58 protein-coding genes (2 of these 58 cut by a window edge) are annotated in these 55126 nt (G+C 62.1%); 18 read left to right on the top strand and 40 right to left on the bottom strand.

What is annotated here, in order from left to right; translation table 11 throughout:
* The 13 genes from ACVTFQ_RS19270 to ACVTFQ_RS19210 form a co-directional block, all read right to left on the bottom strand.
* Positions 1 to 18: the start of a S26 family signal peptidase gene (locus ACVTFQ_RS19270; RefSeq protein ID WP_470423939.1), read on the bottom strand. The gene continues 528 nt to the left of window position 1, outside the view; only the first 18 of its 546 coding nucleotides appear in the window; the start codon lies at positions 16 to 18; the stop codon falls past the left edge of the window.
* Positions 15 to 536 (bottom strand): DUF2840 domain-containing protein, encoded by a 522-nt coding sequence (locus ACVTFQ_RS19265; protein ID WP_470423938.1) that lies wholly within the window; start codon positions 534 to 536, stop codon positions 15 to 17. Before ACVTFQ_RS19265 ends, ACVTFQ_RS19270 begins: the two co-directional genes overlap by 4 nt.
* Positions 533 to 784 carry a ribbon-helix-helix protein gene (locus ACVTFQ_RS19260; protein WP_354556051.1) on the bottom strand — a complete coding sequence of 84 codons (252 nt, stop codon included), beginning with the start codon at positions 782 to 784 and terminating at the stop codon, positions 533 to 535. The genes ACVTFQ_RS19265 and ACVTFQ_RS19260 overlap by 4 nt, the downstream gene beginning before the upstream one ends.
* Complete coding sequence (parA, locus tag ACVTFQ_RS19255; RefSeq protein ID WP_354556052.1) at positions 777 to 1433, bottom strand: ParA family partition ATPase; 657 nt, start codon at positions 1431 to 1433, stop codon at positions 777 to 779. The genes ACVTFQ_RS19260 and parA overlap by 8 nt, the downstream gene beginning before the upstream one ends.
* Positions 1430 to 2533 carry a replication initiator protein A gene (locus ACVTFQ_RS19250; RefSeq protein WP_470423937.1) on the bottom strand — a complete coding sequence of 368 codons (1104 nt, stop codon included), beginning with the start codon at positions 2531 to 2533 and terminating at the stop codon, positions 1430 to 1432. Before ACVTFQ_RS19250 ends, parA begins: the two co-directional genes overlap by 4 nt.
* 17 nt (positions 2534 to 2550) lie before the next feature.
* Positions 2551 to 2832, bottom strand: a complete 282-nt coding sequence (locus ACVTFQ_RS19245; protein WP_354556054.1) for a helix-turn-helix transcriptional regulator — start codon at positions 2830 to 2832, stop codon at positions 2551 to 2553.
* Positions 2833 to 2970: 138 nt separating this feature from the next.
* Positions 2971 to 3417, bottom strand: coding sequence for a DUF2285 domain-containing protein (locus ACVTFQ_RS19240; RefSeq protein WP_354556055.1), 447 nt, complete (start codon positions 3415 to 3417; stop codon positions 2971 to 2973).
* A 97-nt stretch (positions 3418 to 3514) separates the two neighbouring features.
* Positions 3515 to 3739, bottom strand: a complete 225-nt coding sequence (locus ACVTFQ_RS19235; RefSeq protein WP_354556056.1) for a transcriptional regulator domain-containing protein — start codon at positions 3737 to 3739, stop codon at positions 3515 to 3517.
* A 112-nt stretch (positions 3740 to 3851) separates the two neighbouring features.
* The gene (locus ACVTFQ_RS19230) at positions 3852 to 4142 is read right to left on the bottom strand and encodes a DNA -binding domain-containing protein (protein ID WP_470423978.1); all 291 of its coding nucleotides are present in this window, start codon (positions 4140 to 4142) and stop codon (positions 3852 to 3854) included.
* Positions 4143 to 4241: 99 nt separating this feature from the next.
* Entirely contained in the window at positions 4242 to 4487 is a 246-nt protein-coding gene (locus tag ACVTFQ_RS19225) for a helix-turn-helix domain-containing protein (RefSeq protein WP_113372415.1), read from the bottom strand.
* A gap of 181 nt (positions 4488 to 4668) precedes the next feature.
* Positions 4669 to 4995, bottom strand: a complete 327-nt coding sequence (locus tag ACVTFQ_RS19220; RefSeq protein WP_112796495.1) for a DUF736 domain-containing protein — start codon at positions 4993 to 4995, stop codon at positions 4669 to 4671.
* Between the two features lie 583 nt (positions 4996 to 5578).
* Positions 5579 to 6019, bottom strand: a complete 441-nt coding sequence (locus ACVTFQ_RS19215; RefSeq protein WP_470423936.1) for a hypothetical protein — start codon at positions 6017 to 6019, stop codon at positions 5579 to 5581.
* A 139-nt stretch (positions 6020 to 6158) separates the two neighbouring features.
* Entirely contained in the window at positions 6159 to 6326 is a 168-nt protein-coding gene (locus tag ACVTFQ_RS19210; RefSeq protein ID WP_174156977.1) for a hypothetical protein, read from the bottom strand.
* Positions 6327 to 6629: 303 nt separating this feature from the next.
* Between ACVTFQ_RS19210 and ACVTFQ_RS19205 the strand changes: the two genes are divergently transcribed.
* The gene (locus tag ACVTFQ_RS19205; protein WP_354556509.1) at positions 6630 to 7247 is read left to right on the top strand and encodes a plasmid pRiA4b ORF-3 family protein; all 618 of its coding nucleotides are present in this window, start codon (positions 6630 to 6632) and stop codon (positions 7245 to 7247) included.
* 15 nt (positions 7248 to 7262) lie between these two features.
* On the opposite strand, the gene ACVTFQ_RS19200 is transcribed toward ACVTFQ_RS19205, so the two are convergent.
* From ACVTFQ_RS19200 to ACVTFQ_RS19165, 8 genes are all read right to left on the bottom strand, one after another.
* Positions 7263 to 8189, bottom strand: coding sequence for a DUF2493 domain-containing protein (locus ACVTFQ_RS19200; protein ID WP_470423935.1), 927 nt, complete (start codon positions 8187 to 8189; stop codon positions 7263 to 7265).
* A 327-nt stretch (positions 8190 to 8516) separates the two neighbouring features.
* The gene (locus ACVTFQ_RS19195; protein WP_470423934.1) at positions 8517 to 9557 is read right to left on the bottom strand and encodes a DUF7146 domain-containing protein; all 1041 of its coding nucleotides are present in this window, start codon (positions 9555 to 9557) and stop codon (positions 8517 to 8519) included.
* A complete protein-coding gene (locus ACVTFQ_RS19190) occupies positions 9557 to 13903 on the bottom strand; it encodes a strawberry notch-like NTP hydrolase domain-containing protein (protein ID WP_470423933.1) in 4347 nt (1448 codons plus the stop codon). The genes ACVTFQ_RS19195 and ACVTFQ_RS19190 overlap by 1 nt, the downstream gene beginning before the upstream one ends.
* Positions 13904 to 14056: 153 nt before the next feature.
* Complete coding sequence (locus tag ACVTFQ_RS19185; protein WP_470423932.1) at positions 14057 to 14353, bottom strand: hypothetical protein; 297 nt, start codon at positions 14351 to 14353, stop codon at positions 14057 to 14059.
* Positions 14350 to 14613: a DUF6117 family protein gene (locus ACVTFQ_RS19180; protein ID WP_470423931.1), complete on the bottom strand. Its 264-nt coding sequence runs from the start codon at positions 14611 to 14613 to the stop codon at positions 14350 to 14352. The genes ACVTFQ_RS19185 and ACVTFQ_RS19180 overlap by 4 nt, the downstream gene beginning before the upstream one ends.
* Positions 14610 to 15026, bottom strand: coding sequence for a hypothetical protein (locus ACVTFQ_RS19175; RefSeq protein ID WP_470423930.1), 417 nt, complete (start codon positions 15024 to 15026; stop codon positions 14610 to 14612). Before ACVTFQ_RS19175 ends, ACVTFQ_RS19180 begins: the two co-directional genes overlap by 4 nt.
* A gap of 127 nt (positions 15027 to 15153) precedes the next feature.
* On the bottom strand, positions 15154 to 17265 hold the full coding sequence (locus ACVTFQ_RS19170; RefSeq protein ID WP_470423929.1) for a ParB/RepB/Spo0J family partition protein: 2112 nt from the start codon (positions 17263 to 17265) through the stop codon (positions 15154 to 15156).
* A gap of 160 nt (positions 17266 to 17425) precedes the next feature.
* Positions 17426 to 18376, bottom strand: a complete 951-nt coding sequence (locus ACVTFQ_RS19165) for an ArdC family protein (protein WP_470423928.1) — start codon at positions 18374 to 18376, stop codon at positions 17426 to 17428.
* 321 nt (positions 18377 to 18697) lie between these two features.
* On the opposite strand from ACVTFQ_RS19165, the gene ACVTFQ_RS19160 reads away from it, so the two are divergent.
* The 7 genes from ACVTFQ_RS19160 (at position 18698) to ACVTFQ_RS19130 (ending at position 29843) form a co-directional block, all read left to right on the top strand.
* Positions 18698 to 20650 carry an ATP-dependent nuclease gene (locus ACVTFQ_RS19160; protein WP_470423927.1) on the top strand — a complete coding sequence of 651 codons (1953 nt, stop codon included), beginning with the start codon at positions 18698 to 18700 and terminating at the stop codon, positions 20648 to 20650.
* 4 nt (positions 20651 to 20654) lie between these two features.
* Positions 20655 to 22637 carry a UvrD-helicase domain-containing protein gene (locus tag ACVTFQ_RS19155; RefSeq protein ID WP_470423926.1) on the top strand — a complete coding sequence of 661 codons (1983 nt, stop codon included), beginning with the start codon at positions 20655 to 20657 and terminating at the stop codon, positions 22635 to 22637.
* 209 nt (positions 22638 to 22846) lie between these two features.
* Positions 22847 to 23218 carry a HigA family addiction module antitoxin gene (locus ACVTFQ_RS19150; protein WP_470423925.1) on the top strand — a complete coding sequence of 124 codons (372 nt, stop codon included), beginning with the start codon at positions 22847 to 22849 and terminating at the stop codon, positions 23216 to 23218.
* A complete protein-coding gene (locus ACVTFQ_RS19145) occupies positions 23215 to 25989 on the top strand; it encodes a class I SAM-dependent DNA methyltransferase (RefSeq protein WP_470423924.1) in 2775 nt (924 codons plus the stop codon). Before ACVTFQ_RS19150 ends, ACVTFQ_RS19145 begins: the two co-directional genes overlap by 4 nt.
* A complete protein-coding gene (locus ACVTFQ_RS19140) occupies positions 25986 to 26597 on the top strand; it encodes a hypothetical protein (RefSeq protein ID WP_470423923.1) in 612 nt (203 codons plus the stop codon). The genes ACVTFQ_RS19145 and ACVTFQ_RS19140 overlap by 4 nt, the downstream gene beginning before the upstream one ends.
* Positions 26594 to 28648 (top strand): DEAD/DEAH box helicase, encoded by a 2055-nt coding sequence (locus tag ACVTFQ_RS19135; protein WP_470423922.1) that lies wholly within the window; start codon positions 26594 to 26596, stop codon positions 28646 to 28648. Before ACVTFQ_RS19140 ends, ACVTFQ_RS19135 begins: the two co-directional genes overlap by 4 nt.
* A complete protein-coding gene (locus ACVTFQ_RS19130) occupies positions 28641 to 29843 on the top strand; it encodes a GIY-YIG nuclease family protein (protein WP_470423921.1) in 1203 nt (400 codons plus the stop codon). The genes ACVTFQ_RS19135 and ACVTFQ_RS19130 overlap by 8 nt, the downstream gene beginning before the upstream one ends.
* Positions 29844 to 30242: 399 nt before the next feature.
* Here the strand turns inward: ACVTFQ_RS19130 and ACVTFQ_RS19125 are convergent, their stop codons facing one another.
* The 3 genes from ACVTFQ_RS19125 to ACVTFQ_RS19115 all read right to left on the bottom strand — a co-directional run bounded on the left by ACVTFQ_RS19125 (position 30243) and on the right by ACVTFQ_RS19115 (position 32055).
* On the bottom strand, positions 30243 to 30674 hold the full coding sequence (locus tag ACVTFQ_RS19125) for a type II toxin-antitoxin system VapC family toxin (RefSeq protein WP_112437260.1): 432 nt from the start codon (positions 30672 to 30674) through the stop codon (positions 30243 to 30245).
* On the bottom strand, positions 30671 to 30970 hold the full coding sequence (locus ACVTFQ_RS19120; protein WP_111563185.1) for a hypothetical protein: 300 nt from the start codon (positions 30968 to 30970) through the stop codon (positions 30671 to 30673). The genes ACVTFQ_RS19125 and ACVTFQ_RS19120 overlap by 4 nt, the downstream gene beginning before the upstream one ends.
* Before the next feature lie 134 nt (positions 30971 to 31104).
* Positions 31105 to 32055, bottom strand: coding sequence for an aldo/keto reductase (locus ACVTFQ_RS19115; protein ID WP_111563184.1), 951 nt, complete (start codon positions 32053 to 32055; stop codon positions 31105 to 31107).
* Positions 32056 to 32248: 193 nt separating this feature from the next.
* Here ACVTFQ_RS19115 and ACVTFQ_RS19110 point away from each other — a divergent pair, with 193 nt between their 5' ends.
* Positions 32249 to 33235, top strand: coding sequence for a Gfo/Idh/MocA family protein (locus tag ACVTFQ_RS19110; protein WP_111563183.1), 987 nt, complete (start codon positions 32249 to 32251; stop codon positions 33233 to 33235).
* On the opposite strand, the gene ACVTFQ_RS19105 is transcribed toward ACVTFQ_RS19110, so the two are convergent.
* On the bottom strand, positions 33236 to 33613 hold the full coding sequence (locus ACVTFQ_RS19105; RefSeq protein ID WP_018899289.1) for a GtrA family protein: 378 nt from the start codon (positions 33611 to 33613) through the stop codon (positions 33236 to 33238). It lies immediately after the preceding gene.
* Positions 33610 to 34623: a glycosyltransferase gene (locus tag ACVTFQ_RS19100; protein ID WP_111563264.1), complete on the bottom strand. Its 1014-nt coding sequence runs from the start codon at positions 34621 to 34623 to the stop codon at positions 33610 to 33612. Before ACVTFQ_RS19100 ends, ACVTFQ_RS19105 begins: the two co-directional genes overlap by 4 nt.
* A 215-nt stretch (positions 34624 to 34838) precedes the next feature.
* On the opposite strand from ACVTFQ_RS19100, the gene ACVTFQ_RS19095 reads away from it, so the two are divergent.
* Positions 34839 to 36641: a hypothetical protein gene (locus ACVTFQ_RS19095; protein WP_111563182.1), complete on the top strand. Its 1803-nt coding sequence runs from the start codon at positions 34839 to 34841 to the stop codon at positions 36639 to 36641.
* Between the two features lie 23 nt (positions 36642 to 36664).
* Here ACVTFQ_RS19095 and ACVTFQ_RS19090 read toward each other — a convergent pair whose 3' ends face one another.
* Positions 36665 to 36901, bottom strand: coding sequence for a hypothetical protein (locus tag ACVTFQ_RS19090; RefSeq protein WP_111563181.1), 237 nt, complete (start codon positions 36899 to 36901; stop codon positions 36665 to 36667).
* A 115-nt stretch (positions 36902 to 37016) separates the two neighbouring features.
* Complete coding sequence (locus ACVTFQ_RS19085; RefSeq protein WP_111563180.1) at positions 37017 to 37280, bottom strand: spike base protein, RCAP_Rcc01079 family; 264 nt, start codon at positions 37278 to 37280, stop codon at positions 37017 to 37019.
* Positions 37281 to 37499: 219 nt separating this feature from the next.
* On the opposite strand from ACVTFQ_RS19085, the gene xseA reads away from it, so the two are divergent.
* Positions 37500 to 39104 (top strand): exodeoxyribonuclease VII large subunit, encoded by a 1605-nt coding sequence (gene xseA / locus ACVTFQ_RS19080; protein ID WP_111563179.1) that lies wholly within the window; start codon positions 37500 to 37502, stop codon positions 39102 to 39104.
* 153 nt (positions 39105 to 39257) lie between these two features.
* The gene (locus ACVTFQ_RS19075) at positions 39258 to 39611 is read left to right on the top strand and encodes a hypothetical protein (protein ID WP_146618498.1); all 354 of its coding nucleotides are present in this window, start codon (positions 39258 to 39260) and stop codon (positions 39609 to 39611) included.
* A 56-nt stretch (positions 39612 to 39667) separates the two neighbouring features.
* On the opposite strand, the gene ACVTFQ_RS19070 is transcribed toward ACVTFQ_RS19075, so the two are convergent.
* From ACVTFQ_RS19070 to ACVTFQ_RS19050, 5 genes are all read right to left on the bottom strand, one after another.
* The gene (locus ACVTFQ_RS19070; RefSeq protein ID WP_111563177.1) at positions 39668 to 40921 is read right to left on the bottom strand and encodes an aminopeptidase; all 1254 of its coding nucleotides are present in this window, start codon (positions 40919 to 40921) and stop codon (positions 39668 to 39670) included.
* Positions 40922 to 40999: 78 nt separating this feature from the next.
* A complete protein-coding gene (ybaK, locus tag ACVTFQ_RS19065; protein ID WP_111563176.1) occupies positions 41000 to 41473 on the bottom strand; it encodes a Cys-tRNA(Pro) deacylase in 474 nt (157 codons plus the stop codon).
* Between the two features lie 4 nt (positions 41474 to 41477).
* The gene (locus ACVTFQ_RS19060; protein WP_111563175.1) at positions 41478 to 41828 is read right to left on the bottom strand and encodes an ArsC family reductase; all 351 of its coding nucleotides are present in this window, start codon (positions 41826 to 41828) and stop codon (positions 41478 to 41480) included.
* Between the two features lie 42 nt (positions 41829 to 41870).
* On the bottom strand, positions 41871 to 42950 hold the full coding sequence (locus ACVTFQ_RS19055; protein ID WP_409527882.1) for a succinylglutamate desuccinylase/aspartoacylase family protein: 1080 nt from the start codon (positions 42948 to 42950) through the stop codon (positions 41871 to 41873).
* Between the two features lie 56 nt (positions 42951 to 43006).
* On the bottom strand, positions 43007 to 43624 hold the full coding sequence (locus ACVTFQ_RS19050; protein WP_111563173.1) for a 2'-5' RNA ligase family protein: 618 nt from the start codon (positions 43622 to 43624) through the stop codon (positions 43007 to 43009).
* A 123-nt stretch (positions 43625 to 43747) separates the two neighbouring features.
* Here ACVTFQ_RS19050 and ACVTFQ_RS19045 point away from each other — a divergent pair, with 123 nt between their 5' ends.
* Positions 43748 to 44977, top strand: a complete 1230-nt coding sequence (locus ACVTFQ_RS19045; RefSeq protein ID WP_111563172.1) for a glycosyltransferase — start codon at positions 43748 to 43750, stop codon at positions 44975 to 44977.
* A 111-nt stretch (positions 44978 to 45088) separates the two neighbouring features.
* On the top strand, positions 45089 to 45649 hold the full coding sequence (locus ACVTFQ_RS19040; protein WP_111563171.1) for a methylated-DNA--[protein]-cysteine S-methyltransferase: 561 nt from the start codon (positions 45089 to 45091) through the stop codon (positions 45647 to 45649).
* A 44-nt stretch (positions 45650 to 45693) separates the two neighbouring features.
* On the opposite strand, the gene ACVTFQ_RS19035 is transcribed toward ACVTFQ_RS19040, so the two are convergent.
* The 3 genes from ACVTFQ_RS19035 to ACVTFQ_RS19025 all read right to left on the bottom strand — a co-directional run bounded on the left by ACVTFQ_RS19035 (position 45694) and on the right by ACVTFQ_RS19025 (position 47054).
* A complete protein-coding gene (locus ACVTFQ_RS19035) occupies positions 45694 to 46083 on the bottom strand; it encodes a type II toxin-antitoxin system VapC family toxin (RefSeq protein WP_111563170.1) in 390 nt (129 codons plus the stop codon).
* A complete protein-coding gene (locus ACVTFQ_RS19030; RefSeq protein ID WP_111563169.1) occupies positions 46070 to 46345 on the bottom strand; it encodes an AbrB/MazE/SpoVT family DNA-binding domain-containing protein in 276 nt (91 codons plus the stop codon). Before ACVTFQ_RS19030 ends, ACVTFQ_RS19035 begins: the two co-directional genes overlap by 14 nt.
* A 91-nt stretch (positions 46346 to 46436) precedes the next feature.
* Positions 46437 to 47054: a hypothetical protein gene (locus ACVTFQ_RS19025; protein WP_111563168.1), complete on the bottom strand. Its 618-nt coding sequence runs from the start codon at positions 47052 to 47054 to the stop codon at positions 46437 to 46439.
* Between the two features lie 150 nt (positions 47055 to 47204).
* On the opposite strand from ACVTFQ_RS19025, the gene ACVTFQ_RS19020 reads away from it, so the two are divergent.
* Entirely contained in the window at positions 47205 to 47699 is a 495-nt protein-coding gene (locus ACVTFQ_RS19020) for a YciE/YciF ferroxidase family protein (protein WP_047506830.1), read from the top strand.
* Between the two features lie 42 nt (positions 47700 to 47741).
* Here ACVTFQ_RS19020 and ACVTFQ_RS19015 read toward each other — a convergent pair whose 3' ends face one another.
* Positions 47742 to 48632, bottom strand: coding sequence for a LysR family transcriptional regulator (locus ACVTFQ_RS19015; RefSeq protein ID WP_111563167.1), 891 nt, complete (start codon positions 48630 to 48632; stop codon positions 47742 to 47744).
* Positions 48633 to 48754: 122 nt separating this feature from the next.
* Between ACVTFQ_RS19015 and ACVTFQ_RS19010 the strand changes: the two genes are divergently transcribed.
* The 3 genes from ACVTFQ_RS19010 (at position 48755) to ACVTFQ_RS19000 (ending at position 50633) form a co-directional block, all read left to right on the top strand.
* Positions 48755 to 49750, top strand: coding sequence for an aldo/keto reductase (locus ACVTFQ_RS19010; protein ID WP_111563166.1), 996 nt, complete (start codon positions 48755 to 48757; stop codon positions 49748 to 49750).
* A 154-nt stretch (positions 49751 to 49904) separates the two neighbouring features.
* On the top strand, positions 49905 to 50192 hold the full coding sequence (locus ACVTFQ_RS19005; RefSeq protein ID WP_018899281.1) for a hypothetical protein: 288 nt from the start codon (positions 49905 to 49907) through the stop codon (positions 50190 to 50192).
* Positions 50193 to 50273: 81 nt separating this feature from the next.
* Positions 50274 to 50633, top strand: coding sequence for a nuclear transport factor 2 family protein (locus ACVTFQ_RS19000; protein WP_111563263.1), 360 nt, complete (start codon positions 50274 to 50276; stop codon positions 50631 to 50633).
* Between the two features lie 267 nt (positions 50634 to 50900).
* On the opposite strand, the gene pheT is transcribed toward ACVTFQ_RS19000, so the two are convergent.
* The 3 genes in view from pheT to ACVTFQ_RS18985 are tightly spaced (at most 40 nt apart) and all read right to left on the bottom strand, a layout consistent with a single transcriptional unit that may run on beyond the window.
* A complete protein-coding gene (gene pheT, locus ACVTFQ_RS18995) occupies positions 50901 to 53336 on the bottom strand; it encodes a phenylalanine--tRNA ligase subunit beta (RefSeq protein ID WP_112437404.1) in 2436 nt (811 codons plus the stop codon).
* A 15-nt stretch (positions 53337 to 53351) separates the two neighbouring features.
* Positions 53352 to 54434: a phenylalanine--tRNA ligase subunit alpha gene (gene pheS, locus ACVTFQ_RS18990; RefSeq protein WP_018899278.1), complete on the bottom strand. Its 1083-nt coding sequence runs from the start codon at positions 54432 to 54434 to the stop codon at positions 53352 to 53354.
* A gap of 40 nt (positions 54435 to 54474) precedes the next feature.
* On the bottom strand, positions 54475 to 55126 hold the 3' portion of the coding sequence (locus tag ACVTFQ_RS18985; RefSeq protein WP_111563164.1) for a BUD32 family EKC/KEOPS complex subunit. The gene runs 203 nt beyond the window's last position; only the last 652 of its 855 coding nucleotides appear in the window; its start codon lies off the right edge, out of view — the gene reads right to left on this strand; the stop codon is at positions 54475 to 54477.

Raw genomic sequence — 55126 nt, 5'->3', positions numbered from 1 at the left:
ATAAAGGATGCGCTTCATTGGCTGACCTCATGTCGTTTGAGCCATGCCCGATGACGCGCCAGCGTGTAGGGGCGTGGCGGTTCGCCGGTCGCGAGGCGATTGTGGAGATGACGCCAGTGATCGGGCGCAACGGCGCACGGGTCGATCCGCAAGGCCTCAATGGCGTCGATGTGGCTCAAAACCCGTTCGACCTTCGGCCAGCTCGCCACATGCAGCAGGATGTCGCCACCGGGCACCACGGAAGGCACGGTCTGGAATACGTAGCCGGGTCGCACGGTGCGCACGACGTAGAGATGCGAACTCACCGTGCCGAACCTGTTCGCCGCCCAGCGGATGAGCGCGAAGACGCTCTCCGGCGCGAAGCTGACGCAGCGTCGGCGGCGGTCGATCAGGCGTTCGGAGGTCTCATGGCCGAAGCGTATCCAGTGTTCGATCTGCTTCTCGATCCACACCAGCTCGACCTCGGTGAGTTCTGTGGCCTGCGCAGATGCTGGCCCAGCCTGGCGGATCGCTTGGCTTCCGGCTATCACGCTCATGACGGCTCTCTGGCGTCGTCTGGAAACTCCCGCGCGAGGAGATCGCGCAGCATGTCGGCAACGGTCATGCCCCGGCGGAAGGCGGCGATCTTGATGCGCCCGCGCATGTCCGGCGTGACGTCGATGGTCAGACGTGCGGTGTTGAGCGCGCTATCAGCGCCGCGCGCTGGCGCATCAGGCGCCTTGATCCAGCTCTCCGGATCGGCTGGCCGGGCGGCGAAGCCGCGACGGGACGGGCGCTCAGCCATGACACACCCTCCCGGCAGCAAGGCTCGTGATGTCATCGACGAGCTGGGCAACTTCTCGCGCGGCTGGCCCTTCAGGGTCGAGTTCCTGCACCAGCTGTCCAGATTGGGCGGCGGCGGCAAAGACGATGCGCTGGCCGATGGTTGCGCCGAGCACCGGCGGGTCATGATCGGCAAGACCGTCAGCGGTTTCACGCGCCAGTATGGTGCGCGCCGCACAGCGATTGAGGACGAAACGGGCGGCAAGCTCCGGACGATAGATGCGGGCTTCCTTGAGCAGGGCGAGCATTTCAGCGGAAGCCCAGCCGTCGAGCGGTGAAGGCTGTACCGGGATCAGCACCAGGTCTGCCGCCAGAAGCGCCGAGCGCATCAATCCGGCGACACGGGGCGGACCATCGATGACGACGTGGTCGGCGCTGCGGGCAAGTTCCGGTGCTTCACGGTGGAGCGTATCGCGGGCCAGTCCGATCACACCGAAGAGCCGTGGCAGGCGTTCATGCTCGCGTTGCTGCGACCAGTCCAATGCCGAGCCCTGCGGGTCGGCGTCGATGAGGGTGACGCGCTGGCCCTTTCGCGCCCATTCGCCTGCCAGATGCAGCGCCAGCGTCGTCTTGCCGACGCCACCTTTCTGATTGAGGAGAGCCACGATCATCGCGCTTCTCCCGAACGGTCTGGAGACTGGCTCTTGGTGATCGGTTTTCCGGCGCTTTCCTGGGCGTCAAAGGCATCGTCAGATGGGTTTTCCCCATCGCGCGCGCGCATCAAGAAGTTAGATTCTGAGTTAGATTCTAAGTTAAGGGGGCGATTTCCGCTTTTATGTCCGTAGTTTAGACCCTGTTTGGGTTCCTGATAGCACGAGAGGGCGGTTCCTGATGGCACGTGTCCGAGGGTTCCCGATGGCACGAGGCTATCCACAGCCTGTCCACAGGCGGGATGAGGTTCGAAGGCGAGTAGCATTCGTCCGCCAACCTCGACCTCCAGAAACAGCGTGTAGCCCGGCAGGGGCTGACGGCGCACGATGTCACGCAGCTCGAAGGCGAAGCGCTTGAACGGCGATAGAGCGCCGGATTTCTGGTGCAGGTGACGGAAGTCGAACCGCCAGCCGTTGCGCTGCCGGCCGCCATGCTTGCGCACAAGGCGATAGAGCCAGCGGTCAAGCCCGCCAGTCAGATCGAAATAGGCCCGGTCAATGGTGAGGATGAGGGCGTTGTCGAGCACGGCCTGATAGAACCAGTCAGGAACGATCAGCTCGATGCCGTCTGGGCGACCGGTCCGATCCGTGCGCTCCTTCCATTCGTTGATCCAGGAGAAGCGATGGCGGCGGCCTTCCGCTGCCTGACGGATGGAGGTGCTGACCGTCGTCGATTGCAGGCGGTCGAGTGCTGCCTTGAGGCGCTGATAGTCGCGAAGCGATGTGCCGCGACCGATGAAGGTGAGAATCTCATAGGGTGTCGCCGCCATGAGCCGCGAGGTCCGTAAGCCGGAATCGCGGGCTTCAACGATCTGGCTTGCCGCCCAGATCAGGATGTCGGCATCCCAGATGGTCGCCATGCCGTGATCGGGCACGGCCTCGACGCGGATCGAGACCGCGCCCGCGACGAAGTCGATAGGCGTGACGCGATGTGATTTGGACAGGGAGAAGAAGGGATAGGCCATGAGATCCTGCGCATCTCTTGGCGCGAAATCGCCAGGGAGTGCCCGAAAGAGATCGAGCTGCCCACGTTCCGAAAGGGTTCGATGCCGCGCCGACATTGGACAACGACGCCGGGTCAGCGCGCGAGGCGGCTTGGCTGGCCGTCCGACGGGAAGCCATGGCGCTTGGCTGGAAGTACCTTGCCGCGCGGATCGGTTGTCGACGTCACCGCCCCGCGCTCGGCCCAGGCCTGTAGGTCGTCGACGGCGTAGACGACGCGGCCCCCGAGTTTCTTGTAGGCCGGACCGGTGCCATAGGTGCGGTGCTTTTCGAGGGTCCGGGCAGATAGGCTGAGGAATTCGGCGGCTTCCTTGGTGCGCAGAAAGCGCGGCGGCAAAACGGCGAGATCGGGGCGCATGGATCGGCCTTTCGTGGTGTGCGTTGGAACCGTCGGGAACAGACGGCGAATGCAGGCCACGATGGCGAAGGGAAGCGGGTTGGATGGAGGAGGAATTTGCGGGGGTCGAATTTCCCACACCGCGTCAGTACAAGAGTTTCAGGGTTTGCGACGGTGGCGAAGGAGTTTGCGATAGCCGCCGGAAATCATCGAGCGGGCGTCGCGGAGGAGCGACATCACCGAATGGCGGATCGGGGACACTTGCCATTCGCTTCGGCCCAATCGTTTGAGGCGGAAGAGGCTCTGGGCGATCTCTTGCTGGGTGGCGCCGGAGCGTAATCCATCGATGGCCTGTAGCATGCGCCGTGCCCGGGCGCGTTGCTGGCGCGTCAGACGTGCGTCGGGCGGCACGGACCGGCCATGAAGGTGAGCGAGGAGGCGATAGACGGCTGCAAGCCGGTCGAAGCCTTCCAGCGTCAGGGGAATGATCGCGGCAAGGGGTTCGGCGTCCAGGCTGAACACTTGCAGCCTTTGATCGTCCAGCAGAGGCAATAGCGCATGGAAACCGTCAATGTTTTGCTGGTCTGCGGGCAAGGCGATCGGCAAGGGACTGTCTTGCGAGCGCGCGTCTTGCAGCACCGGCGGCGGTGACGATAACAGAACCACGCTGGTATCGGCTTGCGGCAGCCAAAAGACAGGGGCGTCAGGCAGGTCGAGGGCTGGATCGACGGCGAAATCGCAACCCCCAGTGCTGGCGGATTTTTTCCGTCAGCTGTTCGCGGTCAGCGCCGGGGTCGCTCAGAGCTTCATAGTCCCTGTCGTAGCCTTCGTTGCGGCGCAACCACTCCCAGGCGAGATCAGAGGCGCTCAGGGTGTCGACGTGTTCGTAATTCGCGGCGGATCGCCAGCGAGACGCATCTGGCAGCATCAAAACCCTCCATCAATGGTGCCGAATTGAGGGAGAGCTAACATTCCCGGATGAGTTGTCGGGTGGAAGACAGAGAGTCGGCATCGCCTGATGCCGCTGAAGCATCACCCCGTTAAGCGGGCGGGTTCTTGCCGATCAGCTCCCGATAGCCGTGTTCGCTCATCCATTGGGCACGAGCGAGATGAGCGGCATGAATTTGACGACATCGTTCCGGATCGGCGTCTGGATCAAGGTCAAACAGAACTTTCATGACATCGCGCCAGTCAGCGCCGTCGCGCTCGGCGTCCAGGAGGCGCAGATAGAGCGTCATATGCTCCTGGTCATAGACTGTGAGCGAAGGCCCCGCCGGTGGCTCGTCCTGAAAATGTTGGGTTGATTGCGCCATTACCTGACACCGTAGCAGATGATTTCCACGCCGTTAACTCTATGCACCCTGTCAATGACCCGGGCATGATGAAGTACGGGGAAGGCAGGCATGGTATTCTCAGCGGTCAATCAACGATTATCTTTGCCGAGACTGTTCATGATGCAGAAGCACACCTTCACCCTTGTCGGTCAGCAGGAGCACAATGCCTGCCGCCTCCAGTGCCCTGCGAACCTGATCGCGCGTGGTTTCATACACCTCGAGGCCGCTTTCGGATTCGAGGCGCTTGAGCGCGGTCAATGATACTCGGGCCTTGTCAGCGAGCGTCTCCTGCGTCCATCCCAGCAACGCGCGTGCGGCCCGTGATTGTCGGGCGGTGATCATGCATGATCACCTCCCACCGGCAGCAACGCATATGCCAGAACTACGACTATAATAGTCGCTCTTGGCGCGCGGTGCGAGTAAAAACCGTTGAAGATCGCGGCGCTAACCGGAATTGACCAGCAACTGATTCGGTTGTCAGGGGAAAGACCCCGGCCGGAGGGCCGGGGTCTTGGCGCCGGGGTCAGTCGCCGCGGCGGCCGTTGGGGCGGGACCAGATCAGCGAGTAGGTCTCGCCGTCCTCATCGTCGAAGAGATTGGCGTAGATGGGGGCGTTGAAGCTCGGATCGTCGAGCTTGAGGCCGAGATAGGGCCGGTCGTCGTTGGAGCGCTTCGACCAGGCGGCTCCGATTTCGGCCCGGCCGACCATGACGCGGTGGCTGGGGGCGTTCTCGCCGTTGGCGCGAAGGTCTGGGACGATGCGAACGCCCTTGGCCTGGACGCTCAGAGTGACGATCTCGCCGGTGAACTCGTTCGAGCCGGTTTTCTTGAAGGTGCCGATGGTAGCCATTTTGAAATCTCCGTTTTTCGTATTCGAGCCCGCTACCGCAGCGGCCTCGATGGCGATCAGGAGGCCGGAGGCGATCGACGCCGCATCGCCAAATCATTCCATGATGGCGACCGGAGCAAAGCGGAGGATGGCGACAGAGCGGTTTTCTTGGCTCGCGAGGAATGGGTGAAACCCAGGGGAAGAAAATTGCGTCACGCCATTGCGGCTTAGACGGTCGAGGCGAAGCCGTCCTTCGGCCAGATCAGCCCATTGGAGAGGCCGTGCAGGTAGCGGTTCTCAACGCGTCCGAACGGAGATAAATGGCAGCCCTGGTTCCTCATGAACCGGCATAGGCAGTGACATCGAAATCAATTGCCAGTGCCTGGGCCCTCGGCTTCCATCATCCTGACCGATGCCACCCGATTACCAGCTGCAGTGCCGTCTGGTCGGCGGCGTCAGTCTGAGGCTTTTCGGTCGAGCGGTTTAAGGTCGTCGTTTTTGAGCGGCTTACTTGACGACCGATCACAACGCCGATCCCCGATGTTATCGAGGCACAAAGCGGCGGAAGGCTTCGCTTGGCTACCACCCGCGTTGGTAACGATGACTACGCCCGCGCCATGGTCCCGCTCGACGCTGGGGACACTGCCATGCCCGCCACCCTCAGAAACGCTGTTATCCCCACGGCGACCGCGCCGATGACGGAGAAGATGACCTGCCAGGTTTCCGATGGCATGGTGTGCTTGACGATGCCGTGTGTGGCGTGAAAGCCTGCGATTGCCGCCGGAAGCACAAAGGCAGCCGCGACCAGCAGCCTGATCCAAAGTGGCCGCACGACGATCAGCAGAAATTGGCCGATACCCAGGGTCAACGCCGCCCCGATAAGGCCGATGAGGATTGCGCCAGGCCATCCAGCGCCCGTGCCATAAGCCCACGTTCCGATTGAAACGCCGGCGAAAAGAGGCAGTGCGAAGACCGCGAGCGTGAACAGCAGCCAGCACAGGAAGCCTATGGCGGCGATGGATGCGAGAATGCCGAGAAAGAGCATGGTGGTATCTCCGGGAGATGAACTCTGACGGTTGCGCCTCCACCACCACCACGGCGCAGCTGCATTATAGCAAATCGACAATGATAAGAGGAGTGGAAACCGGCGGGTTTCCGCCATTTGAGGCGAGGCGTTCGCCCCGTTAAGGGGCGAAGGGATCGATTTCGCGCAGGATCGAGGCCTCGTCGCCGTCGAATTCGGCGGCCGGCGTAACCGAGAGCGTGCCGTCGCCGGCGCGGAAGATGATGATGGCCACCATCAGGGTTGAGGCGAGGCTGAGAGCGAAGGCGTAAGCGTCGGTGGAGGACATTGATCCGGCTCCTGTTTGAAGCGGAGGACCATCCCCCGCTGACAGGCGCCCGAAGCGTCCGGCCAAAGGCCGCAATCACCGATGAAGGCGAAGCCGCAAGCGGCGGCACGCGCATGCGTAGTCCGACCCTTTACGGGTTGATGGCGTCAGGCCGTTGGATGGATCAAGGATAAGCGCAAATGAAGCGGGGTGGCTCCTGCTCGAATATTCGCCGGAATCAGTTGCGTTCGGTGATGCTATTGGCTTGTTAAGTTCGTTGACTGCGCCTTGACGCATGGCCTTGGCTTCGGCATCGTCCTTGCTATGTCCTCAGCGCCTAACGCCGTTCGCCTTCGTGTATCGATTGATGGTATCCAGCCAGCCATCTGGCGGCGTTTGCTCATACCGGCACACTGGAATCTCGAACACCTCCACCTTGGAATTCAGGCCGCGTTCAATTGGTGGAACTACCATCTCCACGAATTCCACATCGGCGGACTGCGCTTTGGCGATGTCGCCCTTCTGGAAGATGGGGCGGGTCCAGATGATCCGCGTGTTTTCGATGAACGGGATGTTCAACTTAAGGATTTTTCTCGATCCGGAAGCACTTTTACCTACACATATGACTTCGGCGACAACTGGCGACATACGGTTGAACTGGAGGAATGGCTTTGGCTTGATGTATTTCCCAAAAAGGCCATCTGCGAGGACGGTGCCTTTGCAAGGCCGCCTGAAGACGTCGGCGGGATCTCGGGATATGAGCATTTCCTCGAGGTGATGGGGGATCCTGGCGACCCTGAACACGCCGACATCAAGCGTTGGTGCGGTGGGCACTTCGATCCCGAGTGGTTTGATCTGGACCTCGTCAACAAGGATGTCGGCAACGCACTGAAACCAAATGTTCGCCGGAGGTTGCATCAGCCCAAGCCAAAGCGGGTGTAGGCGTTCCAGCGGCGCTCACGCACCGCTTCCGCCGAATCGATAAACCGGGATGCCCAGCTTGCGGGCCTTGTCGGCGAGATTGTCCTGAATACCGGTGCCGGGGAAGACGATTACGCCGATTGGCATCACGGAGAGCATTTGGTCATTGCGCTTGAAAGGTGCGGCCTTGGCGTGCTTCACCCAGTCGGGCTTGAAGGCGACCTGTGGCACCTTGCGATGGTCAGCCCAGCGGGCGGCAATCTTTTCGGCGCCTTTGGGCGAGCCGCCGTGCATTAGGACCATGTCGGGATGCTTGGCGTGGACCTGATCGAGTTTGGCCCAGATCAGCTTGTGGTCGGCAGTGTCGCCGCCGGTGAAGGCGATCTTCGGGCCGGCGGGCATCAGCACTTCGGCCTCAGTGCGACGTTTGGCGGCCAGGAAATCTCTGGAGTCGATCATCGCTGCGGTGAGATTGCGATGGTTGACCATCGATCCGGTGCGAGGCCTCCAGCTTGATCCGGTCTGGCGCTCGAAATGGTCGGCGGCCTGGTCGCGCATCAGTTCGAAGGCGTCGCGGCGCTCCAGAAGCGTCTGGCCCTCGGCGGTGAGGCGCTCCAGTTCGACGGATTTCACCTCGCTGCCATCCTGTTCGCGCTGAAGGCGGCGCTGTCCTTGCTCGTTGTCGTCCAATTCGCGTTCAATCCGGTGGCAAGCGCGGTGGAAGAGATTGACGGTTGACCAGAGAAGATCGTCGAGATCGGGTTCGAGACGGGTGTCCATAAGGGTCGCGATCAGGGCGTCGAAGATGTCTGCGATGGCCCCAGTGACGCGGGTTGCTTCCGGCAGGGGGCGGGGGTCTGGTTCGTTTTCAAAAGGGCGATAACCGTAAAGCTGAAGCTCCTGGAGGAGATGGTCTGTGGGAGAGGATGCGTGGTGGGACTCGAAATCGTCGTGCTCGCTCATGGGATGCTCCATCGTTTGGACCGCGACCCTCGCGGCCTTCATGGCGACGAAGCTCATGGGCGGGACGGGCCTGCACCCGCAGCAAAGCGAAGGGCCGAAGCGTGAGCGGAGGATGGCGAAAAGCCGGGCTATTTTGTTTCGCGATGGAAAGGCGGCCCATCTTATCTTTTTTGGGCCGCCGCCGGAAAATAGCCGGGCGCAGCCATTGCTGGCCCGGCACGTTTATGAGCCGATCGCCCTCTCGAAGGCCGAGGCGCGGTCCTGTTTCGATGTAGGGGCATCCGGGCGGTCATATGGCGATGACCTCGCCACCTTCCTCCCTGCTGGTTATGCCGCCAAACTCAAGAAGCGGGCGACGTCCTGTGATGCGAGTTGGCCCCTGAGATTGGCCCGAACTGCATCGTTGCCGAGGTGTCGGAGATCCTCGTTGAAGTCCTGCAATACCGGTGACAGTACGATCGCCTCGATCCCGACCGCGTTCGCCCGTTCGACCAGGCTGTCCCGCGCACTGTCGCCTGCATGGTCGTTGTCGCGGACGACATAAAGGCGACGCAGCGTTTCTGGAAACAGGATGGCTGCCAGATGTGCTGCGGAAAGCGCCGCCGCCATGGCCATGTCCGGTATCGCCTGGCGTACCGAAAGCACGCTTTCGATGCCTTCGCCCGCTGCCATGACCTCGCCGACAATCCCGAAGCGAACGGCATGACCGAGCAGGTCTCCCATCGCCTTGCGCTGCGTTTCGACAGGCGCCTTACCGTAGCCGTCAGGGGCGAGCCAAGTCCGATGGGCGCCGGTAATGGTGCCGCTGAGATCGGTGACGGCGGCGATCATTGCCGGCCAGGTTTCAAGGGGGCCATGGCCATCGGGTCGATAATAGCAGTGTGGATGGAAGCGCAGGTTTCCGGTTCCGAGCAAAGCCGTAATGCCGCGTGTGCGTAAATACGTCTCTACGGGGGTGCCGCCGATCGGCTTCGACATGGCGAACAATCGCCTTGCCGCCTCAGACGACCCTGATGGGGCTGGCGTGCTTGGTCGCTTCTTCTTCTCAGGTGCGGGTTCGGGACGCGGCAGGCTGAGGAAAGTGCGGGCTTCCGCTATGACATCGGCGAAGTCAATGAGGCCGCAACTCTCCCGGATCACGTCGAGCAGGTCGCCATGTTCGCCGGTGGCGGCGTCGCTCCATTTGCCGGCCGGTCCCTTCATCGTCTCCTTGAGCCGCACGAACATCGAGCGGCCGGGCGTGTTGCGGACGTCGCCGACCTGCCAGTAATTGCCCTGGCGACGGCCAGCGTCGAGATAATGGCGGCATACCGCCTCGGCCTCCCGGCCGAGACGGTTCGCCAGATCGGAAGCGTTGAGACGGGTCATCATGCCGCCTCGCGTTCGCCGATACGTTGGAGCGGGTAGCGGCCGAGCACACGTTCCAGCACGGCCGGACCATTGGCGTCGGTCGGCACGAACATCCTGAGCTTCCACGAGATGATCTCGTGAAAGAGGCCATAGGCGGTAAGCCGCTCGCGCATCGTGTTGGTGAACCCCGACAATTCGATGCGATCAGCGCCCATGACGCGGACGCGGCGAAGCTGAAGCCCCTCAGTGAGGTCGAGGATGGTGCGCCCATCCATCAGCGCCATGAAGGCGTCGGCGGGCGCGAGCGTGGCTGCGCCGGTCGTGGTTGCATTGGCCGCCCAGGCCGGCGAGACCTTGCGGCCGACGATCCGCTCGCCGTCGTCGGTCTGGAGCCGATAGACACGGGTGGACTCGTTGGGCAACCGCTTCCAGATCGGTAGCAACAAGCCGGCGACGATATGGATCGTGCTGTCGGAAAACTCCGGCACATCCGCAACCTCGGCGGCCCAGGCCGTTGCGAAGGCACCACGCTCCGCTTCGATCCAATGGGTCTCGCCCATCATCTTCAACGGAATGGTGGGCGATTCCATTGGCCGGACCAGCCGGACGCGGCGTTCGACCTCACCATCGTCGAGCATGATCGAGGTGGAGGGGATCTGCACGGCTGCGCGGCCCGAGCGTTCGTTTATCAGCAGCCTGGCGCCGGGTTCGCCGAGGTGGCCGAGCGCGTCGTCCTGCGTGACCGGGCGGTTGCGCGTGCGCTGCGCGATGGTGAGCAGCAGGGTCTCCGCGCCCGTGCCCGGATGGGTGTAGATCGTCTGGCGGCCGGTGACGGTGAAGCCTTCCGCTGTCAGCGTCTCCAGTCCGACATCGTAGATGCCGGCGGCGATGGCTCCCTCGATCTTGGCGGTGAGAAGCTGCTCGAAGGCGGTGAACAGCACGCCCTGAAGCTCGATGGTCAGCGCCAGCAGCCGGTTGAGGAAGGTGGTGATCGGCGGCAGCTCGTCCTTGATGCCGTTCGCGTCCATCAGCTTCAGGCCGGTGGCGGTTTCGAAGCGGTCGAGCGAGCAGCCTTCGACCTTGCCCCGCACCAGCAACAGATAAAGCTGGCGCAGCGCATCGCGCGCATAGGGGCTTTCGAGATTGTCCTCGGGGCGGAACAGGCCCTGACCGCCAGTCTGACGCTGGCCGCGTGTAATTGCCCCTAGCGTATCGAGCCGCCGGGCGATGGTGGAGAGGAAGCGTTTCTCCGCCTTGACGTCCGTGGCGATGGGCCGGAACAGCGGAGGCTGCGCCTGATTGGTGCGGTGTGTGCGGCCAAGGCCCTGAATGGCGGCGTCTGCTTTCCAGCCGGGTTCGAGCAGATAGTGGACGCGCAGCCGCGTGTTTCGCACTGACAACTCGGCGTGATAGCTACGGCCGGTGCCGCCGGCGTCCGAGAAGATCAGGATGCGCTTGCTGTCATCCATGAAGCCTTGCGTCTCGGCGAGATTGGCGGCGGCGGCGCGGGTCTCGACGACAAGGCGGTCGCCACCCGAAGGCGTGCTCTTGCGGACGATGCGCCGTGAACGGCCCGTTACTTCGGCTACCAGCTCTGTGCCGAAATGCTGGACGATCTGGTCGAGCGCGCCGGGGACCGGCGGTAGGGAGGCAAGCTGCGCGATCAGCTCGTCGCGGCGCGCAACGGCTTCGCGGCTTTCGACGGGCTGACCGTCGCGATAGACTGGCCGCGAGGTCAGATTGCCCTCACTGTCGGTGAACGGCTCGTAGAGCTGCACCGGGAAGGAATGGGCGAGGTAGTCGAGCACGTATTCCCTCGGCGTGATGTCGATGCGAACGTCGTTCCATTCCTCGGTTGGCAGTTCGGCCAGACGGCGTTCCATCAGCGCTTCACCGGTCGAGACGATCTGGATCACGGCGGCATGGCCAGCTTCGAGATCGCTACTGATCGACCGGATCAAGGTCGGAGTTTTCATGCTGGTGAGCAGATGGCCGAAGAAGCGCTGCTTGGCGCTCTCGAAGGCCGAGCGTGCGGCTGACTTGGCCTGCCGGTTCAATGTGCCGGAAGCGCCAGTGATATTGGCCGCTTCCATAGCCGCATCCAGATGGTTGTGAATGATGGCGAAGGCCCCTGCATATGCGTCGTAGATGCGGGTCTGCTCCGGCGACAGCGCATGCTCGACCAGCTCATATTCCACTCCGTCGAAGGAGAGCGAACGGGCGGTGTAAAGGCCGAGCGCACGCAGGTCGCGGGCCAGCACTTCCATCGCTGCAACGCCGCCATCCTCGATCGCTTCAACGAATTCGGCCCTGGTCGAGAACGGAAAATCCTCACCGCCCCAGAGCCCGAGCCGTTGGGCGTAGGCGAGGTTGTGGACCGTGGTGGCGCCGGTCGCCGAGACATAGACAACGCGGGCGTTCGGCAGGGCATGCTGTAGGCGCAGGCCAGCGCGACCCTGCTGTGAGGCGGCCACATCGCCGCGTTCGCCCTTGCCGCCACCGGCATTTGCCATCGCGTGCGCCTCGTCGAAAATGATCGCTCCGTCAAAATCAGAGCCCAACCATTCAACGATCTGCCGGACGCGGGAAACCTTCTCGCCGCGGTCGTCGGAGCGTAGCGTGGCATAGGTCGTAAATAGGACGCCTTCCGGCAATGTGATCGGCCGCCCTTGGGGGAAACGCGACAGCGGCGTGACCAGCAAGCGCTCCATGCCGAGCGCCGACCAGTCACGCTGGGCGTCTTCGATCAGCTTGTCAGATTTACTGATCCATACCGCCTTTCGGCGACCCTGAAGCCAGTTATCGAGAATGATCGCCGCAGACTGGCGGCCTTTGCCGACGCCGGTGCCGTCACCGATCATGAAGCCGCGCCGAAATCGCACGGCGTCTTTCGCATCCTCGCGCGCAGCACTGACCAGGTCGAAGGTGGCGTCCACCGTCCATGATCCGGCGAGATGGTCGGCGTGCGCTTCGCCCGCATAGATGACGGTCTCGAGTTGGGCGTCGGACAGCAGATCATGGATATTGGCGGGAAGGCGTGGCCGATAGCTCGGCTTGGGCGGTGCGACCGATGCCATCGCGGCGGATTGCACGAGCTTGGTCGGGTGCGCCTGAGAGTCGATAATACGGATCGACTGCAATCCGTATTCTTCATAGATGCCATCGGACAGGCGTCCGCCGTCGCCGTTCGGCCTGTCGACGGTCTCGTAGGCAAGCGGCAAGCCCTCGGGTTCGGCCAAAGGCGCGGTCGCTGGCGCGACCTTGGAGGCACGATTGATATAGCCGCGCACGCTGCGCGGGGCAGTGGCCGGAGCCGCTGGGACCATGATGGAGGGGTCGAGGGAAAGCCGTTCCGGCAGGTGCTCGGTGAGCCAACTCAGCAAGGTGGCTGCGTTGGGCGCGATACCGGGCGTGACCGGGAAGACGGTGGGAGCATCGGCAGGGCGCTTATCGATGACGGTCAGCCGCGTCGGAAACGTCGTGCCATGCTTGGCATAGACTGAGCCGTCGATGGCGGCGGAGAAGACGATGCGCCCGCGTTCCTGCAAGCGCATGAAGATGTCCGTCCAGGCCGGATTGTCGGGAGCGAAACTGGCGCCGGTGATCGTGACCAGCCGCCCACCGGGAGCCAGGCGCGCCAAGGCTGAGGCGAGATGGCGGTAAGCGGCGTCTGCCACGCGGCCCTCGACATGGGCCATGGCCGAAAAAGGCGGATTCATCAGGACGACGCTTGGCGTGACGGCGGGGTCCAGATGATCGTCGATCTGCGCCGCGTCGAATTGGGTGACGGGAATGCCGGGGAAGAGAAGCGACAGCAGTCCGGCGCGGGTGTCGGCCAGCTCGTTGAGGACGAGCGTGCCCCCGGCGATCTCGGCGAGGATGGCCAGCAGGCCGGTGCCCGCCGAGGGTTCCAGCACTCTGTCTGCGGGGGTGATGGCTGCGGCGTGCGCGGCGACCAGGCCAAGCGGGATCGGCGTCGAGAATTGCTGGAAGGTCTGGCTCTCCGTCGACCGCCGCGTATGCGTTGGCAGAAGGCCGGCGATTTTCGTCAGCGCGGACAGCCTTGCCGCAGGCGTTCCGGCTTTGCGGAAAAGCGTAGGTCCGTACTTGCGGAGGAACAGGACGGTTGCGGCTTCGCAGGCGTCATAGGCCGTCTTCCAGTCCCAGGCGCCGGCCGCATCCGACGCGCCATAGGCGGTTTCCATCGCCGCACGCAGAACTGCGGCGTCGACCCGCTCGCCACGTTCGAGATGCGGCAGCAGCTGGCCGGCGGCCGCGAAGATGCCGTCGGCGTGCTCGTGGGTGGAGCCAAACGGAAGTGTTGCGGCGACGGTCGCCGTCGTGGATCCGGAGATCATGGTCATCGTGGGGAACCTTACGGAGAGCGGGACGGAACGAGCCCGCGCGGCGCTCTCTCAACCGCTCCGGCTCAAACCCGTCCCGGCAGCCCTCTCACTCTCAAGACATCCGCATGGAAAAAGCGCCCGACCGTGAGGTGGGGCGCTTTTCGAAGGGGTTTAGTTCCAGAGCCCATCCGCGATCTCGGAGACGACGAGTCTGCGGGCTTTGCGGAGCAGGTCGTCGCCGCAGGTATCGACGTGGCCGAAAAAACGGGTACGCGCGCCATTTTCTGTCCAGTCGGCATAGGTGCAATATTCCCGAGTGTCGGATCGAAACGCCCGCATGTCGCTGGCCCAATGCGGCTTGGGCTCGACAACGACGGTGAGGCCGCCTTTGGTTTCAGGCCAGGGCAGAGACCGTTCATGCGGCGGACGCTGGCGATCCGCCGCGAAGATGGCGCCGATGTCGGTCATGGCGCCTCTCCCGGATCGGTCCGTACGAAGCCTTCAGGATCGTCAGGATCGGGCGGCAGGTAGGCGTCATAGGGGTTGCCGTCGGCGAGATGGCCGAAAGGCGTGAAGACGTAATCACCATCGTCTCGCCCCACGGCGCAGATGACGTAGCGCGGATTGCCCGTCGCCGCGTCGAGGCACTCCATGAGGGCGAGATTGCCGTCGCCCGCGGCGCGCAGCAGGGTCTGGAAATTGCTCCGGGCATGGGCGGGGATGCTCATAGCGGACCTCCCACGCTGGAGATGGTCTGGTCGAGCCAGCAATCGGTGTATATCCAGTCCACAGTCTCGCCGGTGGCGAGGTCGAGGACGTGAGCGCCCCCGCCGAAGCCGTCGAGACGCGGCCGCGAGCAGGTATTGGCGTATTGAAAGCCCCATCTGCCGGTGAGGCCGAACGCGGCGGCGCAGCGTTTTACGAACTGGATAACGCGCTCGGGATCGCCGGTCACGTCGTCGCGCATCCAGAGTTGGCTGCCGCCGTGCTCGGGCTGGATCGAGAGAAGAAAGCCTTCGGAGGGTGGTTCCTCCGACGCACCTTCAGCGGACTGCGTGTTGTAGAGGTCGAGCGCGCGAGCGGCGTTTTCGGGCGTGCCGACGTCCAGCAGGCACGAGAAATGGGTGAAATAATCTGCCATGACAGGCTCCTGATATGAGAAAGCGCGAGCCCGCGTGGCATCGCCGCGCAAACTTTGGATTTTGGGGCCGGGCTGAGAGGGTGGAGAAGGAAGGTGCAGGACGGCCGTTGCCGTCCCGCATTGCCCGCTATTCGGCTGCGACGGCGTGCGAAGCCTCGTCCTCTTCGTCGGAGAGCGCCTCGTCGTCATCGAGGAAGGCAGGGAGCGCTTCGTCGCCTTCGCCGTTCATGGCCGGTTCGTCTTGATCAACCAGGCGAAGTGGCTCGGGCAGCCAGCCGGTGTCGGCCAACAGGCGTTCGGCTTCTTTGGCCATATCGCTCTTCTTCAGATGGTCGATGAGCCCTGCTGCCCGCTCGCCCGCGCCCTCCCGAACGGCTTCGAGGATGCGGGGCTTGGTGACGCGGCCGAGATAGTTGCCAACGGTCGGCTTCCAGCCCGCCGTCGCCATGTCGAGGCCAATCGCTCGCGCCAGCCGGTCGGCCTGTGCCATGCGCACATCCAGCCCATGTTGACTGATGCCCGATCCGTAAGGGTTCGGCCGTTCGAACAGGGCGTTCACGCCAAAACTGACGCAATGGGCGAGCAGATCGAGCCGCGTGCCATCGTCGAGGTGGCTCAACCAGTCCCACAGCGCCTGATCGTCGGCGGGAACATGATCGCCCCAGCGCTCGTGCCGTTCGGCGACCTCACGCGCGGGGGCGCTGTCTTTCAACTCCTCGGACTGTGCCGAGAAGAAGATATGATTGACGCGAGCCTCGAGGCAGCCAGCGGGTGCGGTGCGCCGGAAGGTGTCGCTGACCAGCTTGTGCAGCAGCATGGTCATGGCGATATCCGGATGTTCGGCGACCGCGTTGCGCAGAGCCAGGGTACGATGCGCAGTCAATTCGATGACGAGGCGCTCGGGCAACGGCTTGATGCCGTCGTCTTCGTCGTCTTCCGGCTCCGCGGCCTGACCGCCAATGATAACGACGGCGCGTTGAACGGCGGGCGTGGCTGATTGACCGGTGTCGCTGTCCGTCTCCGTCGTATCGTCTCCTTCGGCATCGACCGGGCGCTCGTCCTCGGGGCGGACATAGCCGCGATCCACCGACAGCGAACCGTCGGCATCGAGACTGATGAAGACGCCGGCGATGGCGATCTCGGCCGGATCGTAGATCGCCGGGCGCTGCTCGAAGGCGTTGAGCGCTTGTTCGATCTCGCCGAGTCTCGCGTCGATATCGTCGGGCAACTCGTCGGCTTCAGAATATTCGGCTTCGAGCCGGTCATATTCCTCGCGCAACGCATCACGAGCGGCACGTTCCTCTTCGGTCAGGTCGACCGCGACGCCGACAAGCGCCCGCAGTCCATGCGCGTGGCCGTAGGGAAAGCTCAAGCTGGCTTCGACCCATTTCCAGCCTTCGCCTGCGATCTCGTCGGCGACGGTCTTCAGCTTTTCTGCCACCAGGCGGTCGAGCAAGGCGGCGTCTTGAAGCCAGCCGCCATCGTCCGACTGGAACAGGTCGCGCAGCACGGTGCCCCCAGCCGCTTCATAGGCTTCGATGCCCACAAAGAGAGCTCGCTTGTCGGAGACCCGTACCGTGGTTTCGGTCAGCATCCTGCGGATGTGATAAGGCTCTTTCTGCCAGCCATCCTTGATCGCGTCCCAGACCTGTTCCTGGCGGGCGTGGTCGGCACTGACGGTGAAGGCCATGAGCTGCTCGAGCGTCATACCGTCGGCGGCGTAGATTTCCAGCAAGGTTGGCGAAACGGACGCGAGGCGCAGGCGCTGCTTGACGATATTGACGCCGATAAAGAAGGCGGCCGCGATGGCTTCCTCAGTCATGCCCTTGTCCCGCATGGCCTGGAAGGCGCGGAACTGGTCAAGTGGATGCAGCGGCGCGCGCTCCATGTTCTCGACCAGCGAGACCTCGTCGACCAGAATGTCGCTGTTGGCGTCGCCGACGACGCAGGGCACCGGCGCGGTCTTGGCCAGTCGTTTCTGCTTCGCGAGCAACTCGAGCGCTCGATAGCGACGGCCGCCGGCGGGCACCTCGAACATGCCGGTCTCGGCGCCATCGGCATCGAGGACCGGACGGACATGCAGAGACTGGATGAGCCCGCGCCGGGCGATGGACTCGGCCAACTCCTCGATCGAGACACCGGCCTTGACGCGCCGGACGTTGGACTGGCTCAGCACCAGCTTATTAAACGGGATGTCGCGCGAAGACGACAGGGTGATCTTTTGAACGGCAGTGACCATGTTTATAACTCCGCGACGGGCGGCCGGGAGTCTCTCTCTCGACCTCCATACCCGTCACGAAGCGAAGCGCCACCCTCTCACTCTATGAGGGCAGCGCCAGGCCAGCAGAAAATCGTAAAGCCGGAAACCTGCGTCTGCGCCTTTCCGGTTTTCAGGATCGTCACGCCGCTTCCCGTTCGTCGCCGGCGACGCCCGCAATTGCGTCCGGTAGATAAGCGAGCAGCCAGTCGGCCGCTTTGCTGGCCTGCGACGCTGCGCGGACGATGGCGCGATTGTCTTCGCGCAGCACCTCCAGCCATGAGCCGATATAGTCAGCATGGCGGACGGTGGGCGTGATGCCGAGCGAGGCGCAGCAGAAGGCTGCGTTGATCTCCGCGATCAGTTCCTCGAAGGCGTATTTCTTGGAGCCGAACGAACCGGAGAAATCGCGGTTCAGGCGCGAGGGGTGGCCCGTCGCGTGCCCCATCTCATGCAGGGCCGTCCTGTGCCAGTTGATCGGCTCGAAATACGCGTGGGGCGGCGGCACCTGGACATAATCGTGTGCGGGCACATAGAAGGCGCGGTCGCCGCCGATGCGGAAGTCGATGCCGGTCGCCTGGATCAGGGCCTCGACCTGTGGCTCGATCCGGCCGGGCGGGGGCGGCGGGGCGACGATGGCGACATCTTCCGGCAGGCCGTCACATTGCGCTGCATTGAACACCGTGAAGCGCTTGAGGAACGGTATTGCGGACGCTTCCTCGCCGGTCTCGCGGGCGCGGCGCTTTTCGTCCTCCGGGGTGAAGCGGTCTGCATAGACGATGGTTGTTCCGCGTTCGCCTCTTCGGACGTTGCCGCCAAGCGAAAGGGCCTGGCGGAAGGTCAGCCAGCTCTGGCCGGGGAAACCGTGCTGGATCACTGCGCCCCAGAGGATCAGGACATTGATTCCGGAATATTGCCGTCCGGTCGCGGCGTTCCTCGGCATGGCGAGGGGGGCCTTAGCCGCGACGGTGCCCCAAGGCTGGATCCAAGGGAAGCGGCCCGCCTCCAGTTCGGCGATGATCTTGCCGGTGATGTCGTCATAAAGGCTCGATCGGTCGGAACCGGCGCGCCCGCTGCGGTCATTCCTGAACATCGTTATTCTCCGCGACGGGCGCCGGAGACCTCTTCTCCAGCCCTCAACCCGTCACGGAAACCCTGTCCGCACTCTGACTCTAAAGGGGGCGTTGCGGGGTCTCCCCGCAGAAGGGGTCGGTCAAGACTTGGGCTTGGCCTCAGGGGAAGGCTTTCCCCCGTTAGGTTCATGAAAAATGCATCGCTTGACCGGCGTACCGAGGAGGACCCTTTCTTCGTTGCCACAAGCTGTGGAGCCCGATGCTCATCTATTGATGTGAATGCCTCGACTGTTCAGCATATGTTGTGTCGGAAGGGGAAGTGATTCGACTGGGAGGCGAGCGTGTTCATTTCAGAAATCTATGCGAGCGGTTTCCGATGTTTTGGTCCGACGTCACCGTTGCACCTAACCCTCTCGGCGGGCCTTAACATTCTTGTTGGGCCGAATGATGCTGGGAAAAGTGCGATCATCGATGCTGCGCGTTATGTTCTCTGGACACGCGGCGACGACTACATTCGCCCAGATGAACAAGACTTCCACGTTAATGCCGATGGCGCGCGGGGTAGCGATTTTGTCGTGCGATGCACATTCGACGATCTCAGCGCAGACGAAGAAGCCCGGTTTCTGGAATGGTGCAGCAACGAAAAAGGGAAACTCCGTCTGCACGTCTGCATGCGGGGGGCTCGGCGCGTTTCTCCTGGCGGCGGCAGTATCATTTCCAGTCAACACCGTGCAGGCGTCGAAGGCGAAGGCCTGCCGCTCGACGGGGAACTGCGCGAGTATCTGAAAGCCACCTATCTCAAGCCTCTGCGAGACGCCGAGCGCGAGATGCGAGCAGGGCGTAGGTCGCGCCTATCGCGGATTCTGGGCGCCATGCCCACGATGGGGCCTCAGAGCAAACCGGCGGCGCCAGGTGCCAACGCTACGCTCCATGACACGCTTGCAGCTGCGGATATCGCGGTCCGAGACAACCTCGCTGTGGGCGGAGTCGCCAAAAGTGTGAACACTGACTTTCTTGACAAACTGTCGTTCGAGGGAGACCGCCTGGTCGCGACGCTGGACCTCGGTGCTGGCGGTTCGTTCGATCAGATTCTTGAGCGGTTCGAACTCTATCTGAATGCCAAGGTGGGCACCGAGCGCATCCAGCGCGGTCTGGGCTATAACAACCTGTTGTTCATGGCGGCGGAGCTGTTGTTACTCCAGTCCCATCCCGATCAGGTGCCATTTCTGCTGATCGAGGAGCCGGAGGCGCATCTGCATCCGCAACACCAGACGCTCTTCATGGAAGTGCTCGCGGCTCGTGCTGCCAAGCCCAATCCCGACAAGGGGGAGACCCATCAGCAGGTCCAGGTGCTACTCACCACCCATAGCCCTCAGCTCGCGGCCGGCGCTGAGCTTGAGACGATGACGATGATTGTCGGTCATCGCGCCTTTCCGCTGGGTGCGGCCCATACCAGGCTCGAAGTGGACGATTATGAGTTCCTTCGCCGGTTCCTCGACGCGACCAAGGCCAACCTTTTCTTCGCCCGCGCTCTGATTGTCGTTGAGGGCGACGGCGAGAACCTGTTGCTGCCGGCAATCGCCGAGAAGCTCGCACGACCGCTGAGCCGCCACGGCGTGTCGATCGTCAACGTCGGCCACCGTGGTCTGTTTCGCTACAGCCGAATTCTGCAACGCAAGGTCGGGAATGCGATCCCGGTGCCCGTGGCGTTGATCCCCGACAGGGATATCCCGCCGCTCGAAGCGAAAGAGCTCGTCGGCGACCGCAAGACCGAGAACGAGTTGACCCAGGACAAGATCGCAGCGCGGATGAAGACGCTGCGTCGCGACGTCGGGGCCCCCGTCGACGCTTTCATCGCCGATAGTTGGACACTTGAGTTCGATCTCGCGCTCCGGCCCGAGCTTGCCGAGAGCGTTCACCAGGCGGTCCAGCTCGCCAAGACTGACAGTCGTAAGCCAGAGCGACTCGCGAAGATCGTGGAGACGGCCAGCGAAACCTACGCGGGCTGGAAAGCGGCTGAACTCTCCGCGACCGAGATCGCCGTCAAGATTTACCAGCCTGTCCATGACAAGGAGGCCTCCAAGGCCGAGGTTGCCGAGCAACTCGCCGCCATACTGCGCAAGCGCACCGATACACCGGAACAGATGCGTGATCGGCTCCCGCCCTATCTAGTGCGCGCGATCGATTATGTGACGGGCGGCTATGTCCCCGGGACGCCGGCAATTGAGCCCGATGCCGAAGACGAAGAGATCGAGGCTGCCGGGATGGAAGGCGCAGCGGCGGTAGAGGGGTAACGTCATGTTCGAGATCCTGCCGCTCACGCCAGAACTGCTTACCGAACTTGGCGACGAGCTGGGCGACTGCGATTTCACCGACCCGAGCCAGACCGACTTCCTTGCGAAGGCCACCCCATGTGACGTTCAGGCGGCGCCCGGCAACGGCAAGACGACGCTGCTCGCGGCAAAGCTCGCATTGCTCTCGCGCAATTGGCTGACCCGCAGGCGAGGCATCTGCGTGATCTCGCATACCAATGCCGCACGGACCGAGGTCGAAGATCTTATTGCCCGCCATCCGACCGCTGCTCGTCTAGCTTCCTACCCACATTTTATCGGTACGGTCACTGCCTTCATTAATCAGTATCTCGCCTTACCCTACCTCCGTGGTTTGGGTTGGAGCGTGCGCCAAATTGACGATGATGCCTTCGAGACAGAGGCATTACGACGGTATCCGTCCTTTTGGGCATTAAAGAACCAAGCCAAACGTGCGGAAGCGACGGTAGAAAAATGGGTCAGAAAGTTAAGCCTCGATCCGGCATTTACTTGTAACGAAACTGATCCTGATAGCCTCTCGGTATCGAAACAGAAGGGACAGCACGGAGCAGACACAAACTGCGGAAAGGCTTTGGCGAAGCTGAAGGCTTCGATGGTCAAAGATGGTCTATATCGCTATTCCGATATGACCGCACTCGCATTTCGGGCGCTCGCAGAGACCCCGGCACTGGCCGAGCGGCTTCGTGACCGCTTTCCGCTTGTCATTCTTGATGAGGCGCAGGATACCCATGGAGAACAGCTCCGGCTGTTGGAGCAGGTGTTCAAGGAAGACGGGGCGGCATTTCAACGCCTCGGGGACAGCAATCAAACGCTCTACGAGGACGATGGAGCAGCCCCTACCTATTGGACGCCGGGTCCCGGTTGCATCCCTCTTGATACGAGCCGCAGATTTGGCGGGGAAATCGCCGGTTTTGCAAGTCGGCTGACCGCGCGCCAAGCTCAAACGATTGTGGGCTTGGGCAAACGACCCGCATCGCGTGTGATGTTCCTGTTCGACCAGGATACGATCGGAGGGGTTCTCAGAGCCTTCGCCGAAGAAGCGCGCGCGCTCTGGGGCGAGGATTGCAACACGCGCGACGTCTGGGCGGTCGCATCGCGTCACAATCTGCCACGCAAGAAGGGGGCGTGGCAGCCGAAAAGCCTCGTCGATTATCATCCGGCATATCGCAGCGAGGGTGGTTCTTGGGGGAAGGCCAACCTTCTTTGCCGGCAGCTTCAGAAGGCTGCCGTACACCATGCCGCAGCCCACCCGCCCGCCGAGGTCAGCGAGATGCTCGCGGTCGGTATTTCCGGCTTGGCGCGCGCTTATGGGTGGAGAGCAGCGAATGATCGTCTGATTACCGCGCATAATGTCTGGGCGGCGCTGGCGCATCGTGACCTCGCGTTGCCGCGCGCTGTTCGGCGACTGCTGCGGGACCATGTGCTTGCCGGCGCCGCGGTGTGGGAAGAGGCGGCTTGGCTGGTATTCATGGAAGCAATCTTACCGCTGTTCGGTCCGGCCCCTCAGGGCTCAGAAGGCGATATCGCGGATTTATGCACCTTCGTCGCTGAGCAAAAGGCCGACCTTGCCGACCCGGAGCGTCGCGCAATGAAACAGGTACAGTTCGATAATCTCACATTGCGCTTGGGGTCCATCCACTCGGTCAAGGGCAAGAGTGTAGATGGAATTCTCGTCGTCGAGAGCGAGGTATGGAAAGGCAGCAGCGCAGGTGAACAGTGTATCGACCTGACGACAGTGCTTCCACGCGCGTTCGGCGTTAATAATGCTCCATTCACTGGGGTGAATCTCACCGCCGCGACAAATGTCTTCGTAGGGGTGACGAGACCGAGAGAGTTGCTTGGGCTAGCTCTTCGTAAATCGGAAGCGACCGCTCTTCTCGGGCCTGCCGTCGGTCAAGGCTGGAAGGTCGTTGACCTGGTAGCCGCAAAGGCGGCGGGCGCGAACGAATGAGATCTGCTCGAGAGCAAGCCAATGGTTGGGGAAGTGATTGGCATGATCAGGCTGCATAAAGATCGGCACATTTTGTATAGCGTAGCTTGACGCTATGCGCCGCTCTCCATAACGTTGAAAAAAGTTGATTCATCAAGATTTGAGCGATTCAGCGATGCCACAGATCGTGGAGCGCTGTTTCAGCTGCATAACAAGCGGGGGCCAACCGAATGGTTCGGGCTGACATGCGCATGCAAAACCCGTCGCATCCCGGTGGATTCGTGAGGGCAGAGGTGCTCGACCCGCTTGGTCTGTCGGTTACTGATGCCGCCAGCGCTCTTGGCGTTACCAGAGCTGCCTTGTCGGCTGTGTTGAATGAACGGGCGGATTTATCGCCAGAAATGGCGCTCCGCCTGGAGAAGGCATTTGGCGTGTCTATGGATACCCTGATGCGAATGCAGAATAGTTACGATATCGCCAGGGCGAGAGAGCGAGAGGCCGAAATCAGGGTTGAGCCCTTTCAGGGCCCTGCGGTTTCCGGTGATGAAACGGCAGATGCCGCCGGGAACAAGGCTTTGCAGGGCGGGAAGGCGAAAGAATGAACGCGGTTGAAATCGAAGAAGCCATCTCCGCGCTGGCCGAACAACCTTTTGACGCTGAGGAGTTTCCCTATGCGTTTCTCGAAGCCTTCGGGAACAAGGAAACGACGCTAAAGCGCTTGCGCAAGGGCGAGTCCAACAAATCCGATCTGGGCGGCGTTCTTCAGACGAACAACATCCATATTGCCACATGCAAGCCTGGCGACGTGACGCGCACGCTCGAAGCATTGAAGGCGAGCCCGGCCACGGCGCGGGCGAAGGCGCGTTTCGTCCTGGCGACGGATGGGGACCTTTTCGAGGCCGAAGACCTTACGACGGACGACGCGCCGATCTCCTGCGCGTATGCGGATTTCCCGAACCACTTCGGCTTTTTTCTGCCGTTGGCGGGCATCACCACAGTCAAGCAGGTCCGCGAAAGTTCGTTTGACATCCGCGCGACCAGCCGCCTGAACCGGCTCTATGTTGAACTGCTGAAAGACAACCCCGAATGGGGCACGGCGCAGCGCCGACATGACATGAACCATTTCATGGCGCGGTTGATCTTCTGCTTTTTTGCTGAAGATACCGACATTTTCGATAGCTCCGCTGCGTTTACCTCGGCAATCGAAACGATGAGCGCCAAGGATTCATCGAACACCCATGAGGTTATCGGCGAACTGTTCCGCGCCATGAATACTAAGGCCGAAGCGCATGCCGCCGCCGGGGTTCCGCGCTGGGCCAGCCGCTTTCCTTATGTGAATGGCGGGCTGTTTTCCGGCAGCACGGATGTGCCTCGCTTCAGCCGCATCGCCCGTTCTTACCTGCTGCATATCGGTAGCCTCGACTGGAAGAAGATCAACCCGGACATTTTCGGGTCGATGATCCAGGCCGTGGCGGATGATGACGAGCGGGGTGCGCTCGGCATGCACTACACCAGCGTGCCAAATATCCTCAAGGTGCTGAACCCGCTCTTCCTCGACGATCTGCGCGAGAAGCTGGAAGAGGCTAGCGACAACGGGCGCATGTTGCTCAACCTGCGCAAGCGCATGTCAAAGATCCGCGTGTTCGATCCTGCCTGCGGCTCGGGCAATTTCCTTGTCATTGCCTACAAGGAAATGCGGTCCATTGAGGCGGAGATTAATCGCCGCCGGGACGAACCAGACCGGCGCTCGGAAATCCCGTTGACGAATTTTCGCGGGATCGAGCTGCGGGACTTCCCGGCCGAGATTGCGCGCCTGGCGCTCATCATCGCCGAATATCAGTGCGATGTGCTTTATCGCGGTCAGAAGGAAGCGCTGCGCGACTTCCTGCCGCTTGATGCGCAGAACTGGATCACCTGCGGTAACGCTCTGCGGCTCGATTGGCTCAGCATTTGCCCACCCACAGGAACCGGAGTGAAGTACCACGCCGACGATCTGTTCCACACGCCGCTAAATCAGGCACAGATCGACTTCGAGAACGAGGGCGGAGAGACGTATATTTGTGGCAATCCACCGTATGTTTGGACGAATGATCAAACCAACGAGCAAAAAGCCGATATAAAAGAGCTTTTTTCTGCTCTTACACGATCTTGGAAGTCACTAAATTACGTTTCAGGGTGGTTTCTGAAGCTTTGTGATTATAGCAGGTATTGCCCTTGCGATGGGGCATTCGTTTCAATTAACACAGTGTGTCAAGGCCAGCATGCAATTTTTCTATGGCCGATTATTTTGAAGAACGAGTGCCGCATTCATTTCGCTCACACGGACTTCAAGTGGCAAAATCTTGCTAAAAATAATGCAGGCGTCACTGTCGTAATTGTCGGTCTAAGTCGGAAAAGCAGTGGCGGAGCACGCCTTTTTTACGAAGAAGGGAGCCGAGTACGCGCTATCGACTGTTCAGTCATTGGGCCGTACCTCGTGCCGAACATCGATGTCCTTATTGATAAGCGCAATGAACCCCTTTCCGTTGTCGACGTAATGCCGAGAGGCAACATGCCCTACGAAGGAGGGAAACTGCTCCTGAGCATGTCCGAAAGAGACGCTATCCTTCGGCGTAGCCCTGAGTCTGAAACCTTCATTCGTAGGGCTAGCGGATCAAGCGAGATCATAGATGGAAAGCCAAAATACTGTCTTTGGATCGAAGACGGCCAATTGTCGGACGCAATGGCGATTCCAGAAATCGCCGCGAGAGTCGAGGCAGTAAGGACGCTCAGGTCCCAAAACTCAGACGAGACTGTAAAGGCGATGGCGGCAACGGCTCATCGTTTCCGCGAAAACAATGCCCCTCGCCAATATCTTATTGCAATGCCCGCAGTTTCGTCCGAAAAGAGAGATTATCTTCCCGTCGACTTGCTTGACGATCGTTTCACAATAACAAACCGCGCCTATGGAATATACGATGGGGAGTTTTTTCAATTCGCAATTCTTGCATCGAAGCTACATATAGTTTGGGTTGGAACTGTTTGCGGCCGACTGGAGCGGCGTTACTCATACACAAACACGCTTGCTTGGAACACCTTTCCCGTTCCCACTCTAACCGAGAAGAATAAGGCAGATCTGACTCGCTGCGCCGAAGACATCCTCTTGGCCCGTGAGGCGCATTTCCCCGCGACCATCGCCGACCTGTACGATCCCGAAGTCATGCCCGCCGATTTGCGCGAGGCCCATGAGCGCAACGACGCGGTGCTGGAGCGCATCTACATCGGCCGCCGGTTCAAAAACGACACCGAACGCTTGGAAAAGCTGTTCGAGCTTTACACCAAGATGAGCGCTGGAGCCGCCAACGGTAAGAAGCGGAAAGTGGGTGCGGCATGAGCGCGGCAATCATAGGACTTCTTGGCGTTATCCTCGGCAGCTTGCTCACCGGCTTCAAAGATTGGCTTACGCACTACTACAAGCGCAAAGGCAATGGCCGTTACGCGGCTGTTCGGCTCATCGCCGTTCTTGATGAATATGCGCAGAGCTGCGTTTCTGTCGTCTCCGACGATGGAACATGTATGGGTCGCCCAGCCGGAAGGACCGAACAAGGCGAAGAATATTACGCCCCACAGGCCACCAAACCGGAGCCACCGACCTTTCCAGATGACATAGATTGGCGAAGTGTCAGCTTCAAACTCATGTACCGCATCTTGTCCTTGCCAAACGATGCTCGCGAAACGGATCGATATATTGCGGCTTCTGCAGAAAATTCATATCCGCCTGACTATGACGAATTGTTTTCTGCGCGACAGGAGGGCTACGCGCGCCTTGGCTTGAAATCAGTGAATTTGGTCAAAGATCTGAGGCGCGAATTTAGGTTGCCGGAGACCCCCAAGAAGTTTTGGGATTGGGGTTGGGATATGGAAAAATTCTTCAAAGACAAAATAGCTGAATTTCAAAAACATCGTCAGATTAGCGGCAAGAATGAGGGACTTGAATTATGACAGGTGAAAAACAAGTCCCCTCCGTCTCGGTTCGCTACGCCACCAACGGCAGCTCGACCAAGTCCAACGAGTTCGGCATGCGGCAGATGCAGGAACGTGCGTTCGACAAACGCGGCGAGCAATATCTGCTGATCAAGTCACCGCCAGCCTCGGGCAAAAGCCGTGCGTTGATGTTCATCGCGCTCGACAAGCTCATCAACCAGGGCGTGAAGCAGGCCATTATCGTTGTGCCGGAAAAATCCATCGGCTCCAGCTTTCATGATGAACCGCTGAGCAAGCACGGCTTCTGGGCCGATTGGCATGTCGAGCCGAAGTGGAATCTGTGCGACGCGCCGGGTAACGACAATGGCGGAAAGGTAAATGCCCTCGGCACCTTCCTCGAAAGCGACGACAAGGTGCTGGTCTGCACCCACGCGACCTTTCGTTTCGCTGTCGACAAGTTCGGGATCGACGCTTTCGACGATCGGTTGATCGCAGTGGACGAATTCCACCATGTCTCGGCCAATCCCGACAACAAGCTCGGCCTGCATCTGGGCGAGTTCATCGCGCGCGACCGCGTTCATGTCGTCGCCATGACGGGCTCCTATTTCCGTGGGGACGCCGAGGCCGTGTTGGCACCGCAGGACGAAGGCAAGTTCGAGAGCGTCACCTACACCTATTACGAACAGCTCAACGGCTACCAGTATCTGAAGCAGCTCGACATCGGCTATTTCTTCTATTCGGACTCCTATGCCGATGACATCCTGAAGGTGTTGAACCCGGCTGAGAAGACGATCATCCACATCCCGAACGTCAATTCGCGCGAAAGCACGAAGGACAAGATCAAGGAAGTGGAGCACATTATTGAGGAGCTGGGTGCCTGGCAGGGAACCGATCCTGCCACCGGCTTTCAGTTGGTGAAAACGGCGGACGGCAGGATTCTGCGCATCGCCGATCTGGTCGATGACGATCCTACCAAGCGTGATCGCGTGTCCGCCGCGCTGAAAGACCCGACGCAGAAGAATAACCGCGATCATGTCGACATCATCATAGCGCTCGGTATGGCGAAGGAAGGCTTCGACTGGATTTGGTGCGAGCACGCGCTCACGGTCGGTTATCGCTCCAGCCTGACCGAGATTGTGCAGATCATCGGCCGTGCCACCCGTGATGCGCCGGGCAAGACCCGCGCGCGCTTCTCGAACCTGATCGCGGAACCTGCGGCCGCCGACGACGTCGTAACCGAGGCGGTCAACGACACATTGAAGGCCATCGCCGCCAGCCTTCTGATGGAACAGGTGCTGGCACCACGGTTCGAGTTCAAGCCGAAGAACCCGCAAAGTGGCCCGACGCCGGGATTCGATTACGGTGAAAACGGCTACGATCCGGACAAGTGCAACGTCGGCTTTAATGAAGAGTCCGGCAAGTTCCAGATCGAGATCAAGGGGCTAGCCACGCCGAAGAGCGAGGAAGCGACGCGCATCTGCCAGGAAGACCTCAATGAAGTGATCGCAGCCTTCGTGCAGGACAAGACGACGATCGAGCGTGGCTTGTTCGACGAGGAGCTGGTGCCCGAGGAACTGACCCAGGTGCGCATGGGCAAGATCGTCAAGGACAAGTTCCCGCATCTCGATGCCGAGGATCAGGAAGCCGTGCGCCAGCATGCGGTGGCGGCGCTGAACCTGACACAGAAAGCGAAAGAGGTCGCGGCGGGAAGCTCGCTCGGCGAGGAAAAGGGCAACACCGCCTTCGTCGATGGCGTGCGCAAGTTCGCGATGGACGTGAAGGAGCTGGACATCGACCTGATCGACCGGGTCAATCCGTTCGGTGAAGCCTATGCCATCCTCGCCAAGACGATGAGCGAGGAGAGCCTGAAGCAGGTCGCCGCCGCCATCGCCGCCAAGCGCACCAGCCTTACCCCCGAAGAGGCCAAGGTGATCGCCAAGCGCGCCGTCGAATTTAAGCGTGAGCGCGGACGGCTGCCCTCGATCAGCTCGGCCGACGCCTGGGAAAAGCACCTCGCCGAAGGTGCCGCCGCTTTCGTGCGCTTCAAGGATGAGGGCCGTTATGAGTGACTTTGACCTTGATGAACTGCGCGATGAATTGGCGGACTTTGCGCAGCCGGAAAAGAAGGGGGGGCGCTCGGCGCGCGAGGAACGCATCATCGCTGGGTTCGAAGAGATCCAGCGGTTCGTTGAGAAGAATGGCCACGCCCCCCGGCACGGCGAAAACGGCGACATCTTCGAGCGGCTTTATGCCGTTCGGCTCGACCGGCTGCGCGCGCTGGAAGAATGCAAGACACTTCTCACACCGCTTGACGCCCAAGGGCTTCTGACCAGCGCGCTCAATGTCGATGTCGTCGCGGCGGACACAATGGATGACGATGCCCTTATGGCTGAACTGGAAGGCGCGGCGGGCTCTTCAGATATCACGACACTCCGCCATGTGCGGACCAGCGCCGAAAAGCGCGAAGCCGAGGAAATCGCCAGCCGGGAAAAATGCCTGGATTTTGAGAGGTTCAAACCGCTGTTTCAGCAGGTGCAGGCTGATCTGGAAAGCGGCGCGCGTACAACACGGCGGTTCGTCAAAGATGCGGGATTCCTGAAAGCCGATATTCAGGCCGGTCAGTTTTTCATCCTTGGCGGCCAGACCGCTTACGTGGCCGAGGTCGGCGAGCCGATAAAGGCGCCAAACGGCGAAACAGATGCTCGTCTGAGGGTCATCTATTCCAACGGCACGGAGAGTGATCTCCTGCTGCGGTCGCTTCAACGCGCCCTCTACAAGGATGAGGCTGGTCGGCGAATTACAGAACCGAGTGCTGGCCCATTGTTTGAAGATCAAACCGGCGACGGCGACCAGGCCAGCGGGACGATTTATGTGTTGCGGAGCAAATCGGACAATGCGGTTGTGGCCGCTAACCGGGAAATCCTGCACAAGATCGGGGTGACGGGCGGCAGCGTCGAGCGGCGCGTCGCAAATGCCAGGATGGACCCAACCTATCTGATGGCCGATGTCGAGATCGTCGCCACCTACGAACTTTACAACGTCAACCGCGCCAAGCTGGAAACGCTCATCCATAAGGTCTTTGGCGCGGCTCGGTTGGATGTCGAAATCAAGGATCGCTTTGGCCAGCCAATCGTGCCGAAGGAATGGTTTCTTGTTCCTCTATTCGCCATTGATGAGGCCGTTGGACGCATTAAGGATGGAACGATCACCGGATATGTCTACGATCCTCGGACCGCTTCTCTGACACTGGCGGCAAGTCTGTGAGGTAGGAAGCGATCTAGATGGGGTCGGAGGGGGCTTCGAGATATGAGCCATTTTCCGCGTGACGAAATGAATCATTGATGGTAGTGCTGTAGCGTATTGAATGCGATATGCACGTTGTCAGATGCATAGTTTCAATGTTCCGTCTGTTGATGATAGTCTCCGAAAGTATCATTTTGGACGGCTATTTGAAAAATCCTTGAAAATCAAAAGCGTAGAATTTTGCCGGGTTTGGCGACGGTCATTTTTATGCACAAAAATATTTATCCATTTAATTTCAATGCCTTGATATACTTGTTAATAATAGAGTGGGAATGATGCTCAGGGGCTAATTGCCTCTTGCTGATAAGGATGCCGCCGGCGTGACGCGCCTGGCGGCATTTTCTTGTTGGTGGTGCGGTATCAGACGGTGCCGCGCATCGGGTTGATGTAGTCGATCCCTTCGAAGTCGCGCTCGTTGTCGGTGACGACGATGCAGCCATTGGCCTCGGCGATGGCGGCGACAATCATGTCGAGAGCACTGCGCGGCCGCCCCCTCGCCTTACCCTCGGCCATCAACCGCCCCCAAACCAGGCTTGCCGCCTCATCGAAGGGTAGAATGCGGCCGGAGAAGAGGGACAGAGGCCCTTCCGGCCCCGCGAACCATGCTTCCAATTGGTCGCGTTTCTTGCCTGCAGGTTTTTCCAGGACGCCCTTGCGGATCTCGGCGATCGTCAGCGACGCGATGAAGAGATCGTCATCCATCTGCTCCGACATCCATGCCAGCAGAGCCTGCGATGGCATCGGCTTGGTGATGTCGCTGATGATATTGGTGTCGAGCAGGAAACGGGTCAAATATCGACCTCTCGCCCCTCTTCACGGGGACGATCGAGATCAAGATCGGCACCGACAAGAGGCGAGCGTGTCAGGGCAGCCAATATGCCGCCCGTTGCCGGCGGCTCGCCCGATATGGATCGGCTGACGGTCGCGCGCAGCGCCGTTGCCTCAGGCGTATTGTCAGCAAGACGACGGGCAAGCGAGCGGATCAGATCGCGATCCTCATCGCGCCCGAGCACCTCAAAGCGTGACAGGCCACGCTCGCTGAGGCGCGAGCGGTAATTCTGGATGGCGCGTTTCTGCGAGCTGCTCATGAGCGGCCTCCCGATATTACCAGTAATATAGCCGGAATGACGCGCTTTCTCAAGGATGGTCGCGTATCATCAGCGCGGGAGCGCAGCAGATGCTCGAGACAAGCCCGAGCATCTGAGAAGTCTGGAAAGGCGCCTCAGCCGCCCGCCTTATCCAGCAGCGCCATCGCTTCGTCGCTGAGCGCAAGCGTTGCCGATTTCGTCAGGCTATCGAGCTGCGACAGGCTGGTGGCGCTGGCGATGGGGGCGGTGACGCCTTTCTTGCGTAGAAGCCATGCAAGGGCGATCTCGGCCGGCTTTGCGCCGGTCTCGGTGGCGACCGTATCGAGGGCGGAGAGGATTTTCAGGCCCTTGTCGTCGAGATAGCCGGCCGCCTTGCCGCCGCGTGCCTTGCCTTCGGTATCGGCCTTGCTGCGGTATTTGCCCGACAGGAAGCCGGCCGCGAGGCTGAAATAGGTGATGACGCCGATATCTTCCTTCACGCAAAGATCGGCCAGAGGTCCCTCGAAGGGGGCGCGGTCGTAGAGATTGTATTCCGGCTGGATCACGTCGTAGCGCGGCAGCCCGGCCTTATCGGCGGCGTCGAAGGAGGCTTGCAGCTGCGTGGCGTCGAGGTTGGAGCAACCGATCGCGCGGATCTTGCCCTGCTGCTTCAGCTTGGCGAAGGCGCCGAGCGTTTCCTCGTAAGGTGTCTCGGCATCCGGCCAGTGCGAGAGGTAGAGGTCGATATAATCGGTCTGCAGCCGCTTCAGCGAGGCTTCGACCGCCTCGAGAATATACTGCTCCTTCAGCCCCTTCTTGCCGGGACCCATTTCCGAGCCGACCTTGGTGATGATCACGGCCTTGTCGCGGGCGACCTTGTTCTGCTTCAGCCACTTGCCGATGATCTCTTCGCTATCGCCGCCCTTGTTGCCCGGCACCCAGGCCGAATAGACGTCCGCGGTGTCGATGGTGTTGAAGCCGGCGTCGAAGAAGGCGTCGAGGATGTTGAAAGAGGTCCTCTCGTCGGCCGTCCAGCCAAACACATTGCCGCCGAACACGATCGGCGCGACCGAAAGGCCGGTTTTTCCAAGGCGACGCAATTCCATGAAATACTCCTGAAATCTTCAATCTGTTGAAATTCGGACCGCGACAGGACGCCGCTGTGATGTAACCTAGTGCGCATCCGGGCGGATGAAAACCTGCGCCGCGGCAAGCGCCGCGAATTGTGATCGCGCCATTGCGCCCTCGACCGGCCGTCTCTAATCTCGCGTCAAAATCAATTGAGGAGAGGAAAAGACCATGCTGCGTTTCGGTATCATGTCGACCGCCAAGATCGGCCGCGAGCTCGTGGTTCCGGCCATCCAGGACGCGGAAAACTGCGTCGTCACGGCCATCGCCAGCCGCGATCTCGGCAAGGCAAGGGAAATGGCCGACCGTTTCTCGGTGCCGCACGCCTTCGGCTCCTACGAGGAGATGCTGGCCTCCGACAAGATCGATGCTGTCTATATCCCGCTGCCGACGGCCCAGCATGTCGAGTGGACGATCAAGGCGGCGGATGCCGGCAAGCACGTGCTCTGCGAAAAGCCGATCGCGCTGAAGGCAGACGAGATCGACAGCCTGATCGCCGCGCGCGATCGCAACAAGGTGCTGGTGACGGAAGCCTACATGGTCACCTACGCCCCTGTTTGGCTGAAGGTGCGCCAGCTGATCAAGGACGGCGCCATCGGCACGCTGCTGCATGTGCAGGGCGCCTTCACCTACTTCAACCGCGACCCCGGCAACATGCGCAACATCCCTGAACTCGGTGGCGGCGCGCTACCCGATATCGGCGTCTACCCGACCATCACCACCCGCTTCGTCACCGGCGAGGAGCCGCGCCGCGTTCAGGCCGTCACCCGCCGCGATCCTGATTTCGGCACCGACATCTATTCCAGCGTCAAGGCGGATTTCGGCGGCTTCGAGCTCAGCTTCTACATCTCCACGCAGATGGCGAACCGCCAGATCATGGTGTTCCATGGTTCCGAAGGCTTCATCGAGGTGAAGTCGCCCTTCAATGCCGACCGCTGGGGTGCGGAAGAGATCGAACTCAGCAACCGCAACCACAACGAATCCACCACTTTCCGCTTCCCCGACAGCCGCCAGTACAAGCGCGAGGCCGAAGCTTTCGCGCGCGCCGCCAAGGGTGAGGCGCAGGAGATCGTGTCGCTTGAGAGCTCGAAGCTCAGCCAGGCGTTCATCGACGCCATCTATCGCGCCAGCGAGAAGGATGGCTGGGAGACGGTGTGATTACTTCTCGCGAAAGACGAAGCGCGAGTAGCCGAAGAAGCTGAAGACAGTCGCCGCGGCGGTGGCAAACACCATCGCCGCCAGCGGCTGCAGGTCGGGCATGGAAAGAAGCAGCGCCGAGTAGAGCCCGTAATTGACCAATGCGGCGGTGATCCCGACCGAGCCGTAGCGGAACCCTTCGGCGGCGAGAGAATCTCCCGAGCGTTCGAAGGTAAAGGTTCGGTTGAAGACGAATGTCGTCACCATGGCGAGCGCGATCGCGATCACCCGGGCGATGAAAGGCCCGATCGGCGTTGTGTGCAGCAGAAGCATGAGCACGCCGGCATCGACGATGAAGCCCAGCCCGCCGGCAATGCCGAAGCGCAGCAGTTTCTTCACGCCGCACCCGCTTGAGAGGGCTGCCGGCGAATGTCGATCTCTTCGAGCTCGGAGGCAAGGCCGTTGCCGAGAAGATGCGATGCCTCGAGCCGCATATATTCGATGCGCAGGTGCTCTGCGCGCGAGCGGGCGACCGAATCCAGGATCACGCCGGCGGTAAACATCATGAACGAGATCATCATCAGCGCCATCGACATGACCCAGGTCGGCATGCGGCTGACGAGCCCCGTCTCGAAATATTCGGCCAGGACCGGCGTCATGAAGCCGAGGCTCAGCGCCATGAACAGGCCGGTGATGATGCCGAAGAAGGCGAAGGGCCGCGTTTCCTTCATCAGCATGGCGAACATCCAGAGGATCTTGGCGCCATCCTTGAAAGTCGAGAGCTTGGAATGCGAGCCCTCGGGCCGACGGCCGTAGTCGAGCTCCAGCTCGCTGACAGGCAGCTTCAGCCGTGAGGCGTGGACAGACATCTCCGTCTCGATCTCGAAGCCGGCCGAGACCGCCGGGAAGCTTTTCACGAAGCGGCGCGAAAACACCCGGTAGCCGGAGAAGATATCGGTGAAATCCGGGCCGAAGATCGTGCGGTACAGAATGTTGAAGATGCGGTTGCCGAAGGCATGGCCCTGGCGGCCGGCGTCGTCATGCACGCCGCGGCGTGTGCCGACAACCATGTCGGCGCGTTCCGACAGCAGCGTGCGGATGAGCTCTTCCGCGTCCTCGGGCGCATAGGTGCCGTCGCCATCGGCCATGATGTAGATGTCGGCATCGATATCGGCGAACATGCGACGCACCACATGGCCCTTGCCCTGGCGCCGCTCGCGCACGACATGGGCGCCGGCCAGCATGGCATGGAGCGCCGTGCCGTCGGTGGAGTTGTTGTCGTAGACATGAACAGCCGCATCCGGCAGCGTCGCCTTGAAGCCGCGCACGACCGCGCCGATCGTCGCCGCCTCGTTATAGCAGGGAAGCAAAACGGCGACGCTCAGATTGTCGATACGCGATCCAGTCATGATCACACCCATCAGGAGGAATTTGCGGCAAGTCTAAATGAGGGCCGTTAACAAGTGCCTATGACGAGGGCGAAGGTCACTGATGGGACCGCGAAGATGTGTCCGCGCCGCTACTTTACGCTTTCTTGATACGCGCATCGTAAAGTCGCGCCGCAATCAATGACGAGATCTGCTTCATGGCGACTGTTGCCCCGATGACTGGCGAACCAACATCCATGTCCCTGCGCGAAAGGCTGCAATTGCAGGCGACGCGGCTCTGGCCTTCCGTCCTCTTCTACAGCGTGCTGCTGATAATCGCGATCGTCGCGCTTCGCCTGCCGAATGCGAAGGACTATGTCGGTGCCGACAATGACGATGTCATGCGCCTCGTCGAGGTTCGCGATTTCCTGAACGGACAGGGCTGGTTCGATCTCATGCAGTATCGCATGGGGCTGGGCAACGGCACGCTGATGCACTGGTCGCGGGTGATCGACCTTCCGATCGCCACGCTGATCAAGTTCTTCTCGCTCTTCCTGTCCGAGCAGCGGGCAGAAGCCGCGGCATTGCTCGTCTGGCCGCTCTCGCTCGTCGTTCCGAGCCTCTGGGGCATGGGGCTTGCCGGCCGGCGCGTCGGCGGCGTGTTCGGCATGCATATCGCGCTGGGGTTCACGGTCTTCCTGCTACTTGCCAGCAACCGCTTCCTGCCCGGCTCCATCGATCATCACAATGTCCAGTTCGCCCTCGTGGCGATCATGACGGCGATGCTGCTCGATGAGGATAACCGGCCGCTGAGCTACGCGATCGCTGGCTTTTCAGCCGCACTGGCGATTGCGATTGGCGCCGAGACCACGCCCTTCGTCGCCGGCGTCTGCCTTGTCGTCTCGCTGGCCTGGGCCTGGGAAGGAAAGCCCTTTGCGCCCGCCGCCAAGGCCTTCGGCCTGACGCTCGCGCTGTCGATCAGCCTATTCTTCTTCGGCACGGTGCCGCCGCGGCTTTATCCAGCCGTGACCTGCGACAACCTCTCACTCGGCTATTATAGCCTCGCTGCCATCGGCGGCGGTCTGCTCCTGTTTGCCGCGGCCTTCGCCAGCGGTCTCGGACGCGGCCTGCGCTTCGTGGCCCTTGCGGGCGTGGGGGCCGGCGTTATGGCCTCGGCTCTGATCATCGCCCCGCAATGCCTGCGCAATCCGCTCGCCGATCTTGACCCGATGCTGATCGATCTCTGGCTCAACAATGTCCAGGAAGCGCAGTCGATCTTCGGCGCAATGCGGCAGGATCCCTATACGCTCGGCTTCTTCTACGCGACGGGCCTGTTCGGCATCGCCGTCTGCGTCTTCCGGCTTTTCCATGCCGATCGCGTCCGCATCCATCTCATCCTGCTCTGCCTGCTTGGCATCAGCTTCGGGATCTCGCTCGTCCAGGTTCGCGGCTCGACCTTCGCCAACCAGCTCGCCGTCTTCCCGCTGGCGCTGCTGATCATCGACATACGCCGCGTCTCCAATGCCGATCGGGAAAATGGCGCCGCCGCGCTGAGCTATATCCTGACCGTGCTCCTGAGCGTCGCCTCGGTCTGGGGGCTGGTCGGCGGCTTCATCGGCTCGCGTCTGGACAACACCCAGGCCGAATTGGCCGAGGCCAAGGAAAAGCTCACCTGCGCCTCGCCCGAGGTGGTTGCGCCGCTGGCGTCGATAGCGCCCGGCCTCGTCTCCGCACCCTCGGACATGGGCGTTCATATCCTGCGCTTCACGCAAAACCGCATCCTTTCCGCGCCGTACCACCGCAACCAGGGCGGCATGCTTACCGAGCTGCATATCGGCCTTGCGACGCCTGCCGATGCGGAAGCCTTCATCCGCGGCACCGGCGTGACGACGCTCGCCTTCTGCCCCGATTTCGCGCAGACCCGCGAGATCGCCAAGATGAAGCCGGATGGTCTCTACGCACAGCTGGAAAAGGGCAATGTCCCGTCCTACCTGCAGCCGCTGCCGAAGCAGGAGGGCTCGCCGGTGCAGTTCTTCCGCTACGTGCCTAGCGGATCGTAACTATCGGTGGATCGTGACGGAAGTTAAACGAGGCGCGCTCTCTTGCGGGCGCGCCCGATCAGGTGCAGTCCTGCGAGGCAGGCGAGCAGGCTGATATTGTAGAAGAGGATGGCGACGGCGAGATCGATGATCGAGGTCGGCCCGAAAAGCGCCGCACAGATATAGCTTCCGCAGATGAGCAAGCCCACGAGAACCATGGAAAAGATGTTGCGCATCGGCGCGGTTGCGATGCCAATTGCTGTTGCGGTCAGAGCAATCATCAGGGTCTCCCGAATCACCTCACTATACGTCCGCTGGCTTTGACGAACAATTAACGCACCGGCAATATTCGCGGTTCCATATATTTGGCTTGCACGAAAAACATCTCCGGAAAACTCAAACGAGGCCGATGAGACCGCTCGCCGTGGTGCCGGATGCGCGCACGCGCGACACGCGCAGCGGCAAAAGCACGCCGTCGCCCACGCCCTCGAAGGTCAGCACCGCGCCTGATGCCATCTCCACCGCGAGAGTGCCGCCACCGCCGACATAAAGCGCGCGCGTGGTCTCGGGCAGCGCCAGCGTGTCGTCGGGCGTGATCGGAAAGCCGGTGCTGGCGGGGCCTGTGAGCGAGGGTGTGTGGGATGCAAAGCGATCGGACATTGGAAGCTCCTTGGTTTTCTTCCGCAATCATGGTGCCACCATGCAAAACGGGGAAAATCGCGCGCGGGCTTCAGACGTCGTGCTGTCCTGCCGATCCGTCAAGCTCTTGAAACAGCGAGATTGTTTTCGTTGAGACGCAGCATCGGACAGAGTCCGCGAACGAAAAACCTCCCCGCGCACGGGGCTGCCTTTGCGCTCTTCTTCGGCTAGAACAGCCTTATGAGCAGCTTCTTCGACAATGATTCGCCGAGCAATCTCACCGAATATTCGGTGTCGGAACTGTCGGGTTCGATCAAGCGGACCGTCGAGACAGCCTTCGACCAGGTGCGCGTGCGCGGCGAGATCTCCGGCTATCGCGGCCCGCACTCGTCGGGACACGCCTATTTCTCGCTGAAGGACGACCGCGCCCGCATCGACGCCGTGGTCTGGAAGACGAGCTTTTCGCGCCTGAAAGTCCGCCCCGAAGAGGGGATGGAAGTGATCGCGACCGGCAAGATCACCACCTTCCCGGGCTCCTCCAAATATCAGATCGTCATCGAGACGCTGGAGCCGGCCGGCGCCGGCGCGCTGATGGCGTTGATCGAGGAGCGCAAGCGCAAGCTTGGCGCCGAGGGCTTGTTCGATCCCGCCCGCAAGCGGCCGCTGCCCTTCATGCCCCGCGTCATCGGCGTGGTGACCTCGCCCACAGGCGCCGTCATCCGCGATATCCTGCACCGCATCTCCGATCGCTTCCCCGTGCATGTCGTCGTCTGGCCGGTGAAGGTGCAGGGCGAGGGCTCGGGCGAGGAAGTGGCGAACGCCATTCGCGGCTTCAACAGTTTCGCGCCCGATGGGCCAACGCCGCGTCCAGACGTGCTGATCGTCGCGCGCGGCGGCGGCAGCCTCGAGGATCTCTGGAGCTTCAACGACGAGATCGTGGTGCGCGCCGCCGCCGAAAGCCGGATCCCGCTGATCTCGGCGGTCGGCCACGAAACCGACTGGACGCTGATCGACTACGCAGCCGATGTTCGCGCCCCGACGCCGACGGGGGCCGCCGAAATGGCGGTGCCGGTCAAGGCGGAGCTTGAGGCGCAGCTCTCGGGTCTTGCGGCCCGGCTGCAGGGCAGCACGCTGCGGCAGATGGACCAGCGCCGGCAGCAGGTGCGGGCGCTGATGCGCGCACTGCCCTCGCTCGACCAACTTCTCGCTTTGCCGCGCCGCCGCTTCGACGAGGCCGCGTCAGGCCTTGGCCGTGGCCTCGAACTCAACACCTTGAACAAGCGCCGCAGCTTCGAGCGCACGGCGGCGCATTTGCGTCCCGACATGCTGTCGAACCGGATCGCCGAGCGCCGCCAGATGCTGGCTGAACGCATGACGCGGGCGGAGCGCACCGTGGAACGGCTGATCGATCGCTCGAAATCGCGCATCGGCCGCGCCGACGCGGCACTCGCCTCGCTGCCATCGCGGCTGAAGAGCCAGACATCGCGCATGCGCGACCGCCTCGCCAATCTCTCGCGCAGCGCCGACACGGCGGTGCGCCACCAGCTGGTGCGGGCGCGCGGCGAGCTTTCGGCGCAGGAGCGCATGCTGCAATCGCTCTCCTACAAGAACGTGCTGAAGCGCGGCTATGCCGTCATTCGCGACGAGGACAACCGCCCGGTTTCCGAGGCAGCGATGTTGTCGGCGGGCTCAGGCATCTCGATCGAATTCTCCGATGGCCGCATCGGCGCGATCACCACCGAGGGCGGCGAGCCGCCGGCCGGCGCCAGAAAGCGCGGCAGCAAAACCTCGGAACCAAAGGCAGCCGATCCCGCGGCACCGCCGAAGCAGGGCAGCCTGTTTTGATCTTGCCGACATAGGGCACGTTCTTACGCGTCGATCACCAAATATTGGTCGCGACGCCCTCGGCCGGGCGTTTAAAAAATGCGGCAAAACGCCTATGTGGAAGCAAAGGCGCGGCGATTTCAGCCGCTTCATGATGCGACCTGGAGAAATACCTTGAAAAGAATCTTGCCCGCTCTTCTGATGGTCGGCGCCCTTGCCGGTGCACTCGCTGGCGCATTGCCTGTCGCGCCGGCGCTGGCGGGCCAGTCGAAAGTGTCCGAGTTCATTTTCGGCAAGGCCTATAACGACAGCGTCACCGCCATCCGCATCACCTCCCTGTCGCAGCGCGAGCAATCCCTGCCACTCTCGCTGCGCCACCCCATGCCATCAGGGATCCGCGAGGCGCAGGCAACCGTCAGCGCCGACAGGCACCTGATGCAGGCGATCGCCGATCGCGGCATCGCGCTGAAGAATGTCATCCAGGTGCAGCGCGCGCTGAACGGCGGCCACGTGATCTACTACCGCTGACCCAGAATTCCGGCCGGGTAAACCCGGCCGGTCTATGCGTGAAGTGGCTTGGACCGTTACGCCCACTCGCCCTGCCGCATGACGGGAACCTTCGAGCCATCGGCCCTGATGCCGTCGATATCGACCTTGTCGGAGCCGATCATCCAGTCGATGTGGATCAGGCTGGAATTGCCGCCCTGCGCCTTGATCTGCTCCTGGGTAAGCTTCGCGCCATCGAGGAAGCACTTGGAATAGCACTGGCCGAGCGCGATGTGGCACGAGGCGTTTTCGTCGAACAGCGTGTTGTAGAACAGGATGCCGCTGGCCGAAATCGGCGAGGAATGCGGCACCAGCGCCACTTCGCCGAGCCGGCGTGCGCCTTCATCCGTATCGAGCACCTTGTTCAGCACCTCTTCGCCGCGCGACGCCTTCGCCTCGACGATCCGGCCGCCCTCGAACTTCACGCGGATATTGTCGATCAGCGTGCCCTGGTGCGACAGCGGCTTGGTGCTCGACACGTAACCCTCGACGCGCAGCGCATGCGGCGTCGTGAACACTTCTTCGGTCGGGATGTTCGGGTTGCAGGTAATGCCGTTCTTGGCGGTGGAAGCGCCGCCGTGCCACTCATGGCCATCGGCGAGACCGACCGTCAGATCCGTGCCCGGGCCGGTGAAATGCAGCGCCGAGAACCGCTCGCCGTTCAGCCAGCTCGAGCGCTTCGCAAGATTGGCGTTATGCTCCGCCCAGGCGGTGATCGGGTCTTCGACGTCGACGCGCGAGGCGGCGAAGATCGCCTTGGCAAGCTTGGCGACCGCGATCGGCTCGGGATCATTGGGGAACACCAGCTTGGCCCAGGCCGGGTTCGGATAGGAGACGATGTTCCAGTTGATGTCGAAATTGGAGATCTTCTCGAGCGCCGGCTTGTAAGCCGTCGACATCGCCCGGTTGGCGCGGCCGACCTTGGCGGGGTCCTGCTCGGAGAGCATCATCGGATTGTCGCCGGCAACGGCGAGCCGCGCCGCCCCGTTCGCATAGGCCTTCGCCATGCCCTCATAGAGCCAGGAGGACGCCCGGTCGAAGCTCGCGTCATTGGCATATTGATAGCGCGCCAGCGTCGATTCCTCGTCGGAATAAAAGGCGCTGACCAGGCCGGCGCCGGCCATATAGGCGTGCTTGGTGATCTGCCGCACCAGCGGCAGCGCCACGACAGGCGCGGTGATCACGAGATCCTGGCCGCTCTGAAGCTGCAGCCCGACCTTGACGGCGACTTCGGCGAGCTTGTCGAGCTTGATGGGGTCCACGGCGTTATCGCCCTGCGGCATGTAGTTCATGATCGATCACCTTCTGAAACGAACGGACAGGCCATCAGACTTAGACCCCTTTGCGGCGAAATTGAAGCTCGAAGACAATCAGGCGATGAGCGCAGCCGCCGTCGCGTTCAACACGTCGAGCGCATCCTTCGGCGCGAGCCGCACCTGCAATCCGCGCTGCCCGCCATTCATGTAGACGAGGGCTTCAGTCATTGCCGCTTCCTCGATCGCCGTCGGAACCAGTTTCTTCTGGCCGAAGGGGCTGATGCCGCCGACATGATAGCCGGTCAGGCGCTCGGCATCCGCCGGCTTCATCATGTTGGCCGACTTGCCCCTGAAGGCGGCGGCGAGCTTTTTCATGCTGACCTCGCGGTCGGAGGGCACGACGACGCAGACAGGCTTGCCATCCACCTCGGCCATCAGCGTCTTCAACACGCGGTGCGGCTCCTCGCCCATCGCTTCGGCCGCCTGCAGCCCGATGCGCTCGGCGTTCGGATCGTACTCATAGGTGTGGACGGTGAAGGCCACCTTCGCCTTTTCCAGAACCTGCGTCGCCCGCGTCGTCTTCGACATCCGATCAGCCCTTGAAGAACCCGCCGTAGATATCCGGCTTGAAGCCCACCAGAAGCTTGCCGTCGGCTTCGACCACAGGCCGCTTGATCATCGACGGCTGCTCCAGCATAAGCGCGATCGCCTTCTCGCGATCGAGGTTTTCGCGGGCGTCATCCGGCAGCTTGCGGAAGGTCGTGCCGGCGCGGTTGAGCACCGTTTCCCAGCCCGCTTCCTGCGTCCATTTCTCCAGATGCGCCCGGTCGATACCTGACGCCTTGTAGTCGTGGAAATCATGGGCGACGTCGTGCTCTTCCAGCCAGGTGCGGGCCTTCTTCATCGTGTCGCAGTTCTTGATGCCATAGATGGTGACGGTCATTCGGTTCTTCCCAATCAGTTCGCAGCCCCAATGCTCGGGCGCTCAGTTCTCAAGCGCGCCCGGCTTGCGCACAACCTTGCTGGCCGCCCCGCAGGCAATCTTCATCAGGTCGGCGCGGCGGCGCATCAGGCGTGACGAGGTGCGGGTGACGATCAGCCCCGCCTGCGGCGCGCGCACCTCGATCGCGCCATCGGCCATGCCTGGTCGGGTGAGGATGGTCGCGAGCAGATCGCCTTCCTTGATCTCCTCGCCGATATCGCGATGGAAGAGCACGGTGCCGGCCTCAGGCGCGCGGATCATCTCGATATTGTCGAGCGGCACGGCAGGGCCGGTAAAGGGCGCAAGCGTAACCTGATGAGCAATGGCGCCGCGCGCGGCAAGGAAGTTGAAGAGCCCCTCGGCATCCTTCTTGGCCATCTCGGGGTAGACGTCGCGCATGCCGCGAAGCTCGACGGTGACCGAGAGCTTGCCTGGCAGCCGCGTCTTCTTCTCCTGTGTTTCGTGCTTCCAGGCATAGCCGATCGCCTCTTCGAAGGCCGAGCTTTCACCATCCGACAGGAGCACCGCTTCCATGTCGAGTGCCGAGGCGAGATCGGCCGCTTCCGGCCAGAAGGCCTCGTCGATATAGGCATATTGCAGCGATTCATCGTCGCAATGTAGGTCGATCACCAGCTCTGCTTCGAGCGCCATATGCATCAGCTGCCGCTTCAGCCGGTCGACGGCGTTGTAGCGGTCGAGATCGGCCACCAGCCCGTCGCGATCCCTGACCGAGATCAGCGGAAACTCGCGGTTGAAATTGGTGCGCGTGCCGAGATCGAACCGGCCCTGCAGCTCGCCGAAATGCGATTGCGCCGCACCAACAGGATTGGCGTGCGGCACGATCGTGATGTCGCTGCGGATCTCGCCGGCGCTTTCGGCCGCGCGCAGTTTCTCGCAGAGGAAATGCACCAGCGCCGTGCCCGGCAGCTCGTTGGCATGCAGCGCCGCCTGGATATAGATCTTCGGCGCCTTCGGGTCGCTGCCCTTGAAGCGCAGCACCGGCAGCCGCCACTCCATTCCCGCCGTATCGCCTGAAATGATGATCTCGGACCTATCCATCTTTGTCTCCGCTGCTGCTGTCATTGCTGCAGCAGCTTTAAGCGTGTTCCCATGCGTGAGGCAAGGTGTGAGGCAAGCGGTCAGCCGCGTTCGCTGAGCGGCCAGCTTTCCACATGCTCGTAAGTCGGCTCACCCGGCCGTTTGTGCAGGAGCACGAACTCCCGCGCGGGCATGATGACCGGCGTCGCAAGCGTGGTCTTTGCCACCGTCTCGTCGGCGTAAAACAGCGTCGCATGCGGCTGGAAATCGGCTTTCACATGCGGGTCGCAGCCGATCGCATGCATCTCGATACCGATCTGGATATGCAGCTGTCGCAACAGTTCCCGACCGCCATTGCCCGAGAGCACGATGGCGTTGCGCGATGCCGTTCTGAACGTTGCGATATGGTCGAAGCTGAGATCGAACCGGCAGGCATCGACCGCCGACGCTGCCTGGCAAGCCGCGAAGATCATCTCGTCCTTGATTTTCTCGGCGCTGGCGACGCCGTAGAGCGAGACATGCAGCCGCTCGGGCGCCATGGGCGAGAGCAGGCCGTCGTGCTCGCGCTGCAGGCGCGCCTGTATCTCCAGGCAGGCCTGTCGCGCTTCGGGATCCGGCGGGATCGCGAAAAACAGGGTTTCTTTGCCAAATCTTGACGATTTCGGGTGCATCCTGCGGCTTGCGAAATCGAAGGACGATTGCGTGTTCTGTTCGTGCATGACCAACCACCGGAGCATCCGCCCCGCCTCTGTCTATCCAGGGAACGCAGGGATGGTAGCAGGTGAATTGAGGAAATCAAGAACAAAAGAAGAACACTCAATATCGATGGCGGGAGACTGTACATGCGTATCTTGATGGCCTGTGCGGCCTTTCCGCCCTTCATCGATGGCGGCGGCCCGATTTCGGCGATGATGGTGGCCAAGCTCTTGATCGCGGCTGGTCACGACCTCGAAGTCGTCAACGTCGCGGGCGAGGACAAGCACGAGGTCTATGACGGCGTACCCGTGCACCGCCTGAAGACGCTGAACATCGACTGGAATTACCGGCTTCCCCGGCCGGGCTGGAAGAAGCTGATCTGGCACGCGCTGGAGAATTTCAATCCCCGCGCTTATCTCGTCATGCGCCGCGAAATCCGACGCTTCAAGCCGGATATCGTGCTGACCGACAGCATCGAAAACATTAACGTCGCCACCTGGGCGGCCGCCAAACGATCAGGCGTGCCGGTCTGCCATATCCTGCGCAGCGCCTTTCTCCTCTGCTGGAAGGCGAGCATGCGGCGCGGCGACGACAATTGCGTGCGCGCCTGTTCCTCCTGCCAGGTCTCCTCCTACGGCAAGAAATTCTTTTCGCGCTATGTCGATGCCGTGATCGGCGAGACCGATTTCATCATCGGCCGCCACACCGAGCATGATTATTTCCCCAACGCCAGCACCCACCGCGTGCCCGGCGCCGTCCCGCCGATCGCCCTGAGAGAACCGCGCAAGCCGCCCGAGGGGCCGATGCGCTTCGGCTTCATCGGCGTGCATGATCCGGTGAAGGGCCTCGATACGCTGGCCAGCGCCGCGCACCGGCTGGTGAACGACCAGAACGTCCGCTTCGTCATCGCCGGCAGCGCCAAGAGCGATTACTCGAAATCGCTGCCGCAGAAATTTCCCGGCGAAAATACAAAGTTCCTCGGCTGGACCAAGCCCGAGGATTTCTTCCCTCAGATCGATGTTCTGGTCGTGCCCTCGCTCTTTCGCGAGCCCTTCGGCCGCGTGGTGATCGAGGCCTTCGCGCAGGGCGTCCCCGTCATCGGCGCCCGCTCCGGCGGCATTCCTGAATCGATCGATCCCGGCAAGGACGGCTATCTCTTCGATCCCGGCGACGACAAGGCGCTGGCCGCAGAGATCGCGGCCATGGCGGCGAAACCCGAGGCCATCCCGGCGCTGTCGCGCGCAGCCCTTGAGGCCGCGCGCCGCTACGAGCCACAAAAGATCGCCGCTGGCTTCGACGCCGTCTTCGCCAAATTGCGGCCGGATCTGGCAAAGCAGCCGCAAGACGAGGCCGAGCCCCGCCAGGCGCGCGGCTGACCGCAAATTCGCGGCGCGCAAGAAACGGGTTGAATTCCTGGCCGGCAGGCACGATTTTTGGGTGAGGCTGATCCTTCGGCCGACAGGCTTCGATATCGGGAGGCGAGACCCATGGCCCAACAAGCACAGCATTACGCCATCTTCAAAACCGAGGGCGGCTTCTGCGGCATCGCATGGAACTCCATCGGCATCACGCGCTTCCAGCTGCCGACATCGAGCGCTGATGGCACCGAACGCCTGCTGCTCCGCCGCGTCCCCGATGCCGAGCCGGCAACTCCGACGCCCGACATCGCGGAAGCCATCGCCGCCGTAAAGCGCTACTTCGCGGGCGAGCCGATCGACTTTTCCGATCTCGCGCTGGATCTCGCCGGCCAGGACGATTTTTTCCGCGACATCTACGCCGCCGCCCGCCGCCTGCGCTGGGGCGAAACGACCACCTACGGCGCGCTCGCCAAAGAGCTCGGCCACGGCCCCGAAGCCGCCCGCGACGTCGGCCAGGCCATGGCCAAGAACCCCATCGCGCTGATCATCCCCTGCCACCGCGTTCTCGCCGCCGGCAACAAGATCGGCGGCTTCTCGGCCCCCGGCGGCTCGGTGTCGAAGGCGCGGATGTTGGAGCTGGAAGGCGTGAAGCTCGCGCCGCCGAAGCCGGTGCAGCAGTCGTTGTTTTGAGGTGGGCAGATTAATCCTGCCGCAGGGCTATCGGAAATGCGCCATTATGCATTTCGCACCGATGCGTAACCGGCCGACCTGGCGATCTTCACGAACTTCCGGTCAAACGTTAGGAAAGCCTCGCAATGGTTGGCTTCGCAGAAATGCAGCGCGTCCGCGAGATCGGCTTTTTGACCGGCGAGCTCAAGTGCCGCCGAGATTATCTGCTCGTCATGCAACACAACGGTAGGCAGACCACAGAATGCTGTCAGCGCCGCGATAACTCGTGCCGGCGTATAGGCGTAGCTGTTTCGCAGCACCCACCCGACTTCCAGTATGACTGTCGTCGAAACGAAAATCTGCTCGCCGTTGATAATTTCGCGAGCGCGGGCCGCTTGTTCCGGATGATCTCCGGTCAGGTATCGGACGACGATATTCGTATCAACTGCGATCATAACGACGTCGAACCTCGGCCGCGATCCCCGCGTCCATCTCTTCAAGCGTCTTCGGCTCTCCCTTGTAGGCTAGCATGCCAAAAACATCTTCCGGTCGCGTCGGCGCGAACGCCGGGGCCCGCTTAAGCAGGACGCCATCAGGCGTTTCCTCAACGATCAGACGCGTACCGGCTTCCCAGTCCCGCCGCTGGCGGATTGCCTTGGGAAGAATGACCTGCCCCTTCGTGGAGACAGTCGTGATCAAGGTTTCGCTGTGCGCCATGGCTTGAATTCCAGAGGTAAGACGGATGTAAGATAATCCGTCTTGCTTTTGCCTTCAAGCTTCGCCCTTCACGGCCACATCTGCTAGCGGATCAACTTTCGAGCGGCGGAAACCCCTCATACCACTGCGAATGCTCCCCTTCCCAATTCTCCATCCCCGGCTTGGTCAATATGCCGCGCGGGCTGATGTAGCTCTGGATCACCCGGCGCGGGCGTTCGTGCCACTGGATGTTGAAGGCCCATAGTTTCGGGAAGAAGCAGAGCGAGGCATAGGGCAGATGGTCGTGGATCCACCAGGCGAGCCGCTGCCAGTCCTCAAGCGCGTGGTAGCGATCAACCACCCAGGGGACGACGACGCAGGCCGCGGCACCCATGTAGCCATCGGCATCGCGCATGTCCCAGATGTGGTGGGCGGCAGTTGCGGCGTTGGTGGAGCAGTTGAGCTTGTTGACGTTACCGAAACGGTTGACCTCGGGCGAGCGGTAGCCGGAGCGGATGTGCAGGCGACCGAAGGTTTCCTGCAAGGGTTCCAGCAGCTCCTCGCACAGGCGCTTACCGGTTTCGATCGCCAGATGGGGATCGTCGGGGATGTTCGGGATGCGATAGAAATCGGCGATCTCGGAATGCAGGAAATCGCGCAGGAAGAAATTCTTCGACAGCCGCGCCCGACCCAGATCCTCCAGTGCTTTCATTGATCCAGGCTTCTTCATCGGCGTCCTCCCTCCCCTGCTGACGGCAAGTTTGCAGCATCGGCCGGAAATCGCCACCCGAAATGATCGGAACCATTAGCCTTCGTCCAGCTTCTCCTTGCGAAGCCGCATGGCGCGGCTTCCACGAGCCAGGGACAAAGGACAAGGGACATGGCAAAGGAAAAGAACCTCGACGATCTGTTCTACGATACGCTCAAGGACATCTACTACGCGGAAAAGCAGATCCTCAAGGCGCTGCCGAAAATGGCGCGCGCGGCGCAATCGGAAGAGCTGAAAGCCGGATTCATGACGCACAAGGAGCAGACGGAAGGCCATGTCGACCGGCTGCAGCAGGTGTTCGAACTGATCGGCAAGCGGGCGCAGGGCAAGACCTGCGAGGCGATCCAGGGGATCATCGCGGAAGGCGAAGAGATCATCGAGGAATTCAAGGGTTCGCCGGCTATCGATGCCGGGCTGATCTCCTCGGCGCAGGCCGTCGAGCACTACGAGATGGCCCGCTACGGCACGCTGAAGACCTGGGCGCAGACGCTCGGCAAGAAGGACGTGGTGACGCTGCTCGACCAGACGCTGCAGGAAGAGGCGGCTACCGACAAGACCTTGTCGAAGCTCGCCACCTCGGCGGCCAACCAGAAGGCCGCGGCCTGACGGGCGGCGCATGCGGGAGCGCCATGATCGGCCGCTCCCGCCTCAGCCCGTGTAGCGGAAGAAATCGATGAAGGCGCGCAAGGCCGGGCACATCTGGCGGCGGCTTGGATAGTAGATGAACGGGCCGGGATAGGGCGCGCACCAATCCTCCAGCACCCGCACCAGCTTGCCGCTTGCAAGCTCATCCTCGACGCGCAGGTCGAAGAGATAGGCGAGGCCGACGCCGTTCAGCGCCGCGATCAGCGCCAGCCTGTCCTCGCTGACGATCAGCGGGCCATCGACGGGCACCACCAGTTCGCGGCCATCCTTCTCGAACTCCCAGCGGTAGATCGTACCATTGGTGAAGCGCCGCTTGATGCAGCGGTGGTTGACGAGGTCGGAGGGATGCAGCGGCTTGGCGTGGCGTTTGAAATAATCCGGCGAAGCGGCGATCACGGTCGTGAGGTTCGGCGAGGCGCGGACCGCGATCATGTCAGCCTCGAGGCTCTCTTCCAGCCGGATGCCGGCATCGAAGCCTTCGCGGACGATGTCGATGAAGCCATCCTCGTTGGCGATTTCGAGCGTGATATCGGGATAGCGGTTGAGGAATTCGCCGAGGCGCGGCGCGAGCAGGATATCGGAGGCGAAGCGGGGTGCGGTGACGCGCAGCGTGCCGGCCGGTCTGCCGCCCGCCTCGCTGACGGCTTCGAGCGCGATGCCGATCTCGTCCAGCGCCGGCTTCAGCCGCTGCAGGAGCAGTCTCCCCTCCTCCGTCGGCGCGACGCTACGCGTCGTGCGCGCCAGAAGCCGGATGCCCAGGCTCTCCTCGAGGCTGGAGACGGCATGGCTGACGGCCGAGGGCGCGATCTCCAGCTCCTTGGCGGCGGCGCGGAAGCTGCGGTGCTCGGCGACAGTGGCGAGAACGGCGAGTTGGGCGAGCTGGGTCCTGTTCATTGATCTATTTGTTAGAACAGCCTGTGCCGCATTGCACGTATTTCTTGAAAGCTCCCGGCGCGCTAGGTTTGCCTCGTGCCGCTCGAGCGGCGGCCTCACTATTTGCTCGAAGGGAGCCAGACATGAAAACCCGCACACTCGGACAAGACCTTGAAGTCTCCGCCGTCGGCCTCGGCTGCATGGGCATGAGTTTCGCCTATGGCGCCAGCGACGAGAATGAATCGATCCGCACGCTTCACCGCGCCGTCGATCTCGGCATCACCTTCTTCGACACCGCCGAAATGTACGGCCCCTACACCAACGAGCAGCTGCTCGGCCGCGCCTTGAAGCCGGTGCGCGACCGCGTCGTCATCGCCACCAAGTTCGGCTTCAAGTTCGATCCTTCCAAATCCGGTGCGGCGGCGCTGACGGGCGTCGACAGCCGGCCGGAGAATGTGAAGCGCGTGGCGGAAGCATCGCTGAAGCGGCTCGGCACCGATGTCATCGACCTCTATTACCAGCACCGCGTCGATCCCAGCGTTCCGATCGAGGAGACCGTCGGCGCCATGGCCGAGCTGGTGCGCGAGGGCAAGGTGCGGGCGCTCGGGCTGTCCGAGGCCGGCAGCACCACGATCCGGCGGGCACATGCGGTATATCCGATCGCGGCCGTGCAGAGCGAATATTCGCTCTGGTCGCGCGACCCGGAGCATGACGTGCTTGCCACCTGCCGGGAGCTTTCGATCGGCTTCGTGCCCTACAGCCCGCTCGGTCGCGGCTTCCTGACGGGGGCGATCCGCAAGCCTGATGATCTCGGCGCCGACGACTTCCGCAGCCAGCTGCCGCGCTTCCAGGCCGACAATTTCGATGCCAATGCCGCCCTTGTGGCCAAGCTTGAGGCGCTGGCGAAAGACAAGGGCGTGACCACGGCGCAGCTGGCGCTCGCATGGGTTCTGCATCAGGGCGAGGATATCGTGCCGATCCCCGGCGCCCGCAAGGTCAACCATCTCGAGCAGAACGCGGCCGCCGCCGATATCGCGCTCTCGGCTAGCGAGCTCGCCGAGCTTAGCGCAATCATGCCGCTCGAGGAGATTGCCGGCAAGCGCTACTCCGAGGCATCACTGGCGATGACCAATCTCTGAGAGGACAACCTCTGACCGGTTGGGCCGGCCCTGCGAGATCAGCGGGGAGGCCCAACCACAGATCAGGAAAGAGATTTGGTTTTGTTCAACTTTGGGTCTTCTCCTCGCGCATATTAGCACTAGGTAAACTTTCCGTTGAGAGGAAGGGAACCCCATGCCAGATGCCAAGGACAAAGGGCCGGCCGATCCAGGCCTGTCCGACATAAGAGGACGCATGCTCGTGCTTGAAGTGGTGGCGATGACCTCGCTGGCGCTGGTTCTGGACACATCCGGCGAGGATGGCGGGAAGATGGGGCGGGGTATCCTGCACCTCATCCGCGAGGCCGTCGGCAACAAGTGCGACGAGATGGGTCTGTCCGACAACGCCTCATCGACCGCGCAGGCCTATGCCGAGGAACTGATCGGCACCGCCCTGGCCACGCTCTACCCATCCACGCATTAAAGTAAGTGCTACCCAGCAACGACTTTGCGCGTTGCCCGCTCCGCGCTATACTTCACCATCGACACGATCGAGGTACGGACCATGACGGACCGGCAGGCGATAGAGGCAGTCGTGCATCTCTATGTCGAAGGCATGACCTTCGCCAACGAGGCGGCGCTGCGCAAGGCGTTTCATCCGAAATGCGCTGTCATCGGGCATTACGAGAGCGCGGTCGAATGGTCGACCCGCGACGAGTTCATCGCCGCCATCGTGGCCGAGGGCTCCGCCCCGCCAGGCACGCAGCCGCACATGGACATCCAGACGCTCGACGTGATCGGCGACGCCGCGAGCGTCAAGGTCAGCGACGACTTCGCCGGCATGCGTTTCACCGATTATCTCTCGATGCTGAAGATCGACGGGCGGTGGACGATCGTGAATAAGGTTTATTATCTGCACGATTGATGAGGTGGTGGTGGGCCTCCCCGTAGGCTTGCTATCGCGTTCCGCGATCGCCCATTCTCCTCCCTCATTCCTTTGCCCAGGCTTCGCCCGTGCGATGTGACAAGAATCCAGCCACGGCGCGTCCGCGCCGTGAATGACCGTTTTTATGCATGTCAGAAAAAGAGTCTCTCCGCCGCGCCGACGCGCGTCGGCTGGATCCCCGCCACGAGGGCGAGGATGAGGGAGAGCTCGGGGCGACTGCTGAGGCAGATCGACCCGCCGATTTCATCAACCCCGCAGGACGCCGCCGGTGACCTTGGTGACGCTGGCGACGATCTTCTGGGTCAGGGCCTCGAAATCCTCGTCGGTCAGCGTGCGCTCGACCGGCTGGATCTGCACCTCGATCGCAACCGACTTCTTGCCCTCGCCGACCGAAGCGCCCTCGAAGATATCGAAGACGTTGACACCGGCGACCAGCTTGCGGTCGGCGCCGGTCGCGGCCTTGATGATGGCGCCGGCCTCGACCGCCTTGTCGACGACGAAGGCGAAGTCGCGCTTGACGGCCTGGAACTGCGAAAGCTCCAGCGCCGGCTTTGTGCGGGTCGCCTTCTTCTTCGGCTCAGGCATGGCGTCGAGATAGACTTCGAAGCCAGCAAGCGCGCCGGAGACGTCGAGCGCCTCAAGCGTCGAGGGGTGGAACTCGCCGAAATAGCCGAGCACGACCTTCGGGCCCATCTTGATAGTGCCGGAGCGGCCGGGGTGATACCATTCCGGACCGCCCTGCTCGACCTGGATGTTGGTCATCGGCAGGCCGCAGGCTTCGATCACGGCGAGCGCATCGGCCTTGGCGTCGAAGACGTCGACCGGCTTGCCGCCGCCCTTTGCCGTGTTCGACCACATGCGGCCGGAGCCGGCCATCGAGGCAGTGCCGCGACGGATGCCGCCGGCAACGCGGCGCTGGCCTTCCGGCTTGTCGTTCTCATAGGTGCCGGACACCTCGAAGATCGCGACGTCGCCATAGCCCTTGTCGGCATTGCGCTGGGCAGCCGTGAGCAGACCCGGCAGCAGCGAGGGGCGCATGTCGGACATTTCGGCTGCGATCGGGTTGGCGAGCTTCAGAGCCGGCGAACCACCGCCGAAGAGCTTCGCCTGATCTTCCGAAATGAAGGACCATGTGACCGCTTCCAGCATGCCGCGCGAGGCAAGCGCGCGCTTGGCGGTGCGGGTGCGGATCTGCAGCGTCGTCAGGATGCGGCCGTTGACTTCGGTGTGGCTTTCCAGCGGCGCAGGCTTGATGTTGTCGACGCCGTGGATGCGCATGACCTCTTCAACGAGATCGGCCTTGCCATCGACATCGGGACGCCAGGAGGGAACGGCGACGGAAACGCGCTCGCCGGAACCGGTGACCTTGAAGCCGAGGCGTGTCAGGATCTCAACGCTCTCCTCAGTGGAGACCTCGAGGCCCGTCAGGCGCTTCACTTCCGAAAAGGGGAAGTCGACGACCTTGGGCTCGTAGCCCTTGTAGCCCACGATCTCGGCCTTGGCCGCCGTGCCGCCGCAGAATTCGAGCACCAGCTCGGTGGTGCGCTCAAGGCCGGGAACCATGTATTCGGGATCGACGCCGCGCTCGAAGCGGTAGCGCGCATCGGTGATGATGCCGAGGCCACGGCCGGACTTGGCGATGTTCATCGGGTCCCAGAGCGCCGATTCGATCAGCACGTCGGTGGTGTTTTCATCGCAGCCGGAGTGCTCGCCGCCCATGATGCCGCCGATCGACTCGATGCCGTTTTCATCAGCGATGACGACATTGTTCGGGCCGAGCTTGTATTCGCGCTGGTCGAGCGCCAGCACCGTCTCGCCGTCCCTGGCGCGGCGAACGGTGAGGTTGCCCTTCACCTTGGTGGCGTCGAAGACGTGCATCGGGCGACCCTGGTCGAAGGTCATGTAGTTGGTGATGTCGACGAGCGCGTTGATCGGACGCAGGCCGATCGCCGTCAGGCGCTGCTGCACCCACTTGGGGCTCGGGCCGTTCTTGACGCCGCGCACCAGGCGCAGGCCGAAGCCCGGGCAGAGCTTGTCGTCGTCGAGATCGAGCGTCAGCTTCACCGGCGTTTCGCCTTCGACGGCAAACGACGGCGCGGCGCGCGTCTTCAGCGTGCCAAGGCCGGAAGCGGCCAGATCGCGGGCGATGCCGTAGATCGAGGTGCAGTCCGGACGGTTCGGCGTCAGGTTGATCTCGATCATGGGATCGTCGAGATGGGCGTAGGCGGCGAAAGAGGTGCCGACTGGCGCGTCTTCAGGGAGGTCGATGATGCCGTCGTGGCTGTCGGACATGTTGAGCTCCTTTTCGGAGCACATCATGCCGTGGCTTTCGACGCCACGAATCTTGCCGACGCCGAGCGTGACATCGATACCCGGCACATAATCGCCCGGCCGCGCCAGCGCGCCGACCAGACCGGCGCGCGCATTCGGCGCACCGCAGACGATCTGCAGCGGCTTGCCGCCGTTGACGTCAGGGCCGGCATCGACCGACAGCACCTTCAGGCGATCGGCTTCCGGATGCTTTTCAGCCGAAAGCACGCGCGCGATGACGAAGGGCTTGTAGGCCGCCTTGTCGTCGACATCCTCGACCTCAAGGCCGATCTCGGTCAGGCGCTTGCAGATTTCGTCCAGTGTGGCGTCGGTCTCAAGATGATCCTTGAGCCAGGAAAGCGTGAATTTCATGATCTTTATCCTCCCTTACGCGCTCAACCCGCCGAACAGCGTCGGCATGTCGAGTGGGCGGAAGCCGTAGTGGGTCATCCAGCGGACGTCGGCGTTGAAGAAGTCGCGCAGGTCGGGCATGCCGTATTTCAGCATGGCAATGCGGTCGAGGCCCATGCCCCAGGCAAAGCCCTGGTACTCGTCGGGATCGAGACCGCCGGCGCGCAGCACGTTCGGGTGCACCATGCCGCAGCCCAGGATCTCCATCCAGTCGGTGCCTTCGCCGAACTTGACGATCGGGCCAGAGCGGTCGCACTGGATGTCGACCTCGAAGGACGGTTCCGTGAAGGGGAAGAAGGACGGGCGGAAGCGCATGGTGACGCTGTCGACCTCGAAAAAGGTCTTGCAGAACTCTTCCAGCACCCAGCGGATGTTGGCGACATTGGCCTTCTTGTCGACGACGAGGCCTTCGACCTGGTGGAACATCGGCGAATGCGTGGCGTCCGAGTCCTGGCGATAGGTCTTGCCGGGGATGATGATGCGGATCGGCGGCTTCTGCGCTTCCATGGTGCGCACCTGCACCGGCGAGGTGTGCGTGCGCAGCACCTTACGTTCGCCGTTCTCATCCGGATTGAAGAAGAAGGTGTCGTGCATCTCGCGGGCCGGATGGCCCTCGGGGAAGTTCAGCGCCGTGAAGTTATAATAGTCGGTCTCGACATCGGGACCTTCGGCGATCGAGAAGCCCATATCGGCGAAGATCGCGGTGATCTCGTCGACGATCTGGCTGATCGGGTGGATGCGGCCGCGCTCGGCGGGCGAGGAGCGAACGGGGAGCGAGACGTCGACCGTCTCGGCCTTCAGCCGCGCGTCGATCGCCGCCTTCTTGAGGTCGGCCTTGCGGGCGTTGATCGCGTCGGTCACGACAGTCTTCAGCGCGTTGATCTGCGCGCCGCGGGTCTGGCGCTCTTCAGGGGTCATCGAGCCCAGCGTCTTCAGGAGTTCGGAGACCGACCCCTTCTTGCCGAGGGCCGCGACACGCACGGCTTCGATCGCCGGTTCATCGGCGGCGGCCGCGACATCGGACAGGAGTTGCTTTTCCAGGGTTGCGAGTTCGGTCATCTTTTCCTGCCTTCAGGGCGCCCAGTCTTTGAGGGACACTTCACGAAACATGCTTCAGATAGCTGGTCGCCACGATGAAACGTCGCAGATCACTACCCATGTGTACGCGGCCAATCAACCGGGCAGCCGACAAAAAGCCGCCGAGGAAGCCGGTAAGCTTGCGCAGTTCGGCAACGGCCGCCGGTGGCGCCACCTCGGCCCAGGCCTTGTAGGCCCGGTCGTGGGTTTCGCCGCCGAGCTTGGCGCGGGTCGCGACCTGCAGGAAGAGCAGCCAGATATCGCGCGCCTGGGCGACTTCCAGCGGCATCACCCGGTCGGGCTCTTCCTCGAAATCCATGAAGCCGACGCGGCCGTCCTTCAAAAACATGTCGCGCGGATAAGGCCGGCCGTGGCACAGCCCCTTTGCATGCAGCCGTCCGAGTTCGCCGGCGCAATGGACGAGCATGTTGTCGTGGGCGACGGGATCGTTGTTCAGCACATGATAGAGCTGGCGATCGACGGTCTCGCCCGCATCGCTGAAGACGACGGCGGCACCCGAGGAATAGATGACGCGGGCCGTAGGAACATCGTGGGCGGAAAACTGAGCGATGCGGCGGATTTCGCGCGCCGCCATGCCCTCGTCGGCCAAAAGCGGCGACGGGCGCAGGAAGGGCGCGCGGATGAGATTGGCGAGCATGCGCTGCAGCACCATC

Source organism: Rhizobium sp. O111, from assembly GCF_055616315.1.
This window is presented reverse-complemented; position numbering and strand designations above follow the sequence as displayed.

Coding starts and splice junctions, on each gene's coding strand:
- ACVTFQ_RS19010 (WP_111563166.1), top strand. CDS start 48,755: ATGAAAACCCGCACACTCGGACAAGACCTTGAAGTCTCCGCCGTCGGC.
- ACVTFQ_RS19215 (WP_470423936.1), bottom strand. CDS start 6,019: ATGCTCTTTCTCGGCATTCTCGCATCCATCGCCGCCATAGGCTTCCTG.
- ACVTFQ_RS19245 (WP_354556054.1), bottom strand. CDS start 2,832: ATGCGCCCCGATCTCGCCGTTTTGCCGCCGCGCTTTCTGCGCACCAAG.
- ACVTFQ_RS19225 (WP_113372415.1), bottom strand. CDS start 4,487: ATGATCACCGCCCGACAATCACGGGCCGCACGCGCGTTGCTGGGATGG.
- ACVTFQ_RS19250 (WP_470423937.1), bottom strand. CDS start 2,533: ATGTCGGCGCGGCATCGAACCCTTTCGGAACGTGGGCAGCTCGATCTC.
- ACVTFQ_RS19135 (WP_470423922.1), top strand. CDS start 26,594: ATGACAGGTGAAAAACAAGTCCCCTCCGTCTCGGTTCGCTACGCCACC.
- ACVTFQ_RS19195 (WP_470423934.1), bottom strand. CDS start 9,557: ATGACCCGTCTCAACGCTTCCGATCTGGCGAACCGTCTCGGCCGGGAG.
- ACVTFQ_RS19085 (WP_111563180.1), bottom strand. CDS start 37,280: ATGTCCGATCGCTTTGCATCCCACACACCCTCGCTCACAGGCCCCGCC.
- ACVTFQ_RS19015 (WP_111563167.1), bottom strand. CDS start 48,632: ATGAACAGGACCCAGCTCGCCCAACTCGCCGTTCTCGCCACTGTCGCC.
- ACVTFQ_RS19115 (WP_111563184.1), bottom strand. CDS start 32,055: ATGGAATTGCGTCGCCTTGGAAAAACCGGCCTTTCGGTCGCGCCGATC.
- ybaK (WP_111563176.1), bottom strand. CDS start 41,473: ATGTCGAAGACGACGCGGGCGACGCAGGTTCTGGAAAAGGCGAAGGTG.
- ACVTFQ_RS19025 (WP_111563168.1), bottom strand. CDS start 47,054: ATGAAGAAGCCTGGATCAATGAAAGCACTGGAGGATCTGGGTCGGGCG.
- ACVTFQ_RS19045 (WP_111563172.1), top strand. CDS start 43,748: ATGCGTATCTTGATGGCCTGTGCGGCCTTTCCGCCCTTCATCGATGGC.
- ACVTFQ_RS19140 (WP_470423923.1), top strand. CDS start 25,986: ATGAGCGCGGCAATCATAGGACTTCTTGGCGTTATCCTCGGCAGCTTG.
- pheS (WP_018899278.1), bottom strand. CDS start 54,434: ATGACCGAACTCGCAACCCTGGAAAAGCAACTCCTGTCCGATGTCGCG.
- ACVTFQ_RS19190 (WP_470423933.1), bottom strand. CDS start 13,903: ATGACCATGATCTCCGGATCCACGACGGCGACCGTCGCCGCAACACTT.
- ACVTFQ_RS19150 (WP_470423925.1), top strand. CDS start 22,847: ATGGTTCGGGCTGACATGCGCATGCAAAACCCGTCGCATCCCGGTGGA.
- ACVTFQ_RS19175 (WP_470423930.1), bottom strand. CDS start 15,026: ATGGCAGATTATTTCACCCATTTCTCGTGCCTGCTGGACGTCGGCACG.
- ACVTFQ_RS19155 (WP_470423926.1), top strand. CDS start 20,655: ATGTTCGAGATCCTGCCGCTCACGCCAGAACTGCTTACCGAACTTGGC.
- ACVTFQ_RS19090 (WP_111563181.1), bottom strand. CDS start 36,901: ATGATTGCTCTGACCGCAACAGCAATTGGCATCGCAACCGCGCCGATG.
- ACVTFQ_RS19210 (WP_174156977.1), bottom strand. CDS start 6,326: ATGTCCTCCACCGACGCTTACGCCTTCGCTCTCAGCCTCGCCTCAACC.
- parA (WP_354556052.1), bottom strand. CDS start 1,433: ATGATCGTGGCTCTCCTCAATCAGAAAGGTGGCGTCGGCAAGACGACG.
- pheT (WP_112437404.1), bottom strand. CDS start 53,336: ATGAAATTCACGCTTTCCTGGCTCAAGGATCATCTTGAGACCGACGCC.
- ACVTFQ_RS19185 (WP_470423932.1), bottom strand. CDS start 14,353: ATGACCGACATCGGCGCCATCTTCGCGGCGGATCGCCAGCGTCCGCCG.
- ACVTFQ_RS19020 (WP_047506830.1), top strand. CDS start 47,205: ATGGCAAAGGAAAAGAACCTCGACGATCTGTTCTACGATACGCTCAAG.
- ACVTFQ_RS19130 (WP_470423921.1), top strand. CDS start 28,641: ATGAGTGACTTTGACCTTGATGAACTGCGCGATGAATTGGCGGACTTT.
- ACVTFQ_RS19265 (WP_470423938.1), bottom strand. CDS start 536: ATGAGCGTGATAGCCGGAAGCCAAGCGATCCGCCAGGCTGGGCCAGCA.
- ACVTFQ_RS19110 (WP_111563183.1), top strand. CDS start 32,249: ATGCTGCGTTTCGGTATCATGTCGACCGCCAAGATCGGCCGCGAGCTC.
- xseA (WP_111563179.1), top strand. CDS start 37,500: ATGAGCAGCTTCTTCGACAATGATTCGCCGAGCAATCTCACCGAATAT.
- ACVTFQ_RS19200 (WP_470423935.1), bottom strand. CDS start 8,189: ATGAGCGAGCACGACGATTTCGAGTCCCACCACGCATCCTCTCCCACA.
- ACVTFQ_RS19060 (WP_111563175.1), bottom strand. CDS start 41,828: ATGACCGTCACCATCTATGGCATCAAGAACTGCGACACGATGAAGAAG.
- ACVTFQ_RS19120 (WP_111563185.1), bottom strand. CDS start 30,970: ATGAGCAGCTCGCAGAAACGCGCCATCCAGAATTACCGCTCGCGCCTC.
- ACVTFQ_RS19100 (WP_111563264.1), bottom strand. CDS start 34,623: ATGACTGGATCGCGTATCGACAATCTGAGCGTCGCCGTTTTGCTTCCC.
- ACVTFQ_RS19260 (WP_354556051.1), bottom strand. CDS start 784: ATGGCTGAGCGCCCGTCCCGTCGCGGCTTCGCCGCCCGGCCAGCCGAT.
- ACVTFQ_RS19145 (WP_470423924.1), top strand. CDS start 23,215: ATGAACGCGGTTGAAATCGAAGAAGCCATCTCCGCGCTGGCCGAACAA.
- ACVTFQ_RS19180 (WP_470423931.1), bottom strand. CDS start 14,613: ATGAGCATCCCCGCCCATGCCCGGAGCAATTTCCAGACCCTGCTGCGC.
- ACVTFQ_RS19235 (WP_354556056.1), bottom strand. CDS start 3,739: ATGCTGCCAGATGCGTCTCGCTGGCGATCCGCCGCGAATTACGAACAC.
- ACVTFQ_RS19050 (WP_111563173.1), bottom strand. CDS start 43,624: ATGCACGAACAGAACACGCAATCGTCCTTCGATTTCGCAAGCCGCAGG.
- ACVTFQ_RS19035 (WP_111563170.1), bottom strand. CDS start 46,083: ATGATCGCAGTTGATACGAATATCGTCGTCCGATACCTGACCGGAGAT.
- ACVTFQ_RS19170 (WP_470423929.1), bottom strand. CDS start 17,265: ATGGTCACTGCCGTTCAAAAGATCACCCTGTCGTCTTCGCGCGACATC.
- ACVTFQ_RS19000 (WP_111563263.1), top strand. CDS start 50,274: ATGACGGACCGGCAGGCGATAGAGGCAGTCGTGCATCTCTATGTCGAA.
- ACVTFQ_RS19165 (WP_470423928.1), bottom strand. CDS start 18,376: ATGTTCAGGAATGACCGCAGCGGGCGCGCCGGTTCCGACCGATCGAGC.
- ACVTFQ_RS19205 (WP_354556509.1), top strand. CDS start 6,630: ATGTCCTCAGCGCCTAACGCCGTTCGCCTTCGTGTATCGATTGATGGT.
- ACVTFQ_RS19055 (WP_409527882.1), bottom strand. CDS start 42,950: ATGACAGCAGCAGCGGAGACAAAGATGGATAGGTCCGAGATCATCATT.
- ACVTFQ_RS19030 (WP_111563169.1), bottom strand. CDS start 46,345: ATGGCGCACAGCGAAACCTTGATCACGACTGTCTCCACGAAGGGGCAG.
- ACVTFQ_RS19095 (WP_111563182.1), top strand. CDS start 34,839: ATGTCCCTGCGCGAAAGGCTGCAATTGCAGGCGACGCGGCTCTGGCCT.
- ACVTFQ_RS19005 (WP_018899281.1), top strand. CDS start 49,905: ATGCCAGATGCCAAGGACAAAGGGCCGGCCGATCCAGGCCTGTCCGAC.
- ACVTFQ_RS19070 (WP_111563177.1), bottom strand. CDS start 40,921: ATGAACTACATGCCGCAGGGCGATAACGCCGTGGACCCCATCAAGCTC.
- ACVTFQ_RS19220 (WP_112796495.1), bottom strand. CDS start 4,995: ATGGCTACCATCGGCACCTTCAAGAAAACCGGCTCGAACGAGTTCACC.
- ACVTFQ_RS19040 (WP_111563171.1), top strand. CDS start 45,089: ATGGCCCAACAAGCACAGCATTACGCCATCTTCAAAACCGAGGGCGGC.